The sequence below is a fragment of the Pseudonocardia abyssalis genome (assembly GCF_019263705.2).
Lineage (GTDB): Bacteria > Actinomycetota > Actinomycetes > Mycobacteriales > Pseudonocardiaceae > Pseudonocardia > Pseudonocardia abyssalis.
The window spans coordinates 2,269,048-2,325,742 of sequence record NZ_JADQDK010000001.1 but is presented as its reverse complement, the minus strand read 5'-3'; the positions used below and the strand labels follow the sequence as shown (position 1 = coordinate 2,325,742).

The window sequence follows — 56,695 nt, the reverse complement described above, 5'->3', positions numbered from 1 at the left end:
GCAGATCCGGACCATCGCCCGCGCGTAGGGGCCGTAGGAGCAGCGGCACAGCGGCACCTGGTTGCAGATCGCGGCACCGTCGACGAGCCAGCCGATGACGCCGATGTCGGCGTAGCTCAGCGTGGGGTAGTTGAAGATCGACGAGTACTTCTGCTTGCCGTCGATGAGCTTCTCGGTGAGCTCCTCGCGGTCGACGCCGAGCGTCTCGGCCGCCGCGTAGAGGTACATGCCGTGCCCGGCCTCGTCCTGCACCTTGGCCAGCAGGATCGACTTCCGCCGCAGCGACGGGGCCCGCAGGATCCAGTTGCCCTCGGGCTGCATCCCGATGATCTCGGAGTGCGCGTGCTGCGCGATCTGCCGGATCAGCGTCTTGCGGTACGCCTCGGGCATCCAGTCCCGCGGCTCGATTCGCTGGTCGGCCTCGATGGTCCGGTCGAAGCCGGCTTCGAGATCGAGCTCAGGACCGGTGCGGTCCTCGGTCACCGTCATGAGAATCCTCCGTAACCGAATGTTCGTTCGTCTGATGATGGCGCACCGGTCCGCCGTGCGCAACCAGGGCGGGTCAGGAAGGCGGGATGATGCCCTCGGAGACGATCCGGACGATCTCGTCCGGGAGGGCGTCCGCACCGGGCCGCCCCGGCCGGTACCACTCGATGATCGAGTTGACCGTCCCGGAGAGCAGCCGGGCGGCCAGCGAGGGCTCGACGCCCGCCCGCACCTCGCCGTCGGCCACCGCGTCGGCCACCAGCGAGGCGATCGAGGCGTCGAACGCGCGGCGCCGGGCCAGTGCCCAGCGCTCGGTCTCGGTGTTACCGCGCACGCGCAGCAGCAGCGTGACGTAGGGGAGCTCGGAGGTCAGCACCTCGACCTGGCGGCGGATGATGTGCCGCAGGCGCTGCAGTGCCGGGCCGTCGTGGGCCGCGGGCTCCTCGAGGATCGCGAACAGGCCGTCCAGCGCCCGTTCCAGGGCGGCCCGGAGCAGCTCCTCCTTGCCGCTGACGTGGTGGTAGAACGACGACTTCGTGATCCCCGCCGCGCGGGAGAGGTCCTCCATGCTCGTGGCGTCGTAGCCGCGGGTGTTGAACTCCGCCACGGCCACGGTGAGCAGTGACGTCGCGTCGTAGACCGGCCGGCGGGCGCCCGCCTCGCCGCGGGCCCGCCGGGTCCGGACGCCGGGTACCGGCGCCTCGGACGGTGCCGCGCTCACGCGGTCCTCCCGCGAGTCCGGTTCATGCGCCCTCGAACGTCGGACGCCGCTTGGCCAGGAACGCCTCGACGGCCTCCCGGTGGTCCTTCGTGACGCCGAGCCGGGCCTGCCCGGCCCCCTCGGCGTCGAGGACGGTGTCGAGCGGGGAGACCGCGCCGATCGCCACGGCCTTCTTGATCTCGGCGAAGGCGAGCGTGGGGCCCGCGGCGAGCCGGCGCGCCAGCTCCAGGGCCGTCTCCAGGACGTCCTCGACGGGGACCACGGCCCGGACCAGGCCGGACGCCTGCGCCTGGGCGGCGTCGAAGGACTCGCCGAGCAGCAGCAGCTCCAGGGCGCGGGCGGCGCCGAGGGAGTGCACGAGGCTCGCGGAGAGACCCGAGTCGGCGGTGAGCCCGATCGCGGAGAACGCGGTGGCGAACGTGGCCGAGTCGGCGGTGACCCGCAGGTCGCAGGCGAGTGCGAGGCCCAGCCCCGCGCCCACGGCGCCGCCGTTGATCGCGGCGACCACCGGCTTGGGCATCGTGGCCAGCGCCCGGACGATCGGGTTGTAGTGCCGGCCGACGGTGTCGAACGCCGTGGCGGGATCGGCCTCCAGGGCCTGCACGTGCTCGCCGAGGTCCTGCCCGACGCAGAACGACTTGCCCGAGCCGGTCAGCACGACGGCACGGACGCCCGCGTCGGCCGCGACGCCCTGCAGCGCGGCGAGCAGGGCCTCCTTCAGCTCGACCGTGAGCGCGTTGCGCTTCGCGGGCCGGTTCAGCGTCACGACCGCGACGGCGGGGTCCTTCTCGTCCGCCGCCACGAGCACCGCGGGGTCCGTTGCTGCACTGTTCGTCTCCACGAGGTCATGCTAGCCTGCCCAACAACCGAACGATCGTTCGCCGCGCGACAGCAGGGACGGCTCAGGATGACCGACGTGTATCTGGTGAGCGGGGCCCGCACCCCGCAGGGCAAGTACGGCGGGGCGCTGGCGGGTGTGCGCCCCGACGACCTCGCCGCCCTCGTGGTGGCCGAGGCCGTACGGAGGGCGGGCGTCCCGGGTGACGCGGTCGACGAGGTGATCCTCGGTGCCGCGAACCAGGCGGGGGAGGACAACCGGGACGTCGCGCGGATGGCCGTGCTGCTGGCCGGCCTGCCGTCGACGGTGCCGGGCTACACCGTCAACCGCCTTTGCGCGAGCGGCCTGACCGCCGTCGCGAACGCCGCGCAGTCGATCCGGGCCGGCGAGGCCGACGTCGTCGTGGCCGGTGGGGTCGAGTCGATGACCCGCGCCCCCTGGGTGATGGCCAAGCCCGGCACGCCCTGGGCCAAGCCCGGCGAGGTCGCCGACACCTCGCTCGGCTGGCGCTTCACGAACCCGCGGTTCCGCGATCTGGACCGGTCCGCGCCGGATCCGCACACCGAGACCGAGGGCCCGGTGACGCTGTCGATGGGGGAGACGGCCGAGGAGGTCGCCGCGCTGGACGGCATCACCCGCGCCGAGTGCGACGAGTTCGCGGTGCGCAGCCACGCCCGCGCCACGGCCGCCGCGAAGGACGGCCGGTTCGACGCCGAGCTCGTGCCGGTCACGATCCCGCAGCGCAAGGGCGACCCGGTCGTCGTCACCGCCGACGAGGGCCCGCGGCCCGACGCGTCGACGGAGTCGCTGGGCCGGCTGCGGCCGGTCTTCCGGGAGGGTGGTGTGGTCACCGCGGGCAACGCGTCACCGCTGTCCGACGGGGCCGCCGCGCTCGTCGTCGCGAGCGGGCGGGCCGTGCGCGAGCACGGTCTGACGCCGATCGCGCGGATCGTGGTCGGCGCCAGCGCCGGCGTCGCCCCGCACGTCATGGGCCTGGGCCCGGTGCCCGCCACGCGCAAGGTGCTCGACCGGGCCGGCTGGTCGGTGACCGACCTGGACGCCGTCGAGCTCAACGAGGCCTTCGCGGCCCAGAGCCTCGCCTGCGTCCGCAGGCTCGGCCTCGATCCCGGCATCGTCAACGCCGACGGGGGTGCCATCGCGCTCGGCCACCCGCTGGGCTGCTCCGGTGCCCGCATCACGCTCACCCTCGCCCACCGCCTGCACCGCGAGGGCGGCCGCCGTGGTCTCGCGACGCTCTGCGTCGGCGTGGGCCAGGGTGTCGCCGTGCTGATCGAACGTGTCTGACCATCCCCGACGACGAGGAGAGCCCATGAGCATCCCCACCCTGCGCAGCCACGTCAGCGGCGGCTGGTACGCCCCCGCCGACGGTCGCCCCCTGCACGACGCCGTCACCGGTGAGGAGGTCGCGCGGATCTCCTCCGACGGCGTCGACTTCGCCGGGGCCCTCTCCTACGGACGCACCGTCGGCGGCCGCGCGCTGCGCGAGCTGACCTTCCACCAGCGCGCCGCCCTGCTCAAGGCACTGGGTCAGCACCTGCGCGAGCACCGCGAGGAGCTCTACGCCGTGTCCGCGCAGACCGGTGCGACGCTCGGCGACTCCAAGTTCGACGTCGACGGCGGCATCGGCGTCCTGCTCGCGTACGCCTCGAAGGCGAAGCGCGAGCTGCCCAACGACACCGTCTACGTCGAGGGCGACATCGAGCCCCTCGGGCGCGGCGGGACCTTCCTCGGCCAGCACGTCTGCACTCCGCTGCACGGCGTCGCGGTGCAGGTCAACGCGTTCAACTTCCCGGTGTGGGGCCCCCTGGAGAAGTTCGCGCCCGCATTCCTCGCCGGCGTGCCCAGCATCGTCAAGCCCGCCAGCCCCACGGCGTTCCTCACCGCGAAGCTCACCGAGCTGATCGTCGGCTCCGGGCTGCTCCCCGACGGCACGTGGCAGTTCGTCGCGGGCTCGGTGGGTGACCTGTTCGACCACCTCACCGGCCAGGACCTCGTCTCCTTCACCGGTTCGGCGTCCACGGCGCAGACCCTGCGCGCGCACCCCGCGATCGTCCGGAACTCGGTGCGGTTCTCCGCCGAGGCCGACTCGCTCAACCTCTCCGCGCTCGGCCCGGACGCCGTCCCCGGTACCGAGGAGTTCGACCTGTTCGTCAAGGGCCTCACCACCGAGATGACGGTGAAGGCGGGCCAGAAGTGCACGGCGATCCGGCGCGCGTTCGTGCCCGCTGAGCACGTCGACGCCGTGGTCGAGGCGGCCTCGGCGCGGCTCGCGAAGGTCACCGTCGGCGACCCCGCCACGGCCCGGATGGGCGCGCTGGCCAGCCTGGAGCAGCGCGAGGAGGTGCGCCGTAGCATCAAGGCCCTCGCCGACGCCGGGCGCATCGTCTTCGGTGACCCCGACTCGGTGCAGGTCGAGAACGCCGACGCCGACCGTGGCGCCTTCGTCTCCCCGATCCTGCTGGTCGGCGACCCGGAGCGGGCCGAGCCGCACGAGGTCGAGGCGTTCGGTCCGGTCTCCACGATCCTCCCGTACACCTCCACGGAACAGCTGATCGACTACGCCGCCCGTGGCCAGGGCAGCCTGGCCGGTTCGATCGTCACCGCCGACCCCGCGTGGGCCCGCGAGGTCGTGCTCGGCGTCGCCCCGTGGCACGGGCGGCTGCTGGTGCTCAACGCCCGCGACGCGAAGGAGTCGACCGGCCACGGCTCGCCGATGCCCCAGCTCGTGCACGGCGGCCCCGGCCGGGCCGGCGGCGGCGAGGAGATGGGCGGCATCCGCGGGGTGCTGCACCACATGCAGCGCACCGCGATCCAGGGCGACCCGGACACCCTCGCCGCGGTCACCGGCCGCTGGGTGACCGGTGCGCAGCGCCGCGAGACCGACGTGCACCCGTTCCGCAAGCACCTCGAGGAGCTGCGCCCCGGCGACACGATCGTCGCCGGCCCGCGCACCGTGACCCAGGAGGACGTGGAGCACTTCGCCGAGTTCACCGGCGACACCTTCTACGCCCACATGGACGCCGAGGCCGCCGCGGCCAACCCGCTGTTCGGCGAGCGCGTCGCCCACGGCTACCTGATCGTCTCCCTGGCCGCCGGGCTGTTCGTCGACCCCGACCCGGGCCCGGTGCTCGCCAACTTCGGCGTCGACCGCCTGCGGTTCCTGACGCCGGTGAAGTTCGGCGACGCCCTGACCGTCACGCTCACCTGCAAGCAGCTCACCCCCCGCGACTCCGCCGACTACGGCGAGGTGCGCTGGGACGCCGACGTCACGCGCCAGGACGGCGAGTCCGTCGCCCGCTACGACGTGCTGACCCTCGTCGCGAAGCAGGCCTCCGCGTGAGCGGGCTCGACGGCCGCGTCGCGGTGGTCACCGGCGGGGCACGGGGGATCGGTGCCGCCACCGCCCGCCGGCTGGCCACCGAGGGCGCCGACGTCGCCATCGTCGACCTGGACGAGGCGCAGTCGGTGCAGACGGCGAAGGCGATCGAGGCGGACACCGGGCGGCGGGCGGTCGGGATCGGCGCCGACGTCACCGACGCGGACCAGGTCACCGCGGCCGTCGACCGCGTCGCGGACGAGCTGGGCCCGCCCGGCGTCCTGGTCAACAACGCCGGCGTGACCCGCGACAACCTCTTGTTCAAGATGAGCGACGACGACTGGGACACCGTGATCGGCGTCCACCTCCGCGGGTTCTTCCTCGCCACCCGGGCCGCGCAGCGCCACATGGTAGCCGCGAAGTGGGGCCGGATCATCAGCCTGTCCAGCGTGTCGGCGCTGGGCACCCGGGGCCAGCTGAACTACTCGGCCGCCAAGGCCGGGCTGCAGGGCGCCACGCGGACGCTGGCGATCGAGCTCGGCCCGTTCGGCGTCACGGCCAACGCGGTGGCGCCCGGCTTCGTGGTCACCGAGATGACGGGCCGGCTGGCCGAACGCCTCGGCACGACACTGGAGGCGTTCACCGAGGAACGGGCCGCCATCACCCCCGTCCGCCGGGCCGGGACCCCGGAGGACATCGCGGGGATCATCGCCTTCCTGGCCGGCGACGACGCCTCGTTCATCACCGGCCAGACGATCTACGCCGACGGAGGACGACGGCTGTGACCACCCCGACGACGACGTCGAAGCGCCTCGGCGACGCCCCGCAGGCCGACACGCTCGATCCCGAGGAGCGCATGGGCGTCGACGAGCTGCGCGCGCTGCAGCTCGAGCGCCTGCAGTGGACCCTGCGCCACGCCTACGCCAACGTGCCCCACTACACGCGTGCGTTCGACGCCCACGGGGTGCACCCGGACGACTGCCGCGAGCTCGCCGACATCGCGAAGTTCCCCACCACGAGCAAGGCCGACCTGCGCGACAACTACCCGTTCGGCATGTTCGCCGTGCCCCAGGCCGACGTCCGCCGGGTGCACGCGTCGTCGGGCACCACCGGCAAGCCCACGGTCGTCGGGTACACCGAGGGCGACATCGACCGGTGGGCCGGGCTGATCGCCCGGTCGCTGCGCGCCGCGGGCGCCCGGCCCGGACACAAGATCCACAATGCCTACGGCTACGGCCTGTTCACCGGTGGACTGGGCGCGCACTACGGCATCGAGAAGCTCGGGGCCACGGCCATCCCGGTCTCCGGGGGCATGACGCCGCGCCAGGTCCAGCTGATCGGTGACTTCCGGCCGGAGGTCATCCTGGTCACCCCGAGCTACATGCTCACGGTCATCGACGAGTTCGAGCGCCAGGGCGTCGACCCGGCGTCGTCCTCGCTGCAGGTCGGCGTGTTCGGCGCCGAGCCGTGGACCGAGCAGATGCGCTCCGAGATCGAGGAGCGGATGGACATGCACGCCGTCGACATCTACGGGCTCTCCGAGGTCATGGGCCCCGGTGTCTCCCAGGAGTGCGTCGAGACCAAGGACGGGCTGCACATCTGGGAGGACCACTTCCTGCCCGAGGTCGTCGACCCGCTCGACGGGGGGCGGGGCACACCACTGCCCGACGGGCAGGAGGGGGAGCTGCTGTTCACCAGCCTCACCAAGGAGGCGCTGCCGATCATCCGGTACCGCACCCGCGACCTGACCACGTTGCTGCCCGGCACCGCCCGGCCGTCGATGCGGCGGATGGCGAAGATCACCGGCCGCAGCGACGACATGATCATCCTGCGCGGGGTGAACGTGTTCCCGACCCAGATCGAGGAGATCGTGCTGCGCACGCCCGGTCTCGCCCCGCACTTCCAGCTCGAGCTCACGACCCGGGGCCGGATGGACGCGCTCGCCGTACGGGTCGAGGCGCGGGCGGACACCCCCGCCGGGCGGCGTGACTCGGCCGCGGCCGAGCTGGTCAACGCGGTCAAGGAGACGGTCGGGGTCTCGGTGAGCTGCGAGGTCGTCGACCCGGACACCCTGGAGCGCTCGGTCGGCAAGCTGCAGCGCCTCAAGGACCGCCGCACGAAGTAGCAGGCCCGGGACCAGCATTTCGACGCAGGGCACGGAGTGCCTCGACGACTGGCGCTCCGTGCTCTCGCGGACTGACCTGGCTCGCGGAGGGTGACCGCGTCGCCTATGAGGTGGACCGCGTCGCCTATGAGGAGGTCAGTGGGGACAAGGGTCCGCAGGCTCGCGGGGTGTGCCTGGTCCGGGGTGTCGAGCCCGGGGTGGCGTCGCAGCGGTCCACCACAGCGGCGCAGGGCGCCGGTCCGACAGCCGGCCGAGGCGCTCCGCGGCGCCGCTGTTCGGGAACTCGATCGACGCGGGAGGCGCGCTACTCCCCGGTTCGGAGCCACTGCCGGACGCGGGGCAGCGTGTCGGCGCCGGCCGTCCGGCCGAGGTCCGCGGCGAGGTCGGCGATGCTGACCCTCGCGAGGGCGTCGCGCCAGGCCCGGTCCGCCGTGTGCATCACGCGCGCGATGCCGCAGGGGGCCGTGCAGGTCTCCGGGGGTGCGGCCAGGGGTCCGCGCTGCCGGACCTCGGTGCAGCGGAACGCCGGTTCCGCGCCGCCGATCGCCTCGACGACGTCGAGCACGGTGATCTCGGTCGGGGGACGGGTGAGCCGGTAGCCGCCCGCCTGGCCCTGGGTGGAGTGCACGAGCCCGGCCCGGGACAGCGCCTGCAGCTGTTTGGCCAGGTAGGTGGGGGAGACGTCGTGGAACTGCGCCAGTTTCGCGGCCGGTACGGGGTCGTCGACGCCGCTGAGCACGACGCAGCAGTGCAGACCCCACTCGACTCCGCCCGCCATCTTCATCCGGCCAGTCTACTTGACTCGGACAGGCAGTATCCGAGTAGTCTTTCGGATATAAGTTGTCCGAGTTGAGGGAGTGGTCATGCGGATCGTCGTCGTGGGTGGGACCGGGCTGATCGGGTCGGCGCTGGTGCGCCTGTTGGGGGAGGCGGGGCACGAGGCCGTGCCGGCGTCGCCGTCGACCGGGGTGGACACGCTCACCGGAGCGGGCGTCGCCGACGTGTCGGCCGGGGCGGCGGTCGTGGTGGACGTGACGAACTCGCCGTCGTTCGAGGACGGGCCGGTGCTGGACTTCTTCACCCGGTCGACCCGGACGCTGCTGGCGGCGGAGCGGGAGGCGGGTGTGGGGCACCACGTCGCCCTGTCGATCGTCGGGACCGACCGGGTCCCGGCGAGCGGCTACCTGCGGGCGAAGTGCGCTCAGGAGGAGCTGATCCGGGCGGGTGGGGTGCCGTTCACGATCGTGCGGGCCACGCAGTTCTTCGAGTTCCTCCCCATGATCGGTGCCGGGGCGGTGGTGGGGGACGCCGTGGTGCTGCCGACCGCGGACCTGCAGCCGGTGGCGGCGGCCGACGTGTCGGCGGTGCTCGCCGAGGTCGCGGTGGGGGTCCCGATGAACGGGCACCTGGACCTGGCGGGGCCGGACCGCCGGCCGTTCGCCGGGTTCGTCGGGCCCGTGCTGGCCGCGCAGGGTGACGCGCGTGCGGTCACGTCGAGCGCGGACGCGACGTACTTCGGCGCGGTGCTCGAGCGGGACTCGCTGGTGCCGACCGGGCGCGCCCGCATCGCCCCGACCGGATTCGCGGAATGGGAGGCGGGGCGTCCCGCCCGAGTCTGACCCACCGGGTCGCAGGAGGCCGGGCGGCCCCCGCTGCAGCGGAACGGGTCGACGCACGAACCTCGGGTCCGGTGCAGCGGCCGAGCCGACCGGGTGCGGGGAGGTCTGCTGGGCGCCCGGACGGGCGGGACCGTCATCGTCCGGGCGGCGCGACCTCAGAGCGCCATGTCGATGACGAGCTTGCCGGGCGCGTGACCGGACTCGACGAGTGCCAGTGCCTCCCCCGCCCGAGCGAGCGGGTAGGTCGCCGTGACGGCCGGGTCGAGCCGTCCGGTGACCATCAGGTCGGCGACGCGCTCGAGGCCGCTCCGGTCGAGCCGGCGGCGGACGAACGCGCCGCCGAGCTCGGTCACCGACGGGTCCCCGACGGAGACGAGCGCGTCCGGCGTCGTCGCCAGCGGGGCGACGGTGCGCAGGGAGGTGCCCCCGACCGTGTCGACCACGGCGGCGAAACCGTCCGGAGCGTACGTCCGCAGCCGGTCCATGAGATCCGCGGCGGCATAGTCGACGAAGATCGCCCCGACGGCCGTCGCGCGGTCCCGCTTGGCGGCGCTGCCGGTGCCGACCACGACCAGGCCGCGGTCCCGCGCCATCCGGGCCACGGCCGACCCGACGCCGCCGCCGATGCCGTTCACCAGCAGCGCCGCGCCGTCGGGCGGCGCGAGCTGGTCGAGGACGTCCAGCGCGGTGGTGCCGGAGACGGGGATGGTCGCGGCCCACGTCTCCGGCAGCGCGTCGGGGATCCGGGCCGTGGACGCGGCGAGCAGCAGGGTCGTACCCGCGTAGGTGCCCGCACCGGTCAGGGCGAACCCGGTGACCCGGTCGCCGACGGCCAGGCCGGTGACCTCGTCGCCGACGGCCAGGACGGTGCCGGCCGCCTCCATCCCCAGCACCTGGGGGAAGGGCACGTGGCCGTTCAGCTCGCGGACGTGTCCGGAACGGAGCAGGTGATCGAGCGGATTGACCCCCGCGGCCGCGACGCGGACGAGGACCTCGGCGGGCCCGGGCGACGGGTCGGGCCGGTCGAAGAACTCCTGGACGTCGGCGGCACCGAAGCTCCGGTACCCCAGGACGGCGCTCATGGCGGGTTCCCTTCTCCCACTCCTCGCCCGACGCTCGGTCCGAGGACGGCGCCACGCTAATTCCTGACATCGGTGTCAGGTTCCAGTCGATGTGACGCACGGAACACCCCGGTCGGATCGGCGGCGCCGGTCCTCGCCAGCGCGGACGCCGGGTGGCGGCGAGGGAGCCCAGCAGGCGCAGGCCCGCGATGCTGTCGGTGCCCGGCTCGACGTGACCGACGGCGCCGACGTGCAGGCCTTCGTCGACGGGGCCCGGGAGCGCCACGGGCGGGTCGAGGTCCTGGTCAACAACGCGGGCGTGATGCCCCTGTCCGGGCTGGATGCCGGGCTGGTCGAGGAGTGGGAGCGGACGCTGGACGTGAACGTGCGGGGCCTGCTGTGCACGGCATCGCCGCCATGCCGCCGCCGTGCCGCCGCCGTGCCGCCGCCGTGCCGCCCGTGTTCACCCCGCCGACCCGGCCCTCGTCGGCACCGCGTCCCGGAGCGCCTGATGCGCGCCCTGCAGCCTCAGGCCCGGTGCTGCGGAGATCCCGGTCGCGTCCGCCGGTTCGTCTCGATCAGCGCGTCGAGGGACTCGCGGGTGCGCGTGAGGTCGACGATGTGGGCGTCGAGCCGGTCGCGTTCCTCGACCAGCCGCTCGTGGGCATCGTCGCTGGTGTGCTCGCTCGGCACGTCCACGCACGGCAGCACGGCGGCGATCGTCCGGCTCGACAGCCCGGCGTCGAAGAGCCGCCGGAGCAGCCGGACCCGCTCGACGTCGGCGTCCCGGTAGTGCCGCTGGGCGCCGGTGCTGCGGACGCTGGCGAGCAGCCCCTGCTCCTCGTAGTACCGCAGCGACCGGGCACTCGCCCCGGTGCGGGTGGACAACTCACCGATCCGCACGACCCGCCCCCTGACGTCGGTCACGCCTTCTGGCATCTCACAGTCTGGATCTCACAGTCTGGCATCTCACAGTGATGTGGGCTTCCACGGTAGCGCCCTGGTCCCAGGCGATCCGACACCGTGCCGACGACGAGGTGGGCGTTGCAGGACCGGCCCGGACGATGTGGACGGTCGGTCAGCCGGGCTGCCGTCGTGGCGTCGATGTCGCCATGCGGTCCCACGTCCCCGGACCGACCCCGGCCGCGCGCAGCTCCACCTTGCGGACCTTCTGCGTCGGGGTCTTGGGCAGCTCGTCGACGATCTCGACGTAGCGCGGCACCATGAACCGGGCGACCCGGTCGGACAGGAACGCCACCAGCTCCTCAGGGGTGGGGCGGGTGCCGGGGCGGGGCACGACGACGAGCTTGATCTCGTCCTCGCCGTACTCCGACGGCACGGCGACGGCGGCGCTCTCCACGACGTCGGGGTGGGCGTTGACCTCCTCCTCCAGCTCGGCGGAGGAGATGTTCTCACCGCGGCGGCGGATCGCGTCCTTGATCCGGTCGACGAAGTAGAAGTTGCCGTCGGCGTCGCGGGTGAAGCCGTCACCGGTGTGCAGCCACTGGTTGCGCCAGGCGGCGACGGTGGCCTCGGGCTTGCCCCAGTACCCGGCCATCAGGGTCCACGGTTCGTCGCCGCGCAGGACCAGCTCCCCGAGCTCGCCCGGTCCGACCTCCACGTCGTCGGCGTCGACCACGCGGGCCTGGAAGCCGGGGCGGACGCGGCCGCAGCTGGTGTCGTCCGCCAGGTCGCCGCCGTCGCTGAGGATGCAGCAGGCGGTCTCGGTCATGTTGAACGTCGTGCGGACCCGCAGCCCGAACCGCTCCCGGAACCCGTCGACGTCGCCGACGAGGGGGAGCAGCAGCGCGTCGCGCAGGGGGGTCGTGGCGTCGTCGGGGTGGGCGGGCTGCTGGTGGAGGAAGTTCGCCATCGCACCGAGCAGGATCGTCGTCGTGGCCCGGTACTCGCGGACGTCGCTCCAGAAGCGGGCGGTGTCGAACCGCGGCCGCATCACCACCCGCGCCCCGAGCAGCGCCGCGGCGTAGAGCGGGCCCTTGCCGCTCATGTGGAACATCGGGAACGGGGAGTAGAACGCGTCGGTCTCGTCGAACAGCTCGGTGGGCATGATCCCGGTCGCGGTGAGCTCGGCCTGGCGCCACGTCACCAGCACGCCCTTCGACGGGCCGGTCGTACCCGAGGTGTAGATGATCGAGGCGATGTCGCGCCCGGCCGGGGGCGCGAGGTCGGCGGGTGCGGTGGCGCCGTCGAGGAAGTCGGCCGCGGTCACCAGCTCGAACGCCGAGGACGGCAGCGGTCCCCGCGCCCCGACCACGACGATCGTCCGCAGCACGGCCGTGCCGGCCGCGGCCTCCTCCAGCGCGGCGAGGTGGTCGGCGTGGGCGACCATCACCGCGGCGCCGGAGTCCTCCACGACGTAGCGCAGGAGCCGCCCGACGTAGCCGGTGTTGATCGGCACCTCCATCGCCCGCAGCCGGGACAGCCCCAGCCAGGCCGCGACGGCCTCGGTGCACGGCGGGAGCATCACCAGCGCCGTGTCGCCCGCCGACAGCCCGGCCCTGGCGAGCGCGCCCGCCCACCGGTCGGCGTCGGCGTGGGCGTCGGCGTAGGTCCAGACGGCGCCGGTGGCGGTCTCGACGACGAACGGCGCGGTCGGGCGTTCGGCGGCCCGGCGGGCCAGCAGCACGGGCAGGGTGGGGTCAGCGGGCGGCATCGCTGCGGTCCTCTCGGTCCAGGTGTGGGTCGGTCCAGTCGACGGCGTCGGCGGGTGCCGCCGAGCGCGGTGGGGGCGCCGGCGCGGCGGGGACGCTGCGGGAGAACCGCGGTGCGGGAGCCGCCTGGACGACGCCGTCGAGGTCGAGGTGCGCCGCGCGGGCCACGAGGTGCGGGTGGCGCGTCGCCTCGGCGAAGGTCAGGACGGGGGTGACGCAGGCGTCGGTGCCGGTGAACCGGTCGACCCACGCGTCGCGCGGCCGGGTGGCGAACACCCCGCCGATGCGGGCGCGCAGCACGGGCCACGCCGCGCGGTCGTGCTGGGCGGGCAGCGCCCCGCCGTCGAGGCCGAGCCCGCGCAGCAGTGCCGCGTAGAACTGCGGCTCGATCGCCCCGACGGCGACGTACCGGCCGTCGGCGCAGGTGTAGGTGCCGTAGAACGGGGCGGCGCCGTCGAGCAGGTTGGACTCGCGGTCGTCGCTCCAGCCACCGGCCCCGCGCAGCGACCACAGGCCCTGGGCCAGCGACGTCACGCCGTCGACGATCGCGGCGTCGACGGTCTGGCCGAGCCCGCTGCGCGCGCGCTCGCACAGCGCGGCGAGGACGCCGATGACGAGGTAGGTCGAGCCGCCGCCGAAGTCGCCGACGAGGTTGAGCGGCGGGGGCGGGGGCCGGTCGGCCGGGCCGAGGGCGTGCAGGACGCCGGTGAGCGCGAGGTAGTTGATGTCGTGGCCCGCCGCGGCGGCCAGCGGGCCGTCCTGGCCCCACCCGGTCATCCGGGCGTAGACCAGCCCGGGGTTGGTGGACCGGCACTCCTGCGGCCCCAGCCCCAGCCGCTCCGCGACGCCGGGACGGAAACCCTCGACGAGCACGTCGGCCCGGTCGGCCAGCGCCCGGACCCGCGCGCGGTCGTCCGGGTCCTTGAGGTCGGCGGCGACGCTGCGCCGCCCGCGCAGGAGCTGGTCGTGGTGGCCGTCGGGGTACAGGTCGAGCCCGCCGGAGTGCCGCTCGACGCGCACGACGTCGGCGCCGAGGTCGGCCAGCAGCATCGCGGCATGCGGCCCCGGGCCGATGCCGCCCAGCTCCAGCACCCGGATCCCGTCCAGCGGCCCCGCGGTCACGCGGCACCCCCCGCCGTGAGGACGACCAGCGGTTCCCCGGCGCCCACGACCTGCCCGACCGCCACGCAGACCGCCTCGACGGTCCCGGCGACCGTCGCCCGCACGGGGTTCTCCATCTTCATCGCCTCCACGCGCACGAGCACGGCTCCGGCCTCGACCGTGTCGCCGACCGCGGCCTCGACGGCCACGACCGTGCCCTGCATCGGGCTGATGACGCGGAGGTCGGCCGCCGCCCCCCGGTCCGTCCGCCGCGTGGGCGCCGGGCGCGCGGCCCGGCGGACGGGGGATGCGGTGGCGGGTGGGGCGGGGATGCGGTTGAAGCGCCCGCCGATCCAGGCGCCGTCGGCCGGGGCGTCCGTCGGGGCCGGGGTCACGGCCAGGCTCGGCACCACGACCTGCTCGAACCACCCGGTGGGGACACCGCCCGCGGCGAAGTCGGGGTGGGCCAGCACGGCCGCGGCCGCGGGGACGGTGCTGGGCACGCCGTCGACGACGGTGCCCGCCAGCGCGGCGCGGGCCCGGTGCAGCGCCGCGTCGCGGGTGGGGCCCCAGACGACGAGCTTGGCGACGAGCCCGTCGTAGTCCGGCGGCACGGCGTCGCCGGGCTCGTAGCCGGTGTCGAGCCGCACGCCCGGCAGCCACGGCACGTGCAGCGCGCGCAGCGTGCCGGCGGCGGGCAGGAAGCCGCGGGCCGGGTCCTCGGCGTTGATCCGGCACTCCACGGCGTGGCCGCGCGGCGCCGGCCCGGAGACCGGCACCGACAGCGGCGCACCCCCGGCGACGAGCAGCTGCTCGCGGACCAGGTCGATGCCGAGCACCGCCTCGGTGACCGGGTGCTCCACCTGGATGCGGGTGTTGAACTCCAGGAAGTGGAACCGCCCGTCGTCGACGAGGAACTCCACCGTGCCCGCGCCGCGGTAGCCGACGCCGCGGGCCAGCGCCACCGCGGCCTCGCCCATGGCCGTGCGCAGCTCCGCGTCGAGCCCGGGCGCCGGGGCCTCCTCCACGAGCTTCTGGTGGCGGCGCTGCACCGAGCAGTCGCGGTCGCCGAGCCACACGACGCCGCCGTGGTGGTCGGCCAGCACCTGGACCTCGACGTGCCGCGGGCGGGTCAGGTACCGCTCGGCGTAGACGGTGCCGTCGCCGAAGGCGGCCCTTGCCTCGGACCGCGCCGCGGCGAGCGCCGCCTCCACGTCCCCCGGCCCGGCGACCACGCGCATGCCGCGCCCGCCGCCGCCGTGCGCGGCCTTCACCACGACCGGCCAGCCGTGCGCGTCGCCGAGTGCACGCACCTGCCCCGCGTCGAGGTTGCCCTCCACGCCGGGCAGCACCGGCACCCCGGCCGCCACGGCCAGCGCCCGGGCGGAGACCTTGTCGCCCATCGCGGCCACCGCGCCCGCGGGCGGCCCGACGTAGGTCAGGCCGGCGTCCTCGACGGCCGCCGCGAACCCCGCGTCCTCGGCCAGGAAGCCGTAGCCGGGGTGCACCGCGTCGGCCCCGGTCGCCCGGGCGGCCGCGAGCAGCACGTCGGCGTCCAGGTAGGTCGCGGCGGCCGTGCGACCCGGCAGCGCCACGGCCTCGTCGGCGAGCCGCGCGTGCAGGGCCCCGGCGTCGGCGTCGGAGTGCACGGCCACCGAGGCGATCCCCAGCTCCGCGCACGCGCGGACGATCCGCACCGCGATCTCCCCGCGGTTGGCGACGAGCACCTTGGTCAGCATCGCGCTCCTCAGACGGGGGAGACGCCGTGGCGCTTGGCCGGCGCCGCCGACCGGCGGCGCCGCGGCGCGCGGGACAGGGCGTCGATCAGGGCGGGGCGGGTCTCGGCCGGCTCGACCACGTCGTCGATGCCGAAGCCCTGCGCGGCCAGGAACGGGTCGACCTGGGCGCGGAAGCCCGCGATCAGCCCGGCGCGGTGGGCGGCCGGGTCCGGTGCCGCCTCGACCGCCCCGCGGTAGGCGATGTCGACCGCGCCCTCCACCGACATCGCGCAGATCTCCGCGGTGGGCCAGGCCAGCGCGAGGTCGGCGCCGAAGCTGCGCCCCCCGCACATCGCGATGTACCCCGCGCCGTAGCCCTTGCGGAGCACGACGCTGAACCGCGGCACGGTCGCCTGCCCGAGCTCGAAGAGCAGCCGCCCGCTGCGCCGGGCGAGCTGGGTGCGGCTGGACTCGCTGCCGACCAGGAACCCCGGCACGTCGATGAGGAACAGCAGCGGCACGCCGAACGCGTCGCAGACCGACACGAAGTGCGCGGACTTCTCGCACGCCGGGCTGTCGAGCGCGCCGCCGAGGTGCTGCGGCTGGTTGGCCACCACGCCCACCGGGGCGCCGCCGATCCGGACGAGCGCGGTGACGACGTTCGGGGCGTGGTCGGGCTTGACCTCGAAGACGCTGCCCGCGTCGGCGAGCCCGTCGACGACGTCGCGCACGTCGTAGGCGACGCCGGTGTCGGCGGGCACGACCCCGGCCGGGTCGCGGCCCGCGGGCTCGCGGGCCGCGTCGTGCGGCGGGACGCCGTCGGTGCTCGCGGGGAGGTAGCCGAGGAACACCCGCACGGCGTCGAGCGCCTCGTCCTCGGAGTCGACGGCCAGGTCGGCGACCCCGAGCCGGGCCTGCACGTCGGCGCCGCCCAGGTCCTCCTGCGAGATCTGCTCGCCGGTGGCGGCGCGCACGAGCGCGGGCCCGGCGATCCCCATCGTGGCCAGCCCGCGGACCATCACGACGAAGTCGGCGAGCGCGGCGAAGTTGGACGGCCCGGCGAACCCCGGCCCCAGCATCGCGGCGACGACGGGCACGTATCCCGACAGGTCCACCATCTGCTGGAACACCGTGAAGCCGTGCGCGAAGTGGTGGCTGTCGAGGCCCTCCTGGATCCGGTGCCCGCCGCCGTCGAGCAGCATCACCAGGGGCAGCCCGTCGTGCAGCGCGCGCTCGCAGCAGCGCGCCACCTTCAGCCCGCCGGTGGTGCCGTTGCTGCCGCCGAAGACCGTGAAGTCGAAGGACATGACGACGGCGGGGCGCCCGTCGATCGTGCCGATCCCGGTGACGACGCCGTCGGCCGGGGCGACGAGGTGCTCGTCGCCTGGGGTGCCGCGGGCGGCGTCGGCGAGCCCGCCGAACTCGCGGAAGCCCCCCTCGTCGACCAGTCGGGTGATCCGTTCGCGCGCCGAGAGCTTGCCCCGCCCGTGCTGGCGGGCGATCGCGTCGGGGCGCCCCGCGTCGCTCACCGACCCGCGCCGCCTGCGCAGCTCGTCGATCCGATCCTGTACCGAGCCGTCACCCGCCATGGCGTTGACAGTAGTGTCAACGACGGGTGAACTCAATGCCGACGGGGTGCAGGAGGATGGCGACATGGGACGACCGGGCCGACAGCCGTGGAGCACGCGCACGGCCCGCGACCGCACCGACAGCGCCACCCGGGCCGCGCTCCTCGACGCCGCGGAGGACCTGTTCGCCGAGCAGGGCTACAAGCAGTCGCCCATCGCCGCGATCGCCCAGCGGGCCGGCACCTCGCGCGCCACGTTCTACGTCTACTTCTCCTCCCGCGAGGAGGTCTTCCGCGCACTGGCCGAGCGGGTCCGCGACGAGATCACCGCGGTGCAGCGGGTCGCGGGCCGGGGGTCGACCGACCCGCGCGTGGTGATCGGGACGTCGATCCGGGCGGCGCTGGCGGTGTACGCGCGCAAGAACCGGTTCATCACGGTGATGCAGCACCAGGCGCTCACCGATCCGGGCGTCGCCGAGCTGTGGCGCGAGGTCCAGAACGCCCCGTCGCGGGTCAACGCGGAGTTCATCGGGTTCCTGTGCGCCGAGCACGGGGCGCGCCCCGCGGCGTCGGCGCGCACGGTGGCCGAGGTCGTCGCGGCGGCGCTGGTGCACCTCGCCGCGCAGGCGGCCGACGACCCGGCCCGCCTCGACGAGCTGGGGCGCGACCTGGTGGAGGTCTACCTGCGGCTCGTCGGGCTGCCGCCGACCGGAGCAGGGCACGAGCAGGAACGGGGAGAGGCATGAACGACGACGGGACCGCGGTGCGCGCGCTGCTGGTGGCCAACCGCGGGGAGATCGCCGTGCGGGTGCTGGCGACGGCGGCCGCGCTGGGGATCCGCACGGTCGCCGTGCACCCGGCCGACGACGCGGCCTGCGCCCACGTCGCCCGCGCCGACGAGGCGGTCCTGCTGCCCGGCGCGGGACCGGCCGCCTACCTCGACGTCGACGCCGTGGTGGACGCGGCGGTGCGCACCGGCTGCGACGCCCTGCACCCCGGCTACGGCTTCCTGTCCGAGAACCCCGCCCTGGCCCGCCGGTGCGCCGGGGCCGGCGTGCGCTTCGTCGGCCCGTCGGCGGAGGCGCTGGAGCTGTTCGGTGACAAGACGGCCGCGCGGACCCGTGCCCGCGAGCTCGGCGTGCCGGTCCTGGACGGCACCGCGGCCCCCACCGACCTCGACGCCGCCCGCGCGTTCCTCGCCTCGCTGGGCCCCGGCGGCGCCGTGATGGTCAAGGCCGTCGCCGGAGGGGGCGGCCGCGGCACCCGGCCGGTGACCCGGGCCGGGGACCTGCCCGAGGTGCTGCGCCGGTGCGCCGCGGAGGCGCAGGCGGCCTTCGGCGACGGCGCGCTCTACGTCGAGCGGCTGCTGGCGCCCGCCCGGCACGTCGAGGTGCAGGTGCTCGGCGACGGCCGCGGCGACCCCGTCGTGCTGGGCGACCGGGACTGCAGCCTGCAGCGGCGCCGGCAGAAGCTCGTGGAGATCGCCCCGGCGCCCGCGCTGGACCCGGCCCTGCGCGAGCGCCTGCACGCCGCCGCCCGCACGCTCGTCGGGTCGGTCCCCTACGCGGGGCTCGCGACCGTGGAGTTCCTGGTCGAGGCGGACGGGGCCGGCCCGGACGGGTTCGCCTTCCTCGAGGTCAACCCGCGCCTGCAGGTGGAGCACACCGTGACCGAGGAGGTCACCGGGCTCGACCTCGTGGAGCTGGCGCTGCGGGTCACCGGGGGAGCGGCCCTGCCCGACCTGGGGCTCGCGGAGCCGCCGCCGTCGCGGGGCGTCGCCGTGCAGGCCCGCGTGAACACCGAGACCCTGCTCCCGGACGGGACGGTCGAGGCGCACGGCGGCGTGCTGACCCGCTTCCAGCCGCCGTCGGGGCGCGGGGTCCGCGTCGACACCCACGGCTACCCCGGCTACACCGTCGGGCCGCGCTACGACTCGCTGCTGGCCAAGGTGGTCGTCACCGACCCCGGCGGCGACCCGGCCCGCGTCGCCGCGCGGGCGGTGCGGGCGCTGGCGGAGTTCGACGTGTCCGGGGTGCCGACCACGATCGGCCTGCTCCAGGTGCTGCTCGACGACCTCGCGAACCCCGGCGTGCTCGACACCGGCCACGTCGACGCCCACGCGGCGGAGCTGTCGGCGGCCCGCCCCCGCAGCGCGCACCCGGTCGCGGAGGCGCCCACGGCAAGGTCCGGGCCCGGGTCCGCGGCCGCCGGCTCGCCCGTGCCCGACGGGGCCACCGCACTGCGCGCCCGCCAGCAGGGGGTGGTCGTCGCCGTCGCCGCCGAGGTCGGCGCGGACCTGCCCGCCGGGGCCGAGGTGGTGGTGCTCGAGGCGATGAAGATGCAGCACGCCGTGCCCGTCGCGCGGGCGGGGCGCGTCGAGGAGATCCGGGTCGCGGTGGGCGACGCCGTCGAGGCGGGGGCCGTACTGGCCGTGCTGCGCGACTCGGGTGACGAGGACGGCGCGGCCGCCGTCACCGGTCCCGCCGCCGACCCGGCGCACGTGCGCCCCGACCTGGCCGAGGTGCACGCGCGGCACGCCGCGGTCGCCGATGCGGCCCGCCCCGCCGCCGTGGAACGCCGCCACCGCGGCGGGCGCCGGACCGTCCGGGAGAACCTGGCCGACCTCGTCGACCCGGGCAGCCTCGTCGAGTACGGCGCACTGACCATCGCCGCGCAGCGCCGCCGCCGCGACGTCGACGACCTGATCGCCCGCACCCCCGCCGACGGGTTGGTCACCGGTACCGCCACGGTGCACGGCGCCCCGGTGGCGGTCCTGGCCTACGACTACACCGTGCTCGCCGGCACCCAGGGCGTCCACAACCATCGCAAGACCGACCGGCTGCTCACCCTCGCCATCGAGCGCGGCCTGCCGCTGGTGGTCCTCGCCGAGGGCGGCGGCGGGCGGCCGGGCGACACCGACACCTCCGCCGTGGCCCAGCTCGACGTGCCGACGTTCCGGCTCGCGGCCGGGCTGGCCGGGCGGGTGCCGACGGTGGCCGTGGTGGCGGGGTACTGCTTCGCAGGCAACGCGGCGCTGGCCGCCGGCTGCGACGTCATCATCGCCACCGAGGGGAGCAGCCTCGGGATGGGCGGTCCGGCGATGATCGAGGGCGGCGGGCTCGGGGTGGTCGCGCCCGGGGACGTCGGGCCGATGGACGTGCAGGTCGCCAACGGCGTCGTCGACGTGCTCGTGCCCGACGACACCGCGGCCATGGCCGCGGCGCGCCGCTACCTGTCCTACGTGACGGGGTCGGCGACCGTCGCTCCGGAAGGGGCTGCCGACCAGCGCCTGCTGCGCCATCTCGTGCCGGAGGACCGGCTGCGCAGCTACGACGTGCGCCCGGTGCTGGAGACGCTGTTCGACACCGGCAGCGTGCTGGAGCTGCGGGCCGGTTTCGGGACCGGGGTGGTCACGGCGCTGGCCCGGCTCGACGGTCGCCCGGTCGGGGTGCTCGCCAACGACCCGCGCCACCTGGGCGGGGCCATCGACGGCGACGCCGCCGACAAGGCCACGCGGTTCCTGCAGCTGTGCCAGGACCGCGGGCTCGCCGTGGTGTCGCTGTGCGACACCCCCGGCTTCATGGTCGGCCCGGACGCCGAGCGCACCGCGATCGTGCGGCGGTTCGGCGCGATGTTCGTGGCCGGGGCCCGGCTGACCGTGCCCGTCTGCGCCGTCGTCCTGCGCAAGGCCTACGGGCTGGGGGCGATGGCGATGTGCGGCGGCAGCGTGCACGCCCCGGTCCTCACGGTGTCGTGGCCGACCGGGGAGTTCGGCGGCATGGGGCTGGAGGGTGCGGTCCGGCTGGGGTTCCGCGCGGAGCTCGACGCCATCGCCGACCCGGAGGAGCGGAAGGAGCGCTACGACGAGCTCGTCGCCGACTACTACGAGCGGGGCCGGGCTCTGAGCGTCGCCACCGTGTTCGAGCTCGACGACGTGGTCGACCCCGCCGACACGCGCGCGCTGCTCGTCGGAGCGCTGCGGGCGGCCGGGTGACCGTTCGGGCCGACTGAACACGGAACGGGCCCGTGCGGGGACGGGAGCCCCAGTGCGCGGGCCCGGTGGCGCGGCGCGGTCCCGGGCGCGACCGACACGCTCGACGCGGTGATCAGATCGTCGAGTGTTCAGCTATCGTGAACGGATGGCGCGTGGTGGTGCGGCCCGGGGAGACCGGGTCGAGGTCTCCGACCTCGGTATCGGCGGACGGATCAGGGAAGCCCGGCTGGCCCGGGGCATGTCCCTGCGCACGCTCGCCGGCGTGCTCGAGGTCAGCCCGGCCACGCTGAGCCAGGTGGAGACGGGGAAGACCGCGGTCAGCGCGCTGCGGCTGGCCCGCATCGCGGAGGTCCTCGGCGTCGCCGTGCAGGCGCTCGTGCCCGAGGCGGGGGCCCGCCGGGGCCCGGCCACCGGGCCGCCCCCCACCTCCGACGAGCCGGTCGCCCGCCACCTGCGCCAGCGCGCGGAGACGGTGCGGGCCGTGCTGGCCGGCAACGGCGACGACTGGCGGGTCTTCCCGCCGCTGGCGCTCGACGCCGTGCTGAGCTCGGCGCTCACGGCGTTCGCCGAGCGCGGCTACCACGGCTGCTCGATGCGCGACATCGCCGCGGGGGCCGACATGTCGGTGCCCGGGCTCTACCACCACTACCCCAGCAAGCAGGAGATGCTCGCGACGCTGCTCGACATCGCGGGCGTCGAGTCCTACGAGCGGGCCGTGCGCGCCCGCGACGACGGCGGGGGCGGGGTCGAGCGGTTCGCCAGGGTCGTCGAGTCGATGGCGCTGTTCAACACCCACCGCCTGGAGTTCGCGCGGATCGGGGTGGCGGAGCGGCGCAACCTCGCCCCGGAGAACCGGGAGCGGATCACCGCGCTGCGCCTGCGGATCCAGTCGCTGTTCGACACCGAGATCGCGGCGGGCGTCGCCTCGGGGGAGCTGCGCACCGCGCAGGCCGCCGACGCCGGCCGCGCCGTGATCATGCTCTGCACGGGCCTGGCCAACTGGTTCCGCCCCGACGGCCCGGTCACGGCCGAGGAGGTCGCGCGGACCTACACCGGCTTCGCCCTCGGGATCGTCGGCGCCGACGAGCGTCCGCGCTCCTGATCCGGCCGGACCACCCCCCGGTCGCCGCCCGGACCCTTGACACCTCCCGGCGGGGCGGATGTAATACCGGCGTTGGTCCGAGCGATCGCTCGGGTGACTGAGGCTAAACAGTCACCGGGCGCCGTAGGGGGCGGGCCGACCGGAGTCGCACCGGCGGATCGCGCCGGGAGGCCCGGCCGGACTCTGTTCGGCACGAGACGAGCGAGCGCTCGGCCGGTACGGGCTGCCGGTGCGAGTGGTGGGATCCCGCAGCCCCCTGAGAGTGAAGGACTTCCGATGCAGAGGTTGCACCGCATCGTCGCGGCGGTACTCGGCGTCTCGGCCATGGCACTGGCGGGCTGCGCAGGCGGCGGGGGGGCGGGCCCCGAGGAGGGATCCGTCATCCGGATCGCCGGCCTCATGCCGCTGACCGGCCCGACCGCCGACACCTACGGCGCCTCGTTCGTGGCCGGTGTGGAGGCCGCGGTCGACCGGGTCAACTCCGCGGGCGGCGTCGACATCGCCGGGGTCGCGCACCAGGTCGAGTTCACCGTCTTCGACGACCAGTGCAAGCCCGAGCCGTCGCAGGCCGCGGCCCAGAGCGCGCTCGACGAGGACTACCAGTTCTTCTTCGGCCCCATCTGCTCGGGCGCGGCGTCGGCCGTGCAGCCGACGATGGCGCGCTCCGAGGCGCTGTGGACCATCCCGGTCGCCGTCGACGGGCCCACCCAGCTCCCCAACGTCTTCCGGACCATGCCGCGGGTCGGCGCCTACAGCGACGCGACGCTGGCCTGGCTGGCCGAGCACCCCGAGTACCAGCGCATCGCCCTGATCACCGACCAGAACCACACCGGCCTGGTCGCGGCCACCGACGGGCTCGTGCAGGGCATCACCGACCTCGGCCGCGAGGTCGTCGCCACCCAGCAGTACCAGTCCGGCGACACCGACTTCCGCGCCCCCATCACCGAGGTGGTGGCCGGGGGAGCCGACCTCTACCTGCAGCGGGCCTACCCCGCGGAGGCGGCGCTGCTGCTGCAGCAGACCCGCGAGCTGGGCGGCGACATGGCCGTGATGTGGAACGCGGGACTCACCAACGCCGACGTGGCGCGCCTGGTGCCGGACCCCTCCCTGCTCACCGACGTCTACCAGGCGGCGCCGCTGTTCAGCCTCGACACGTTCCTCGCCGAGGGGAACCCGCTCGCCCAGGAGGTGGCCGCGTCCGCGGGCGACCGGGCCGGCACGTTCACCGCGCAGGCCCAGGACCTCGCGACGGTCGTGCTGACCGCGCTGGGCGAGGCCGAGGAGGCCACCCCGGAGGCGCTGCAGGCCGCGCTGACCGAGCTGCCCGCCGCCGCGCTGGAGGGCCGGACCCTCAACGACTACACCCCGTTCGACGACGGACGCGCCTTCCGCGACCGCGAGGTGGGCGTGGAGGCGCTCGTCGTGCAGTGGCAGCAGGGCACCGGCTGGGTCGTGGCCACCAGCACCTCCTGACCCACCCGAGACCGACCGACGCAGAGGAGAGGCGACGACGTGGACGTCCTGCTGCAACAGATCGCGAACGCGCTGGTGCTCGGGGGCGCCTACGTCCTCGTGGCGCTGGGGCTGTTCCTGATCTTCAGCGTGCTCGACATCCCGAACTTCGCGCACGGCGAGATGTACGCGGCGGGCGCCTACCTGCAGTACCTGTTCGCGGTGCAGCTGGGGCTGCCGTTCGTGGTGGCCCTGGCCGCGGCGATCGTGCTCACCGCCCTGCTCGGGATGGCACTGGAGCGTTCGGTGTTCCGCCGCTTCCAGGGCGTCGGGCTCTTCCCCGTGCTGATCGCCTCGCTGGCGCTGGGCATCGTGCTCCAGCAGGTGATCGCGCTGGTGTGGGGCACGAACCCGGTCACCGTGCCGGCGCCCGTGGAGGGCGTCACGGCGCTGGGGCCGGTGCTCATCTCGAACTACCGGCTCGTCGTGGTGGGGGTCGTGCTGGTGGCGGCGGCCGCGATGGCCTGGCTGGTCTACCGCTCGGCCTTCGGCAAGCAGCTCAGGGCGCTGGCCCAGAACCGCTCGCTCGCCGAGCTGGCGGGCGTGCGGGTCGGGCGCGTCGGCACGATCACGTTCGGCATCGGGTCCGGCCTGGCCGGGCTCGCGGGCGGGCTCCTGGCGGCCGCCGGCCCGATGAACCCGTACATGGGCTTCCACCCGATGCTCGTCGCGTTCGTCGTGCTCGTGGTGATGGGTGGCGGCGGGCGGCTGTCCGCCGCGGTGGCGGGCGGTCTGGCGGTGGCGGTGATCGAGACCCTCACCGCGGGCTACCTCTCCAACGCCCTGCGGCTCGCCGTCGTGTTCGTCGCGCTGGTCGTGTTCCTCGTGTGGCGACCGGAAGGGGCCGTACGGCAGGTGTCGGCAGAGAGGGCGCGACTGTGAGCACGGACAGCGGGATCACGGACAGCGGGATCACGGACAGCGGGATCACGGACAGCGGGATCACGGACAGCGGGATCAGCCGCGGCGACGCCGTGCCCGAGGCGGCGTCGCCGCCGGACCCGGCGCCGCGGCGCCCGGGCCGCGCACGGCGGGGCCTGCCGGTGTGGGCGCGCGTGCTGCTGACCTTCGCGGTGCCGGTCGCGGGCTGGTTCCTGGCCCCCGAGCTGCGCAACTCCACCGTCCACCTGGTCACCGAGATCTGCATCTGGGCGTGCGTGGCGGTGAGCCTGCACCTCGTGGTCGGCTACGCCGGGCAGCTCAGCCTGGCCAGCGGGGCGTTCCTCGCCCTCGGCGCCTACATCGGCGCCCGCGCCACCGGCTTCTGGGGCTGGCCGGGGCTGCTGACGATCGGCGTGGTCGTCACCGTCAGCGCCGTGCTCGCCACGCTCGTCGCCCTGGTGATCTTCCGGGCCAGGGGCCTGCACTTCGCCCTGCTCACGGCGGGGATCTCGCTGGTCGCCTACGGCGTGCTGATCAACTGGTCGTCGGTCACCGGCGGGGCCGGGGGCATGTCGACCGGCGGCCCACTGGCCGAGGGCGGCCTGCCCGGCCCGCTCACGCTGGGGCCGATCGAGATCGGCACGGCCGACGAGTACCTGGTCGCGATGCTCGCCTTCCTGTCGCTGCTGCTGCTCGGGGTGTCGGTGCTGATGCGCCGCCGCACCGGGGAGTCCTGGAAGGCCATCCGCGAGGACGACGTGCTCGCGGCGTCCGTCGGGGTCGACGTCGTGCGGCAGAAGCAGATCGTGTTCGTCGTCTCCAGCGTGCTCATCTCGCTGGTCGGGGTGTTCTACGCGCACTGGACCGGGTTCGTCAGCCCGGAGTCCTTCACCTTCGCGCAGGCGTCCTTCGAGCCGGTCGCGATGATCGTCATCGGCGGGCTGGGCACGGCGGCCGGCCCGGTGATCGGGGCCGTGATCGTCGTGGGGCTGCCGGAGTACCTGCGCGACGCCGAGCGCTACGCGGTCCTCATCTACGGGCTGCTGCTGCTGTTCGTCGTGATGATCGCCCCGCGCGGGGTGGTCGGGCTGCTGCGCTCCGGCGCGGCGGCGCTCACCGGGGCCCGGCGCGGGCGCGAGGAGGAGAAGTGAGCGACCTGCTGGCCGTCGACTCCGTCGAGGTCCGCTTCGGCGGACTCACCGCACTGGGCGGCGTCTCCCTCGCGGTGCGGGCGGGGGAGTCCGTCGGGCTCATCGGCCCGAACGGCGCGGGCAAGACCACGCTGATCAACGTGCTCAGCGGCATGGCCGCACCCACCTCGGGCCGCGTGCTGTGGAAGGGCGACCCGCCGCGGCGCTGGCGGCTGGGCACCGCGGCCCGCACCGGGGTGGCGCGGACCTTCCAGGCCACACGGGTGTTCGGGGAGTTCACCGTGCGGGAGAACGTGCTCGTCCCCGTCCGGCACGCGCGTCGCCCCGTCGACGTGGAGCAGATCCTCGACACCCTCGACCTGACCCACCGGGCGGACGTCCCCGCCGCGTCGCTGGCCTTCGGCGAGGCCCGCAGGCTGGGCGTCGCGCTCGCCCTCGCCACCTCGCCCGAGGTGCTGCTGCTCGACGAGCCGGGCGCCGGGCTCACCGGCCGCGACCTCGACTCCCTCGGGGCGGCGATCCGCCGGATCTGCGGTGCGGGCGTGGCGGTGGTGCTGGTCGACCACAACATGCGCTTCGTCATGGGCACGGTCGACCGGGTCGTGGTGATGGAGAGCGGCGTCGTCATCGCCGACGGCAGCCCGGCCGACGTCCAGGCCGACGAACGGGTGCGCGGGGCGTACCTGGGAAGGAGGGCCTCCGATGCCTGACGCCGGGGCGGGACTGCTGGAGGTCGACGGCCTGTGGGTCGGCTACGGCGACCGCGAGGTGCTGCGGGACCTGTCGTTCACCGTGGGCCCGGGGGAGGTGCTGGCCGTCCTCGGCACCAACGGGGCGGGCAAGAGCACCCTGCTCAACTGCCTGGCCGGCCTGCTCGCGCCGTCGGCGGGCACCGTCCGGTTCCGGGGCGAGGACATCACCCGGCGCCCGGCGTGGTCACGGCCGTCGCTGGGGATCTCGCTGGTCCCCGAGGGGCAGCAGACGTTCCCGGCCATGACGGTCGAGGAGAACCTGTGGGTCGGCGGGCAGGCGTCCGCGGGCGCCGCGGCCCGGCTCACCGACAACGTCGAGCGTGTCTACACCCTGTTCCCCCGGCTGGCCGAGCGGCGGACGCAGGCCGCGGGCACGCTGTCGGGCGGGGAGCGCCAGATGCTCGCCGTCGGCCGGGCCATGGTGTCCGAGCCCGTGCTGCTCATGCTCGACGAACCCTCGCACGGCCTCGCGCCGCTGGTGATCGAGAAGATCGCCGACATGGTCGACCTGATCGCCGAGACCACGGCGCTGCTGGTCGTCGAGCAGAACCTGCTCATCCCGACGCAGTGCGCCTCGCGCGTGCTCGTGCTCGACCACTCCCGGATCGTCCTGTCCGGCCCGGCCGACGAGGTGCTCGGCTCGGACCTCGTGGCGGCCACCTACCTCGGCGCCGACGTCGAGCCGACGGGCGGGGGAGCACGGTGACGGTCGAGGCCACCGCCGACGAGGACCTCCTCTCCGAGGGGCTCAACGCCGATCCGTACCCCTACTTCGCCCACCTGCGCCGCCACGAGCCCGTCGCCTGGAACGGGCGGCACCGGGCCTGGCTGGTGACCCGCCACGACGACGTCCGCGCGCTCCTGCGCGACCCCCGGCTGTCCTCGGACACCATGACCCCGTTCGTCCAGCGGCGGCTCACGGCCGCGCAGCGGGAGACGATGGCGGGCACGTTCGCCCTGCTCAACGCGTGGATGGTGTTCCAGGACCCGCCCGACCACACCCGGCTGCGCAAGGCCGTGCAGCGCACGTTCACCGCGCGGCGGGTCGAGATGCTGCGCGAGTACAGCACCGGGCTCGCGCGCACCCGGATCCGCGAGCTCGTCGATGCCGGCGCCCCCGTGCTCGACCTGCACAACGACTACGCCGAGCACCTGCCCGCCGTGACGATCCTGGAGATGCTGGGCATCCCGCTGTCGGACCGCGCGCACTTCGCCGCGCTCGCCGGCGAGATGGGCGCGCTGATCAACGGGGTGGTCAGCGAGCCCGACCGCGCCGAGCGCGCCGACGCCGCCGTGACCGGGATGGTCACCTACCTGGAGGACCTGATCGCCTCCGGTGCCGCACAGCGCGGGGACACGCTCCTGGCGGCCCTGCTCGACGCGGAGGGCGAGGACGGCGCGCTGAGCCGCGCCGAGGTGATCGCCACCGCCGTGCTGCTGCTCGACGCCGGGTTCAAGAACACCGTCCGGCTGATCACCAACACGCTGCTGGTGCTGCTCGGGCACCCGGCGGAGCTGGCCCGGCTCCGGGCGGGCGAGGTCTCCGCGGGCGACGTCGTCGAGGAGGCGCTGCGCTTCGAGGGCCCCGGCAAGCTGCTCGTCCGCTGGGCCCGCGAGGACCTCGCGCTGCACGGCACCGTCGTGCCCGCGGGGCAGCGGGTGTTCCTCGTGCAGGCCTCCGCCAACCGCGACGCCGACGCCTTCGCCGATCCCGACGCCTTCGTGCCCGGCCGGGCCGACGTCCGCAGGCAGGTCGCGTTCGGCCACGGGATCCACGCCTGCCTGGGCGGCCCGCTCGCCCGGCTGCAGGCCACGGTGGCGGTCGCCGAGGCGGTCGCCGTGCTGGGGCCGGACGCGCGCATCGCCGAGGCCCCGCGCTGGCAGCCCGCGCTGCTCTCCCGCAACGTCGACGCCCTGCGGGTGCACCCGTGACCGCGCCCGACCCGCGCCCGCACCTGGTGGAGTCCGGGGGCGAGTGGCGCCTCGCCGGGCACCGCTGCACGGCGTGCGGGTACCGGGTCGCGTTCGCGCGGCCGTGGTGCCCGCTCTGCCGCGCCGCCGTCGAGCCCGCCCGGTTCGGCCCGGCCGGCACGGTCTGGGCGAGCGCCGTGCAGCGCATCCCCGTGCCCGGCCTGGACCCGCCGGTCGTCTTCGCCTACCTCGACCTCGACGACGGGCCGCGCTGCCTCGTGCAGTGCGCCGTCGACGCCGAGGACCCGCCCGCCCCCGGGGCCCGCCTGCGCCTGAGTGGCGTCTCCGCCACGGGCGACCCGCTCGCCGGACCGCTGGAGGCACCGTGACCACCGGAGGGACCGTGACCGCGCACGTGTACGGCGTCGGCACCTCGGCGTTCGGCAAGCAGCCGGAGCTCTCCGCCGCCGAGCTGGGCTGGCGGGCCGTCACCGAGGCGGTCACCGACGCCGCGCTGGACCCGGGCGTCGAGCTCGACGCGGTGTACGTGGGCAGCGTCCTGGGCGCGCCCGGCGTGGCGCAGCGGACGCTGCACGGGCTCGGCATCGTCGGCGTGCCGGTCATCGCGATGGAGAACGCGTGCGCCAGCGGCACCACGGCCTACCACGAGGCCGTCGCCGCGGTGGAGCTCGGCCGCTACCGGACCGTCCTCGCGCTGGGGATCGAGCAGCTCTCCACGCTGTTCGGCGGGGCCATCCACCCGGAGGCCTCCGACCCGGAGGGCCGCGCGGGCCTGGCCCAGCCCGGGCACTACGCGCTCACCGCGCAGCGCTACCTCGCGCTGGGGCTGGTGACGCCCGAGGAGCTGGCGCACGTCGCCGTCACCAGCAGCCGGTACGCCGTGCACAACCCGCGCGCGCAGCACCGCAGGGAGATCGACGTCGACCGCGTGCTGGGCTCCCGGATGATCGCCGACCCGTTGACGCTGCTGCAGTGCTGCTCGGTCTCCGACGGTGCCGCCGCCGCGGTCGTCGGGGCACCGCGCGGGGTCGCCCGCGACGTGCCCGTGCTCAGCTCGGTGCTCAGCTCGGGCGCGCTGTGGGACTACCGCGACGCCGAGGTGCCCGCCTTCGGCTCGATCCGGGACACCGCGCAGGAGGCCTACCGCCTCGCCGGCGTGGGGATCTCCGACGTCGACGTCGTCGAGCTGCACGACGCCTTCACCATCGGCGAGATCGTCGGCATGGAGGCCCTCGGCATCGCCGGACGCGGGGAGGCGGGGGCGATGGTCGCCGCGGGTGACACCGGGCCCGGCGGCGCGCACCCGGTGAACCCGTCCGGCGGCCTGCTCGCCCGCGGGCACCCGCTCGGCGCCACCGGGCTCGCCCAGATCGCCGAGATCGTCTGGCAGCTGCGCGGCGACGCCGGCGGCCGCCAGGTCGAGGGTGCGCGGATCGGCCTCGTCGAGACGATGGGCGGCGGCGTGTCCGGCATCGACGCCAACGCCTGCCTCATCACGCTGCTGGGCGCCCGATGACGTCGACGACGCCGGGGGCGCCGACACCGGTCGACGACCACGACGCCGACCTCCGGTGCGTCGGCCGCTGGCCTGACCTGCACGCAGCCGATCCCACGAGGGGGCACCGTCCCGCAGTGATGGACGTCCGCGGTGACGTCAGCTGGGAGCAGTTGGCCCGCCGGGTGGCCCGGCTCGCCACCGGCCTCGGCCGAGCGGGTATCGGGTCCGGCGACGTCGTGGTCACCTTGCTGAGCGGCAGCAGGGAGTGCGTCGAGCTCGCCCTGGCCTGCGCACGTGTCGGTGCGGTGATCGCCCCCCTCGGTCACGGCCGGTCGGCACCGGAGCTGGGCAGGGTGATGGAGCTCGCTGGCCCTCGGTTGTTCGTCACCGATGACGAGCTGTCCGACCTGGTCGCCGAGGCCCGGGACGGTGCTGCCGTCGACTTCCCGGTGGTGCGGGTCGGGCGTCGGGGGCCGGACGGGTATGACGCACTCCTCGCAGACACGGGGGACCTCGACGGGTACCGCGCACGGATCAGGTCGACCGATCCGCTGTGGATGGTCGTCGCCGGAGGTCCGGGCCGGCGGCCGAGCGCCCGCTTCGTCTCCCACCGGGCACTGGAGCAGATCTCACCCGGGAACCCGGCCGCCGGGGCGCACCCGCTGGTGCTGGGCGCGATCGACGACGACGCGCGGGCGTTCCGGGCCATCGTGTCCCAGCTCGCCGTCGGAGGAACTGTCGTGCTGCCGCGCGCGGGATGCGCGCGTCGGACCGGGGCCGTCGTGCCCGGCGAACGGACGGAGGTCGGCTGAGATGGCCCTCGTGGTGGCAGTGGACGGGCGCGCGCCGGCGATCGACCCCGCGGCGCTGCTCGCACCGTCGGCGACGGTGGCGGGACGCGTGCAGCTCGGATCCGAGGTGAACGTGTGGTACCAGGCGGTGCTGCGCAGCGAGGAGGACGACATCATCGTCGGTGCGCGCACCAACCTGCAGGACGGAGTCGTCGTGCACACCGACGCCGGGCACCCCGTCGTCATCGCCCACGACGTCCAGGTCGGTCACGGGGCCGTGCTGCACGGCTGCACGATCGAGACCGGCGTCCTGATCGGCATGCACGCCACCGTGATCAACGGCAGCCGCGTCCGCAGCGGCTGCGTCGTCGCGGCCGGCGCGCTCGTCCTGCCGACGCTCGACGCCCCCGAGGGCTGGATGCTCGCCGGCGTGCCGGCCCGCGCCGTCCGGCCGACGACCGAGGTCGAGCGCGGCTGGCTCGCCACCGGGTGCGCGGCCTACGTCGACCGCGCCCGCCGGCACGGGTTCGGCCCGTCGTGACGCCCGACCCGTGCGGCGTCGGCGTCCGCCTGCCCACGTCCGACCCGTTCGGCGACGGCGCGCTCCCCGTCGTGGAGGCCGCGGTGCGCGCGGAGTCGGCCGGCTTCGACGCGGTGTGGGTGGGCGACCACCTCGCGTTCCACGCCCCGATCCTGGACGCGCTCGTCACGCTCGGCGCGGTGTCGGCGGTGACCCGCCGGGTCGGCGTCGGGCTGGCGGTGCTGCTGCCCGCGCTGCGGGAGCCCGTCGCGCTCGCGAAGCAGATCGCCACGCTGCAGGTGCTCTCCGGCGACCGGTTGCTGCTCGGGGTCGGGGTCGGGGGCGAGAGCCCCGCGGAGTGGGCCGCGGCCGGCGTGCCCGTCACCGGGCGCGGACGGCGCACCGACGTGTTCCTCGACGCCCTGCCCGGCCTGCTCGCCGGGCGGCCGGGCGTGCTGCCTGCACCGCACGACCGGCCGTTCCCCGCCCTGACCCCCGCAGCGCCGCTGCCCGCGCTCGTCGTGGGCGGGCGCAGCGACGCCGCGCTGCGCCGCACGGTCCGCCACGGCGCCGACTGGCTGGGCATCTGGTCGAGCCCGGAGCGCGTGCGCCGCACCCGCGACCGGCTCGACGAGCTCGCCGCGGGCGCCCGCCGCCCGCGGATCGTGCTCGACGTCTTCGTCGCGGCGGGCCCGTCCGCCGACGACCGGGCCGAGGCGCAGGCGTTCCTCGCCCGCACCTACGGGGCGGAGTCGGGCGCGGCCATGCACCGCCACCTGCTGGCCGGTGACCCCCGCCGGATCGCCGAGGACCTGGCCGCGTACCGGGCCGTGGGGGTCGACGGGTTCGTCCTCACGCCCGCGGCCCGCGACCCGCTGCGCGCCATCGAGCACCTGGCGGCGGCCACCGACGGGGTGCCCGCGTGACCCCGGTGCGGGTGGAGCGGCGCGGCCCCGTGCTGCTCATGACCCTCGACCGGCCCGAGGCCCGCAACGCCATCGACGCCACCGTCTCGGCCGCCCTCGGTGCCGCGCTGGAGCTGCTCGACGGCGACCCGGACCTGCGGGTCGGGGTGCTGACCGGTGCCGGGCCGGCCTTCTGTGCCGGGGCCGACCTCAAGGCTGTCGCCGCGGGCCGGCCGCTGAACGACCCCGACCACGAGGAGTGGGGGCTCGGGGGGTTCGTCCGGCACCCGGTGGACGCCCCGCTCATCGCGGCCGTCAACGGTGCCGCGCTGGGGGGCGGCACGGAGCTGGCCCTGGCGTGCGACCTCGTGGTGATGGCCGACGACGCGGTGCTGGGCCTGCCCGAGCCCCGTCGCGGGCTCGTCGCCGGGGCGGGTGGGTTGCTGCGGCTGGGCCGCCAGCTCCCGCCGAAGGTCGCCGCGGAGGTGGTGCTCACCGGTGCCCCGATGCCGGCGGCCGAGGCCTACCGGTTCGGCCTGGCCAACCGGGTCGTGCCGCGCGGGCAGGTGCTGGCGGTGGCGCTGGGGCTGGCGGCCGAGATCGCCGTGAACGCCCCGCTCGCGGTGACGACGAGCAAGCGCCTGCTGGGGCTCAGCATCGACGGAGATCACGACCAGGATGCCCTGTGGCGGTACAACGCCGCCGCGGTGGCCGAGATCCTGGCCAGTGCCGACGCCGCCGAGGGAACGGCGGCGTTCGCCGAGAGACGGAGTCCGCGCTGGTCCGCGGGCCCCACGACGCAGGAGGACCCGTGACCGGACTGCCCCCACTGGAACGCCGGACGCTCGGCGCCGCCTTCGACCGGGTGCTCGACGCCCGGCCGGACGAGGAGGCCCAGGCGGGGGAGGACGGCCGCTACACCTTCGCCCAGGTGCACGACCGCTCACTGCTGATCGCGGGCGGCACCGCGCGGCTCGGCGTCGGGCGCGGCGACGTGCTCGCCCTCATGCTCGACAACCACCTCGACAGCATCCACACGTGGTTCGGCCTGTCCCTGACCGGCGGCGTCGAGGTGCCGATCAACACCGCCTACAAGGGCGAGTTCCTCACCCACATCCTCAACGACTGCGGCGCCACCGTGCTGGTCTGCGAGGAGCGCTACTGCGAGCGGATCGCGATGGTGCTCGACGACCTGCGGCACCTGCAGACGGTCGTCGTGCGCGGCGGCACGGGGGAGGCGCTGGCCGGCACCCGCCTGCGCCGCCTGGAGTTCGCCGAGCTGCTCGACGGGCCGGCCGCGGCCCGCGTCGACGTGCGCCCGGACGAGCTGATGGCCTACATGTACACCTCCGGCACCACGGGCGCGTCGAAGGGCGTGGAGCTGACCCACGCGCACGGCTACACCTACAGCTCCCGCGAGGACGCCGAGCGCCCGCACCGCCGCGACCGCATCCTCGTGACGCTCCCGACGTTCCACCTGGCCGCCCAGGGGTTCGGGATCTACCAGGCCCTCGTCGCGCAGGCGTTCGCCTACCTCGCGCCGGGGTTCTCGGTGAGCGGGTTCTGGCCGCTGGTCCGCCGCGAGCGCATCACGATGACCACGATGCTGGGCGCGATCTCCGAGCTGCTGCAGCAGCAGGCGCCCGGACCCGACGACGCCGACAACCCGCTCGAGCTCGCCATCATGGCCCCCCTCGCCAGCGACATCGACGCCTTCCGCAGCCGGTTCGGCGTCGGCCTGATCCCGGTCTACGGGATGAGCGAGATCGGTTGCGTGATGACCTCGGCCCCGGAGGACACCATCCCCGGGGAGGCCGGTTCGTCCCGGGGCAACTACGACCTGCGCCTCGTCGACGAGGACGGGCGCGACGTCCCGGACGGGACGGTGGGCCAGCTCATCGTCCGGCCGCACGTGCCGCACACCGTGCTGGCGGCGTACCACAACCTCCCGGAGAAGACCGCCGACACCGTGCGGGACGGGTGGGTGCACACCGGCGACGCCTTCACCCGGGACGCCGACGGGCACTACCGCTTCGTCGACCGGATCAAGGACGCGCTGCGCCGCCGCGGAGAGAACATCTCCAGCTTCGAGCTGGAGGCGGCGATCAACCAGTTCCCGGACGTCTACGAGAGCGCGGTGGTCGGCGTCCCGTCGCCGGAGTTCAACGAGGACGAGGTGAAGGCCGTGGTCGTGGTGCGCGAGGGCGCACAGGCCGACCCGGTGGAGCTGACGCGCTTCCTCATCGACCGGGTGCCCTACTTCATGGTGCCGCGGTTCCTCGAGTTCGTGCCCGAGCTGCCCAAGACGCCGACGATGAAGGTCCGCAAGGCCGAGCTCCGCGACGAGGGCGTCCACGACCGCGTCTGGGACCGCGAGGCGGCCGGCATCACGGTCACCCGGCACTCCTGAACCCACCCGCCCCACGAAGGGACCCACCGATGACCGAGGACCGACCGCGTGTCGCGCTCGTGGACGGCTGCCGAACCCCGTTCGCCCGGGCGCGCCGAGAGCTGCGCAGCAGCAGCCCGCTCGACCTGACGCTGGGCGTCGTCAAGGCACTGGCGCGGCGGCACGACCTGAAGGGCTCCGACATCGGCACCCTCCGCGTCGGGTCGGCGCTGGCCTACCCGGAGTTCAGCTTCCTGGCCCGGGAGACCGCGATCCGCCTGGGGTGGACCACCACGGAGGCGTCCTCGGCCGAGTACGCGTGCGGCACCGGCCTGCGCACCGCCGTCGACGCGGTGCTGGAGCTGACCAGCGGCGACGCCGAGGTCGGCATCGCCGGGGGAGTGGAGTCGACCTCGCAGATGCCGCTCGCGACGAACGCCGCGGCGCGGGAGTTCGTCGTCGGGTCGATGAAGGCGGGGCCGGAGCAGCGGCGGGCGATGCTCGACGCGCTGACCGCCGCCGACGTCCTGCCGCCGCCGCCCGCCTTCACCGAGCCGTATTCGGGCGTCTCGCTCGCCGAGTACGCCGAGCGCCTCGGCGGGCAGTGGTCGGTCGGCCGCGAGGAGGCGGACGCCTTCACGCTGCAGAGCCACCGCCGGGCCGCGGCAGCGCGCGACGCGGGCCGGTTCGCCGGGTCGATCGTGCCGGTCGACGGGCCCGGCGGCACCCTCGACCACGACACCGTGCCCGACGCGGACCTCTCGGCGGAACGGCTGGCGCAGGCACGTCCGCTGTTCCCGGACCTGGGCGGGCTCGTCACCGCGCCCTCGGCGTCGGCGGTGACCGACGGCGCGGCCGCCGTGCTGGTCGCCACCGAGGAGGGCTGCCGCCGCCACGACCTGCGGCCGCTGGCGTGGATCCGGTCCTGGGCGTTCACCTCGCACGACCCGCAGGACGGCGTGCTGCTCGGCCCGGCGTTCGCGCTGCCCGTGGCGCTGTCCCGGGCGGGGGTGAACCTCGCCGACCTCGGCGTGATCGACCTGCACGAGGCCTTCGCGGCGCAGGTTCTGGCCAATCTCAGGGCGCTCGACTCCACGGACTTCGCGCGCCGGCACCTCGGGCGCGATGAGGCGGTCGGGGCGGTCGACCCGGCGGGGATCAACCTCTGGGGCGGCTCGATCGCGCTCGGGCACCCCTTCGGCGCCACCGGCGGCCGCCTGCTCACCCAGCTGGCCCACGGCATGGTCGCCGCCGACGCCGAGCTGGGCGCCACCGCCATGTGCGTCGGGGGCTCCCGCGGGGTCGCGGTGGTGCTCGAACGCGCGGACTGACCGGCGTCAGGGGCGGGCCTCCACCAGCCGCAGTGCGAAGTCGGCGTGCTCGCGCGCGACCTGCTCGGCGCCCACCGGGCCGGAGGTGCGGAACCAGGTGATCAGCGCGGTGCACAGCATCACCACGGCGCGGGCGGACTCGCGCGGGCGCGCGGTGGCGAACCGGGCCTGCCGGACCCCGCTCTCGACGACGGAGTCGAACAGGCCCTGGATCGCGCTGCGGTCGCGGGCGATCTCCCGGCGGCTGGCCGCATCGAGGTGGCGGAACTCGGTGAACGCGACCGTGGCGATGTCGTTGCGCAGGGTGTTGCACAGCGCCAGCGCCTCGGTCATGCGCGCGAGCCGGACGTCCGGCTCGTCGGACCCCGCCGCCGCGGCGCGGACGTGGCGCAGGGTCTCCCGGGCGGCGACGGCGACCACGATCGCGAGCACGTCCTGCTTGCTCGCGTAGTGGTAGTACAGCGCGGGGGTCGACACGTCGGCGCGTCCGGCGATGTCACGGATCGTGGTGCCGTGGTAGCCGGCCTCGGAGAACAGGCCCACGGCGGCGGTCAGGACGGGGTCCAGTCGCAGCGGGGGGAACTCGCGCCACTCGGCGGGGTGCGCGCCGATGAGGGCGTCGACCCGCTCGGAGCGGCCCTGCGTCCGCGAGGAGGGCACGGGGTCCGGTCCCTCCGCCCGCCCACGCGCCGGGTCGGCACCGAGCAGCTCCTGCAGCCCGACGTCGAGGGCGGCCGCGATCTCGGCCAGCCGGACGGCGCTCACCTGCGTGCGCCCGATCTCCAGCTGGCTCATCGTGGTGGGGCTGACGCCGATCCGGTCGGCCAGCGCGCGCAGCGACATCCCCGAGCGCTCGCGGACCGCGCGGACCCGGTCGCCGATGTCGCTGCCGCTGCGCGTGTCGCTGCGCGTGTCACGGCCGCCGCGCGCCGCGTGCGGGGAGAGCGACCGGTCCGGCCTGGCCATCGGCGCAGACTACCCGGGGTGCGGCCGCCGCCGGTGGGCCGTGCGGGTCACCGGGCCCCGGCGCGATCCGGCGCGGCGTCGGCGTACCAGCGCTGGTACCAGCGGCGGAACTGCACGAGCGCCTCCTCCGACGGGTGGGTCGCGAACGGCTTGGGGCGGTAGATCTTGTTCTCCCAGATCGGGATGTCGTCCTCCCAGGCGTCGAACGCGGCCCATCCCATGGTGCGCTCGATGTGCTCCTCGGGATCGCGCCCGTCCTCGAAGGCCACGCTGTGCACACCGATCAGCCGCACGACACCCTCGTCGGTGGGGGTGGCGTAGAGGCGGTTGCGCAGGATCCGCCCCTTCGCGCGGGTCTCGTTGAACGCCATGCCGGGCCCGTGCACCGCGGTCACGTTGCTGTCGGCCCGGCCGGTGATCTCGAAGGGGACCGGCTCGCCCGCCGCCCGTTCCCCGACCTCGCCGTCGCGGATGCGCAGGTCGAACCAGATGCTGTCGCCGTCCTCGCGGGCCGCGACGTCCATGACGTTGGGGAACTTGTGGATGTAGCGGAAGTGCGCGCCGTCGGCGGTGTTCTCGCAGATCTCCTGCGGGTGGCTGCGCACGGTCCACTCCCGCGAGCGGTGGGCGAACCCGGTCCATTCCAGCGCGGGCACCTCGGAGGTGGGCGGGAGGCCCTCGGGGTGGAACCAGACCAGCACCGCCTCGTCCTGCTCGCGGACGTGCCACGGCGCGACGGTCACCCGCATCGGGCGTTTCTCGTAGGGGATCCGGACGCACCGCCCGGAGCCGTCGTACTCCCAGCCGTGGAACGGGCACACGATCGACTGGCCGTTGACCCACCCGCCGACCCCCAGGTGCGCACCCAGGTGCATGCAGTAGGCGTCGTTGACGCGGACCTGCCCGCCCGCCGTGCGCCAGACGACGATGTCGTGGCCGCACAGCCGACGGGCGACGACGGCGCCCGCCGCGACCTCGTGCGCCAGTGCCACCGCGAACCAGCCGTGCGGGAAGGCGGGGAGTGCGGGGTGCGTCATGCGTCCGTCCTCGGTGTGTGCGGTCCTGCGTTCATCATCGGTTCCCGAGTGATCGCTCGGCAGAACGCTAACACCCGCACCGGTCCGAGCGCATCACCCGCTTCGGGCCGGGTCCGCCGGGGTTGACACGGACCGGCGCCGCCGTTCTACTGTGACCCGGCCGAGCGATCACTCGGCGGCGATGACTAAACGCCGTGTGGGTCCCGACCACCGCGGGAGGAACGACATGACGCCATGCAGCGGGCTCGCCGTCGCCGAGAACGGCGGCACCGACGACCTCTTCCGCGTGGGCTGGTGGGCCGACTTCCACGCGGCGAGCGCGTCGCGCGGGGACCGCCCCGCCGTGGTGGACGCGCACGGCGCGGTGTCCTGGGCCGAGCTGGCCGCCCGGGTCCACCGGGTCGCGGAGTCACTGCACCGGGCGGGACTCGGGCGCGGCGACGTCGTCGTCACCGCGATGCACAACGGCCGGGAGTGCATCGAGCTCACGCTCGCCTGCGCCCGGATCGGCGCCGTCATCGCCCCGGTGAGCTACCGGCAGGTGCCCCGCGAGCTGCGCCACGTGATCGAGCTCGCGCGGCCCCGCCTGCTCGTCGCCGACCGCGACCTCGCCGACGTGGTCGCCGAGGCGTCCGCGGGCGCGGCGCACCGGGTCGTCCTCGTCGGCGACGACGGCCCCGGCGGGTACGCGGCGCTGACGACCGGATCGGGGACCGCGCCGGCGGAGCCCGCCGGACCGCTCCCGGTGCCCGGGCCGACCGACCCGCTGTGGTTCGCGTTCACCGGCGGCACCACCGGACGCCCGAAGGCCTGCGTGGGCCGGCACCGGACGCTGCTGCTCAACTGGCTGCTGACCTCGCAGGAGTTCCCGATCACCGGCGACGACGTGCTGCTGCTCTGCGCGCCCTACTACCACTCGCAGGCGTTCATGTTCACGATGCACCACCTGATGGTCGGCGGCACCGTGGTCGTCCAGCGCGGCTTCGACCCGGCGGAGGCGCTCGCCGAGATCGCGCGCTCGCGGGTCTCGGTCCTGGTCATGGCGCCGACGCTGTACGAGATGCTGCTCGACGCCCCGGCCGCCGCCACGGCCGACCTGTCCTCCGTGCGCACCATGGTCACCGCGGGCGCGCCGCTGCGGACCTCGACGAAGGAGCGGATCCAGGCGACGTTCCCGCACGGCGGTCTGCACGAGTACTACGGCTCCACCGAGATCGGCTTCGCCACGATCCTGCCGCCGGTCGACCAGCGCCGGAAGACCCGCTGCGTCGGCCGCCCGTTCTTCGGGATGACCGTCGCCGTCGTCGACGCCGACGGTCGGGAGCTGCCCCCCGGCGAGGTCGGCGAGGTCGGCAAGCGCGGCCTGATGATCGCCCCGGAGTACCTGGGCGACCCGGAGGCCACCCGCGCGCAGTTCCGGCCCGGCGGCTGGATGACCGCGGGCGACCTCGGCTACGCCGACGAGGAGGGCTACGTCCACCTCGTCGACCGCACCAAGGACGTGATCATCAGCGGCGGGGCCAACGTGTACGCCACCGAGGTGGAGGACGTGATCGCCCTGCACCCCGACGTGCGCGAGGTCGCGGTCGTCGGCGTGCCCGACCGGAGGTGGGGCGAGCTGGTGAAGGCCGTGGTCGTCGCGCGGCCGGGCAGCGGGCTCACCGGGCCGGACGTGCAGGCCCACTGCGCCGCCCAGCTCTCGGGGGCCAAGCGTCCCCGCCTGGTCGAGCTGCGCGACGACCTGCCGAAGAACCCGGTGGGCAAGGTCGAGAAGTCGGCCCTGCGCTCGGGGCACTGGGCCGAGCACACCTGATCGCACGAGCACGCCTGATCCACGAGCACGCGGCACCCGAGGACGAACGGAGCAGGACCACCATGGACCGACGACAGGACCGCACGGCGTGAGCGACCAGGTGTGGCCGGCCCAGATCGCGGTCGAGACGATGCAGGCACACGGCGTCCGGGCGATGTTCGGGCTCACCGGCGGGCACATCCAGGCGCTGCAGGACTTCGCCTACCGGGGCGGCATCGACGTCCACCAGGTGCGCCACGAGCAGGCCGGGGCGCACGCCGCCGACGGGTTCGCCCGCACGACGCGCACCCCCGGCGTCTGCTTCGGCACCGCCGGGCCGGGCATGACGAACATGGTCACCGGCATCTACATGGCGCACCTCGCGCAGAGCCCGATGGTCTGCCTGCTCGGCGGGCACAAGCTCCGCGAGAGCGGGCGCGGGTCGCTGCAGGAGGCCGACGCGGAGAAGGTGCTCGGGTCGGTCACCAAGTGGACGGCGCGGTGCACGACGCCGGAGCAGACCGGCTTCTACCTGACCAAGGCGTTCCGCGACGCGATGACCCCGCCCTACGGCCCGGTCGCGATCGAGTTCCCGCTCGACACGTTCAACTTCGAGCCGGGCAGCCGCGCCGCCCAGGTCGGGCACTCCGCCGCCGTGGCGCCCGCGCTCGTCCGCCCGCGGGTCGCCCCGGAGTCGGCCCGGATGGACGAGATCGCCGACCTCCTCGCCGCCGCGGAGCGGCCTCTGCTGGTCGCGGGCGACAAGGTGCACTGGGACCGGTCCGGCCCGCTGCTGGCCGCGCTCGCCGAGCGCGCCGCCCTCCCGGTGAGCCTGCGCCGGATGGCCCGCGGCGCGATCGACGAGTCGCACCCGCTCGTCGTGCCCGCGGCCGTCCGCAAGCCCCTGATCCGGGACGCGGACCTGGTGATCCTGCTCGGCCTCGACGTCGGCTACTTCGAGAGCTTCGGCACCTGGCGCACCGGGGCCCGGTTCGTGCAGGTGAGCAGCGACCCGGGGGAGTTCGCGCTGCACCTGCCCACGTCGGTCGAGGTGCAGGCCGACACGACCAGCGCGCTGGAGGGCCTGCTGGAGCGGCTCGGCGACGGGCCGCCCGCCGCCCGGCCGGACTGGACGGGCCGGCTCACGGCCGCGCGCGCGGCCTGGCGGGCCGGCCTGGACGAGGAGGCCGGGCAGCGCTCGGCAGAGCGGCCGATCCACCCGCGCACGCTGGCCGGTGAGCTCTCGGGCGGCCTGCTGCGCGACGTGCCGGTCGTGCTCGACTCCTTCACCGGGTCCAGCTTCCTGAGCGAGCACCTCGCCCTGAACGCCGGTGCGCAGATGCTCGACTCCGGCTACTCCGCCGCGGTCGGGCACGGCGTCGGCATGGGCATCGGCGCGGCCGTCGGCACGGGCGGGCCGGTGTTCGTGATGATGGGCGACGGCGGCATCGGCATTGGCGGCGGCGACATCGAGACCTCCGCCCGCTACGGCCTGCCGGTCGTCTACATGGTCTACAACGACGGCGGGTTCTGCGCCGGGCTGGAGAACTACTGCTACGGCAAGGACTTCTCCCTGCTCGGGCCGAAGGCGCGCGGCGGGTTCAACTTCACCCCCGACATCCGCTACGACCGCATGTACGAGACGGTCGGCGCCCACGTCGAGCACGTGACCGAGCCCGACCAGATCCGCGGCGCGGTGGAGCGGTCCTTCGAGTCCGGGCGCACGGCCGTCATCGACGTGCAGGCCAGCCGCGACGTCGCGCACCCGCTCTACGACAGCGCGTACGCGAAGGAGATGTTCTGGCACCTTCCCCGCGAGGAGATGCAGGAGCCGGCCCGGGCGCAGCACGTCGACCACCACTACCCGAAGTTCCATTGATCGCTGGTGAGGGAGCGGCGCGCCGTCGTGGATCCTGAGCGTTCCGCGGAACGGTTCGTCGGCACTTCGGCAGGGGGGCGCCGGAGCATCCGTGCCCCCGCACTGGTCTGTGGGGAACCCGGGGTGGTCGCCCCGTCCGGTGGCTCGAAGCGCATCCGGATCGAACCGGCGCCGCGAGACTCTCGATGGTCCCACCTGGTCACGGTGGGTCCGTCCGGGTAGCTCGTGATCCACGCCCTCCTCGTCGGGGTGGCGTCGCGGTGGCGCAGCCGCGGTCGCTCGAGCCCCCCGACCGGCGGCTCGACCGGAGGATCGTGCTCTGCACCGGCTCCTGGCACGACATACCGCCGCAGCTGGGCTGCGGTTCGGGGCACACGGCCTGGCGGCGGCCTGCGGGCCCGGCAGGCCCCCGGCGTGGGGGGCCGCCTGTGCCGACTCGTGCTCGACGGACCGTCCGATGCCGCCATGTTGGACTGACGGCCCGCCTCCTGGCCCCGCACCGCCCGCCTGTCGGCCCGGCCCGACGGACCGCGAGGTCGGTCGGGGAGACTGGGGCATTGCCCGCCCTCCCGATCTGGAGCCGTCGATGCCGCAGGGAACCGTCCGTTGGTTCGACGCCGAACGGGGTTTCGGCTTCCTCGCGCCCGAGGACGGCTCGCCGGACGTGTTCGTGCACGCCTCCGAGGTCGTCGGGGACGGCGGCGCGAAGGTGCTCCGCGAGGGCCAGGGCGTCGTGTTCGAGGTGGGCGAGAACGATCGCGGGCCCCAGGCGCTGCAGGTTCGCGTCACCGCCGACGCGGCCGTCGGCAGCGCCGTGGGCCTGCTCGGCACGGTCACCTGGTACGAGCCGGGCAAGGGGTACGGCTTCGCGTCGCCGGATGGCGGCGGCGCCGACATCTTCGTGCACAGCTCCGCCATCGTGACCGGCGGCGTGGTCACCGAGGGGCAGCGGGTGGCCTTCCTGGTCGTCGAGGGCGAGCGCGGCCCGCAGGCCGGGAGCGTGATCCCGCTGGGAGCGGGGGCGGGCCTACCCGCTGCGACCGGCACCGCGGACGGTGCCGACGGCACGGTGGCCTGGTACGACGAGGGCAAGGGCTTCGGGTTCATCAGCCCCGACTCCGGGGTCGGGGACGTCTTCGTTCACGTCCGGGCTCTGGTCGAGGGGCTGACGTGGCTCGCGGAGGGTGACCGCGTCGCCTATGAGGTGGTCAGTGGGGACAAGGGTCCGCAGGCTCGCGGGGTGTACCTGGTCCGGGGTGTCGAGCCCGGGGTGGCGTCGCAGCGGTCGGCAGCTGCTGTGGCCGCAGGGCCGGTGTTGCGGGATGTGCCCGCGCGAGGTGGCGAGGGCGTCGTCGCGCGCTACGACGGCGACCGCGGTTTCGGCTTCATCACCCCGGATGCGGGCGGTGACGATCTCTTCGCCCACGTGTCGGTGATCGTGGGGTCGGGGCCGTTGGAGAAGGGTGACCGGGTCCGGTACGCGGTGCGTCAGAGCGACCGGGGCCCGCAGGCCGACCGTGTCGAGCGCCTCTGAAGAGGCGGCCCCACCGACCGCTGATCATCTCCTCCCTCGTCGTGACGGGGAGCCCGTGTCGACCCGACCTCCGCTGTTCGACCGAGAGACACGGTGAACCGTCCGGCGGATCACGTAGCGGCCCGACGGGTGTTCGCGAGGACCGGGCGGCCCCCGCCGGATCGGGCGGCGGCTGCTGGGTTCTGTCTCACGGAGCACGCCGCCCGCGGGTCGGATGGTGCGGTCACGAGGTGTCCCCGTCCGATCAGAACAGCACGCTGCGGTCGTGCGGATGGTCGAGCCGGGTGCTGCGTACGTGCTCGTCGGGTGCGGCGACGACGGTGTCGGGGTTGACGACCAGAACGGTGACCGGGCTGCGGCGCAGCACCTCGCGGCTGGTCGACCCGAACAGGTCCCGCGGGTAGGCGCCGTCGCCGTGGGTGCCCAGCACCACCAGCCGGCACCCCTCGGCCGCCCGCAGCAGCGACTCGGCCGGGTTACCGTGCACGACGCTCACCTGCACCGGGACCTCGGGGAACCGGACGGTCCACGGCCGGAGCTCGCCACGCAAACGGTCCCGCACGGCGACGTCGGCCGCCTGCTCGTCGCCCGGCGAGCGCGGCCCGGTCACGAACCGGGCGTGCAGGACGATCACCCGTCCGCCGTGCCGGCGGGCGTCGGCGAACGCGACGGAGAGCGCGGCGTCGTCCCTGTGGAGCCCGTCCTCACCGAACGTGTCGACGCCGACCAGGACGGGCCCCCTCGGCGGGACCGGGCCGCCGCGGACCACGGCGACGGGGCAGGGGGCGCGGCCGCTGACGTCGAGGGCGACCGACCCGACGAGCGGCCCGCCCGCGGAGTCACCGCCGCCCATGCCGACCACCAGCAGGGCCGCGTCGCCCGCCGCGTCGAGCAACGAGGCCGCAGGGTCCTGCAGCGACCGGGCCGTCGAGACACCGACGTCGGGGGCGGCGCGGCGGGCGACGGTGAAGGCACGGGCGAGGATCTCCGGGACCGACCGCGTCGCGCCGGGATCGGCCGGCCGCGGGGCGGCGTGCACGATACGCAGGGTCAGGCCGCGCAGCTGCGCCTCGGTCGCCGCCCAGCCGACCGCGTGCAGCGCGTGCTCGCTCCCGTCCACCCCGACCACGGCGTCGTGACGGTGTCCGTCCTCGGTACCCATGCTCGACTCCTCGTCTGTGGTGTCCCGCCAGCCTGCTCGGGGCAGCCGGCCGCGGGCAGGACCACTCGGCCCGACCTCACGGGTACTGCGACCCCTCCGCCCCGCGATCCGCCGCCCCGGCGGCCGTCTCCTCGGGGCGTGACAGGGCCCGGACGCACGGCGTGCAGGTGCCGGGCCAGCACCGTCCCGACGACGACGGCGAGGAGGGCGACGACCGGCACCCTCGTGGCACGGCGATCGCGGGCGGCTCCACGTTCATCCAGCGCAACATCGTGGCCGAGCGCATGCTCGGGCTGCCCAGAGGGTGATCGGGCCAGAGGGTGATCGGGCCGGAGGGTGATCGGGCCGGAGGGTGATCGGGCCGGAGGCGGTCAGTCCGTGTCCGGGAGGGTGATCGCGGTGCGCTCGTCGACCTCGAGGGCCGCTGCTGCGTACGCGTGGACGTGACGGCTCATGCGGCGCGCGGCCGCGTCCGGGTCCTTGTCCCTGATCGCGCGGGTCACCGACCGGTGTGCCTGGGCCGCGATGGCCCGGACCTCGCCGTTCACGAAGCCCTCGTTGTGCGTGACGGTGTAGATCGCGCGGGACAGGGCGAGCATGATCCCGGTCAGGATCTCGTTGTGGCCCGCGGCCGCCACGCCGACGTGCCAGTCGACGTTGGCCTGCAGGAACGACTCCAGGCTGCCGCCGGCGGCGATCGCCTCGTCGGCGTCCTCGAGGCGGCGCAGGTCGCCTGCGGTGCGGTTGAGCGCGGCGAGCCGGGCGCAGGAGGGTTCGATCGCCTCGCGTGTCTCGTGCACCGAGGCCGGTCGGATCTGGCGGCCGCGGATCAGCAGGTCGAGCGTGGTGGCCACCGACTCCTCGCCGGGGCGCTGCACGAACGCACCGCCGGCCCGGCCGGCCTTGATCCGCACCAGGCCCTGGACCTCCAGCACGCGCAGCGCTTCGCGCACGGTGGTGCGGCTCATCCGTGTCTGGACCGCCAGCTCGCGCTCGGGCGGCAGGGGGGTGCCCTCCGGGTACTCGCCGGACAGGATGCGTTCGCGCAGCTCGTTCGCGAGCACGTCGGAGGCCTTCGGCACCTCCATCGGCGACAGGCGGATCGTCGAGCGGTTCTCGGCGGCCATGCGACACCCCGTACTTCTGGTCCAAAGGTCTGACCCAAATTAGCATCACCGCACACGATGGGAACTCTCGGCCGAGCCGGGGTCGCCGGCACGCCGGTGGCCTCAGAGGGGCGGATGTGGCACCGGGGGATGTGGCGCTCGTGTCGGCGGACGCGCTGGGCGTCACCGAGCGGATGCTGGAGATGGCGGTCGAGTAGGCAGCGGCATCGGTTCGGCGTGCCGATCGGCTCGTTGCAGGCGGTGAGGCACGCGTCGGCGCAGATGCTGGTCACGGCGGGAGCGGCGGAGGCGGCCGACACCGCGCTCGGGCAGCGCGGGGCGATCGGCCACACCTGGGAGTGCGACCTGCAGCTCTACTGCGAGCGGGCCGAGCTCGACCGCGTCCTGTTCGGGTCACCGAGCGCGTGGAGCGAGCGGTTGGCGGCGGCGCTGGACCTCGTCCCCGCGGGTAGTTTTGGTCTGTCCTTTGTTAAGGTCGATCCGTGGACTTCGATCTCACGGACGACCAGACGACGATCCGCAAGGTCGTCGCGGAGATCGCCGGCACGTTCGACGACCACTACTGGATGGAGTGCGACCGGAAGCACGAGTTCCCCACCGCGTTCTACGACACGCTCGCCTCCGGCGGCTGGCTCGGTGTCACCACGCCCGAGGAGTACGGCGGCCACGGACTCGGGATCACCGAGGCGTCGATCATCCTCGAGGAGGTCGCGCGCTCGGGCGGGGGCATGAACGCGGCCAGCGCGATCCACCTGTCGATCTTCGGGATGCACCCGGTGATCCTGCACGGGTCCGAGGAGCTCAAGGCCCGGACGCTGCCCCGGATCGTCGACGGCAGTCTGCACGTCTGCTTCGGGGTGACCGAGCCCGGAGCGGGTCTGGACACCACGAAGATCACCACGTTCGCGAAGCGGGTCGGCGACTCCTACGTCGTGAACGGGCGGAAGGTGTGGATCTCCAAGGCGCAGGAGTCGGAGAAGGTCCTGCTCCTGACGCGCACGACGACGTTCGAGGACTGCGCGAAGAAGACCGACGGCATGACGCTGTTCCTCACCGATCTCGACCGCGCGCACGTCGACATCCGGCCGATCCGCAAGATGGGCCGCAACGCGGTGTCGTCCAACGAGCTGTTCATCGACGACCTGCGGGTGCCGGTGGAGGACCGGGTCGGCGAGGAGGGCCAGGGCTTCCGCTACATCCTCGACGGGCTCAACCCGGAGCGGATGCTCATCGCGGCGGAGGCACTCGGGATCGGGCGGGTCGCACTGGACGCCGCCGTCGAGTACGGCAACGAGCGCGAGGTGTTCGGCCGGCCGATAGGGATGAACCAGGGGCTGCAGTTCCCGCTGGCCGACTCCCTCGCCCGCCTCGACGCCGCGGAGCTGACGCTGCGCAAGGCCACCTGGCTCTACGACCGGGGCGAACCGTGCGGGCGGGAGGCGAACACCGCGAAGTACCTCTGCGCCGACGCCGGGTTCGAGGCGGCCGACCGGGCGCTGCAGACCCACGGCGGCATGGGGTACTCCGAGGAGTACCACGTGGCCCGGTACTTCAGGGAGGCCCGGCTGCTCAAGATCGCGCCGCTCTCGCAGGAGATGGTGCTCAACTACCTGGGCTCGCACGTGCTGGGTCTCCCGAGGAGCTACTAGATCTCCTTCCCGGACGTGTCCTCCCTCGCCGGGCGCACCGCGCTGGTCACCGGGGGCGGCGGGATCGGCGCCGCCAGGTCGCCGTGAACGCGGTGGCGCCGCCGGCTGCCACCTCGATGGCCGAGGGCATCCGCAGCAACGAGAAGCCCGCCGCGAAGACGCTGGAGCGGATTCCGCTGGGCCGAGCCCGCGGAGATCGCGGCGACGTTCGTGTTCCTCGCCTCCGACGCGGCGTCTCCATCTCCGGCCAGGTGCTCCCCGTCGACGGCGGTACGGTCATCCAGTGACTCCGGTGCTCGACCTGCGGCGCCACGTCGCCGCCGGGGACGGGGTCTGGTGGGGCCAGGCGGCCGCCGAGGCCGCCCCGCTCGTCGACGCGCTGTACGAGCAGGTCGGCGACATCGGTCCGGTCCGCGGGTTCTGCGGGATCGCCCCGGTCCGCCGTCCCCGCCCCGAGCACCTCACCGTCGTCTCCTACGGGGCGATGGGGGAGCTGCGACGGACCGCCGGGCTGGAGGTCGTGCCCGCGCACTACTCCCAGCTGCCGCGGCTGTTCGCGCAGCGGCTGCTGCCCGGCGACGTCGGCCTGGTGCAGGTGGCGCCGCCGGGGCCGGACGGCACGTGCTCGCTGGGGATCGGCGTCGACTACGCCGCCGACGCCGCCCGCTGGTCGCGCACCTTGATCGCGGAGATCAACCACCGGATGCCGCGCACCAGCGGCACGCCGGGCATCCCGCTCGACCGGTTCGCCGCCGTCGTGGAGACCGACCGCCCGCTGCCGGTGTTCCCGGACCGCGCCCCCGACGACGTCGACGAGGCGATCGCCGCGCACGTCGCCGGGCTGGTCGCCGACGGCGACACGATCCAGCTGGGCGTCGGGTCGCTGCCCGCCGCCGTCCTCGACGGCCTGTCCGGGCACCGTGACCTCGGCGTCCACTCCGGAATGATCACCGACGGTGTGCTGCGGCTGATCGACAGGGGCGTGGTCACGGGGCGCCACAAGGAGATCGACCCCGGAGTCGTCGTCACCGGTGCGGCGCTGGGCAGCGCCTCGCTGTACTCCCGCCTCGGCGACGTGCCGATCGAGTTCCGGCCCGCCGGCTACACGCACGGCGCCGCCGTGCTCGCCCGCCTCACCCGGCTGGTGTCGATCAACGCCGCGCTGCAGGTCGACCTCACCGGCCAGGTCAACGGCGAGTCGGTCGGAGGCCGCTACCTCGGCGGCGTCGGCGGGCAGGCCGACTTCTCCGGCGCCGCGGCCCGCACCGGTGCCCGCTCGGTGATCGCGCTGCGGTCCACCTCCGGCGGGGCCTCGACGATCGTCCCGCTGCTGGACGGCGGCACCGTCACCACCGCCCGCGCCGACGTCGACACCGTCGTCACCGAGCACGGCGTGGCCCACCTGCGGGGCTGCCCCCTCGCCGACCGCCCGGCCCGCATCGCGGCGATCGCCGCTCCCCAGCACCGCGAGACACTCCTGAAGGGATCGAGATGAGCAGAACGGCATTCGTCACCGGAGGTGCCCAGGGCATCGGCCAGGGCATCGCGACGACGTTGGGGGCCGTCGGCTTCCGCGTCGCCGTCGTCGACCTCAACCTGGAGGCCGCGCAGGCCACCGCCTCGTCGATCACGGAGGCAGGGGGCACCGCGCTGGCGGTGCGCGCCGACGTCACCGACACCGGGTCGGTGCAGGACGCCGTCAGGACGGTCACCGCCGAGCTGGGGCCGGTGGAGATCGCGGTCAACAACGCCGGCTGGGACGACTTCATGAACTTCGTCGACACCACCGAGGACTTCTGGGACCGCATCCTGGACATCAACTTCAAGGGCATGCTGCGGGTCACCCACACCGTGGTGCCCGGGATGATCGAGCGCGGCTTCGGCCGGGTCGTCAACATCGGGTCCGACGCCGGACGCGTCGGCTCGTCGCTGGAGGCCGTCTACTCCGGCGCCAAGGGCGGCACGATCGCGTTCACCAAGACCCTCGCCCGTGAGGTCGCGCGGCACGGCATCACCGCCAACACGGTCTGCCCCGGCCCGACCGACACCCCGATGCTGCAGGCGTTCGCCGCGAAGTCCGACGACGGCGCGAAGGTGCTCGACGGCATGACCCGGAGCGTCCCGATGCGCCGGCTCGCCCAGCCCGCCGACGTCGCCGCCGCCGTCGCCTTCTTCGCCTCCGACGCCACCGGCTACATCACCGGCCAGACGCTGTCCGTCAGCGGCGGCCTCACGATGGCATGAGCGCGGTCGTCACGGAGGACGCCGCAGACGGCGTCCTCGTCGCCTCGATGGACCTGCGCCCGGTCAACCCGCTGGGCCCCGAGACCATCGACGGGCTCGCCGCCGCACTCGACGAGGCCGACGCGCGCGACGCCCGCACCGTCGTCGTCGCGTCGGCGCTGCCCGGCTTCTTCGCCGCGGGCGCCGACATCGCGCACACGTCCACGATCGACGCGGCCGGGTTCGCCGCCTACGACGACCGGCTGCGCGCGGTGCTCGCCCGGCTCGCCGGATCCGGCCGGGTCACGATCGCCGCGGTCGAGGGCCGGGCGCTCGGCGGCGGGATGGAGCTCGCGATGGCGTGCGCGCTGCGCCCCGCTCCCGCCGTTTCGGTCTGACCGTTCGAACCTACGGCCGGATACCGGTGCCGGGCGATCGGCGTCCCGCGCGCGGGATCAGGCGTGCGCGGCGCCCGCGGTCCGCTTCGGGATCACGTGCATGACCGCCACGATGATGGCGCCCACGACCGCTCCGGCGATGGCCGAGAAGACGGTGTTGGTGAGCCAGCCGAGGAACCCGCCGAGCGGGCCCGTGGCGTCGTGCACGAGCACCTCGACGTGGTGCACGAACGCGTACGGCGGTGCGAATCCGAGGTCCTCGACGCCCACGAGCAGGATGTGCCCGCCGACCCAGAGCATCGCCGCGATCCCGACGGTGGACAGGACCGAGAGCACGATCGGCATCGCCCGGACCAGTCCGCGCCCGAGTGCGCTCACCGGTGCGGAGTCCCGCTTCGCCAGTGCCAGACCCGCGTCGTCCATCTTGACGATCAGCGCCACCGCGCCGTAGACGAGCGCCGTGATCGCCACCGCCACTACCAGCAGGATGGCACCACGGGCGACCAGGCCCTCGGACGCGACCTCGTTGAGCGCGATGACCATGATCTCCGCGGAGAGGATGAAGTCGGTGCGCACCGCACCCGAGACGACCTTCTTCTCGTGCCCCTCCGGGTCGGCGGCCGCCGTCTCGCGGGCCTCCTCCGGTGCGGGCTGGTGCCCGGCGATCAACTCCCAGATCTTCTCCGCGCCCTCATAGCAGAGATAGGTGCCGCCGAGCATGAGAATGGGTGTGAGGGCCCACGGCGCGAACTGGCTCAGCAGCAGCGCGGCGGGGAGGATGAACAGCAGCTTGTTGCGCAGCGACCCCCGGGCGATCCGCCCGATGATCGACAGCTCGCGTTTCGGCTCCAGCCCCTGCACGTACCGCGGGGTGACGGCCGCGTCGTCGACGACGACCCCCGCGGCCTTCACCCCCGCCCGGCCGGCCGCACCCGCGATGTCGTCGAGCGACGCCGCGGTGATCCTGACGAGGGCGGCCACGTCGTCGAGCAACGCGAAGAGGCCGCTCATCGGGTGGTCGTCGGCTGGGCCGATGCCGTGGTGCGCACGGCGGGGAGCCTACCCGGGACTCGTCCGGTTCGTCCCGTCACGGCACCTGTCCGTCGACGGGTCCGACCCCGACGGCCCGCCCGGTCGCCGGGTGGGAAGCACGCACGGACGAGCTCGAGGGCAAGGTGGTGGCGGTGACCGGCGGGATCCGGGGCATGGGGCGGGAGGTGGTGCTCGCCTTCGTCGAGCGGGGCGCGCGAGCCTGCGCGGCCCGTTCCGGCTCACCGCGGTGGTCGGGTCGCGGATGGCCCGGGGCGCGGGCGGGTCGATCGTCGACATCGGGTCGATCGAGGCGATCCGGCCGTCGACGGCGGGTGGCGCCGAGCCCCGGAATACCACGTGTCCCTCCCGGTTTTACTTGAGCGTTCACTGAACTGAAGGAGGGTCGCATGACGAGCACCCGGACCCCGCCCAGCACGCTGTTCGCCCGCGCACACGGCCTCTTCGACGTGGGTGAGTTCGCCGCTGCTGCGTCGATACTCGCGGAGCTGGCGTCGGGACTGGGCGACGAGACCAGCGCCGATGCCCTGACCGTGCGCCTGCTGCTGGCCCGCGCGTACTACCACTCCGCGCAGCTGCACCGCGCCGAGGCGCAGACGCGCGCGGTGCTCGCCGCGGACCCCGCGAACGGCTACGCCCACCTGCTGCTCGGGCGGACGCTGGAACGTCAGAGCCGGCATGCCGAGGCCGCGGGGCCGCTGCGGATCGCCGCGGCGATGGGCGCAGACCGATGAGCACGGACCGATGAGCACGGACCGATGAGCACGGACCGATGAGCACGGACGACCAGGAAGGTGCCCCGATGGAGATCGGGATCGACAACTTCGTGGCGGCCGACCCGGCCGTCGACCCGGCGCAGCAGATGCAGGACGTGCTCGCCCAGATCGCGCGGGCCGACAGCGCGGGCGTGCACACCTTCGGGATCGGCGAGCACCACCGGGAGGGCTTCCTCGACTCCGCGCCCGTCACGATCCTCGCCGCCGCGGCGGCGATCACCGAGCGGATCCGGCTGCGCAGCGCGGTCACGGTGCTCAGCGCCGACGACCCGGTGCGCGTCTTCGAGAGCTACGCGACGCTCGACCTGATCTCGCGGGGCCGGGCGGAGCTCGTGGTCGGCCGCGGCTCCTTCACCGAGGCGTTCCCGCTGTTCGGCCTCGACCTGGCGGACTACGACGACCTGTTCGAGGAGAAGCTCGACCTGCTGCTGCGGATCCGCGACGACGCGCACCCGCACTGGTCCGGCCGCCTGCGCGCCCCGCTGACCGGCCAGGGCGTGTTCCCCCGTCCGCACCAGGCGCAGCTGCCGATCTGGCTGGGCGTCGGCGGCACGCCGTCGTCGTTCGTCCGGGCCGGGGCGCTCGGGCTGCCCCTGATGGTCGCGATCATCGGCGGCGCGCCGCGTCGCTTCCGGCCCCTGATCGACCTCTACCGGGAGACCGGACGGCGGGCGGGGCACCCGGCGGAGCAGCTGAAGGTCGGGGTGCACTGCATCGGGTTCGTGGGCGACACCGACCGGCAGGCCGCGGACGACTTCTACCCCGGCCACGCCGAGATGTTCACGCGGATCGGGCGCGAACGGGGCTTCGCCCCCGTCACGCGCGCCGGGTACGAGGCGCAGCGCGGACCGGACGGACCGTTCCTGGTCGGCGACGCCGAGACGGTGGCGAACCGGGCCCGGGGCATCTCCGACGAGCTCGGCGGCATCTCGCGCCTCACCGTCCAGATGACGAACGGGCGGATGCCGCACGAGACGATGCTGCGCAGCATCGAGCTGCTGGGGTCGAAGGTCGTCCCGCTGGTCGACGGCACCGCGGGCCGGGCGTCCGGGGCGAGGACCTCGGGCTAACCGGGCGGCGGGGTCCGGGTCGCCGCGGCGAGCAGCGCGAACCCCTCGTCGAGGCTCACCCGCGGCGCCCAGCCCAGAGCGTCGCGGGGGCGGGTACGCGGTCGGGGTGGTGCCGATCCGCACCGCGGTCCCCGACCGGGGGCCGCACCTCCGCACCCACCGCCGGTCCGCCGGCGGCAGGGAGGGCGCCATGACCATCCCCGTGATCGACGACCCCAACCCCGGCGAACGGCGTCACCGACGGGGCGCGATGAGCCTGTGGAGCAGGCCCACCGGTTCCGGGTGGACCGATCCCGACGGCCGGGTGTCCGGCGAGGACGTGGCCGGGGACGCGGCACTGGCGTCGAACCGCGACACCGGTGACGAGCACACCGACCTGACCGGCGACCCGGGGTCGGTCACCGGGACGGGTCGCACCGGCGAGTTCGTGGGGCGGACCGCGGGCGACGACCTCGGCCACGCCGGCGAGACGGGGGCCGAGCGCCGGGCGGAGGCCGAGCGTGGGGCGGAGGCCGGCGACGGGGCGCACCCGTGACGGTTCGGCGGAACGCGGCCGCCTGCGGGAGCGGCCGGGCGTGACGGACGGGGGCACGCTCGCCGGGGCGATCGCGGAGGCACTGCGCCGGGAGCTGTCGGCCCTGCCCCCGTCGCCGGCGGACGGGTCGCGCGGGTCGCCGCGCGGGTCTCGGTGCAGAACCCGCCGCTCGTCCCGGGGGGCATGCCGGAGGACCTGATGCCGCAGACCCGGCCCGGTCTCTGGCTGGTGCGGGAGACCGGGCCGGGCCGAGGCCACGGCGCCGGCCCCGCCGGTGTCCGTCCGGGTAGCTCTCCGGGGCGCTTCGGGAGCGCGTTCTGCTGCTGGTGCGAGGCGCCGCCGGGGCCGATCTCGTCGATCATGTGCTGGGCGTGCACTCACGTCCGGTCCTGGGCACGACCGAACCCGGGCCGTGGGGTTTCCGGCCCCGCACCGTCCCGGCGGCGGTGCCCAGCCCTGCCCTGTCTCGTCCGGACAACGGGATCGCGTTCTTCTATCTGCGCGACCCATCGGCTGCCGAGGGTGACGCAGGGCACTGTGACGGCGGTAACGGAACGGTCGGATCCGTGGTCGGGTCGACCGGAACGACGACAGCGCACCATCACGTTCAAGGAGGAACCGGTATGGCCGACGTTCTGGCCGAGGGCTACAACGTCTTCGACACGTCCAAGTCCCCCAGCGGGACGGTGAAGTACCTGTCCTCGCCCGCCGACGTCATCAGCCTCATCCAGTCCGGCAAGCTCCAGGAGCACATCCTCCTGGTCCGCGGCGGGACCACCACCTTCCTGGCGCCGGCGCTGAGCATGGGCGCGATCGGCGTGATCACGATGTCGGGTGCGCCCGAGTCGCACTTGGGGATCCTCTCGCGCGAGTTCCAGACGCCGTGCGTGATGACGGCCCACCTGACCGGTAGCGACTCCCGTTACGTCGTGGGCGCCACCAGCGACGAGCACTTCGCGGAGATCGCGCGGGAGCTCGACGGCAAGAAGGTCCGGCTCGACTGCACCGACGACGAGGTCGGCCGCATCGTGGCCGACGACTGAGCCCCGACCACCGACCTCCCCGCCGACCGGACAGGAGCACACAGCAGTGACGACGACCGAGGGCAAGCGCGCCACCTACAAGCAGCGGTACGAGGCCGGCGACGACGGCCTCCGCTTCCAGGACCTCACCTACACCGGCAACTTCGTCGGCATGGAACCCGTCACCGACGGGATCAAGGGCGACAAGATGATGAAGGCCCGCGCGAAGAGCGGGGTGCTGGAGAAGGTCTCCAAGGACGACGTCCTCAAGGACCAGTTCTCGATCGACGAGCTGAACGACCTCAACAACTACCTCGCCTGGAACATCTGGGACGTGCTCGTCATGCGGGCCACCGAGGGCGAGTCGGGCATGATCCCGCGCCAGGAGTACGAGATCCTGGCCTTCATGCACGAGTTCTACCGGTGGCCGGAGATCCTGCGCATGACCACCGCGGAGGTCGGCGGGGCCCAGGGCGTCATGGACATCGGGGCCAGCGCCCGCCGGGAGATCGGCACCAAGGTCAACTCCGTGCACGACTGGGCCATCGGCGCGGTCGGGTTCGGCATGGGGCGCTGCGGCCTGCTCGCGCTGGAGACGATCGGCGCCGACGACTACATCCCCGAGTCCAACGAGATCCTCAAGTTCATGCAGCGCGTGCTGTGGGGCAAGCGCCAGGACGGCTACCTGCTCAACTCGCAGGACCGCTACCGCTGCCAGATCCACGAGCAGGACTTCCTCGACCAGCTGGTGGCCCAGGTCGAGCCGATCGAGCACGGCAGCCCGAAGCACAGCGCGTTCACGCAGTTCAACGCGGCCGCGGAGCTGCTGTCGTTCCTCGACCACTACGACTGCCGGCTGGGCCTGGGCGACACCGGGCCCTACGAGCTGCCGGACGGGAACATCCTCATCCTGCGCGACCTGTTCGTGAACGAGGAGGTCTTCCACTGGAGCGACGTCTGCGAGGACGCGAAGCTCCCGCACTGCTACACGCTCGCGCTGGTGATCGACCCGAACCGGATGGGCCTCAACGAGATCCGGGTCAACGACATCTCGACCACGTTCACGCGGCCGAAGAACTACATCGAGGCCATCGTGGGCGGGGCGGTGTTCGCCCGCGAGAAGTGGAACACCCCGATGGGCGAGGTCTACCCGATCAAGATCGACGACCTCGGTGAGCACCTGGAACGCGTCCGGACCGCGACGCTGAAGCTCTACACGAAGACGTCGAAGATGTGCCGCCGCGACCTGATCTGGAACGGGCAGTACGTCTACTACATCGACATGATCCTCCCGCACCTGCGCAAGGCCGGCACGTACGAGAAGGCCTGCCGCGACTACGACCTGTGGGAGATCGACCAGCGCGTCTCCAACTACTACTACGACATCACCAAGCGCGGCTTCGCGCAGGAGACGGTGCCCAGCAAGATCTTCTCCGGAGCGGGCTACCTGCCCTTCTCCGACAACGCCGACCTGCGCAACTCGAAGGGCCGCTGGCTGTAGCGGAGTAGGTCCCACCTCCCACCCCAGCCGATCATCCGGGCGGCGCGGCCACCCCGCCGCGCCGCCCGGTCCCGTGGAGGGATACCCATGTCCGATCTGGACAAGGTCGACTACGACGTGCTGAACGTCGTGGCGCTCAAGAAGATGGCGTCCGCACCGACGATCGCCATCGACACCGGCGTCGACGCCGCCGACGTGACTGCCGCACTGGCCCGGCTGTCCGCGCAGGGACTCGTCGTCGTCGTCGGTGACGCCGCCTTGCCGACCGACGAGGCGGAGCCCGCGCTCGCCGCAGCCGCCTCGGAGTACTACGCCGACCTGCGCGGCGATCCCGAGGTCGGGGAGCTGGTGGAGAAGTTCGAGACGGTGAACTCCCAGTTCCTGACCACGATGTCGTCCTGGCAGCAGATCGACGTCGGGGGCCGCAAGGTCGCCAACGACCACACCGACTCCGAGTACGACGACAAGGTGATCTCCCGCATCGAGAAGCTCGTCGCGCGGCTCGGGCCGCTGCTCGCCGGGCTCGCCGGGCACGACGGCCGGTTCGCCGCGTACCCGCGCCGGTTCGCCGCGACGATCGAGACGATCGACGCCGGGCAGCACGACTTCGTGTCGTCCCCGACGAAGGACTCGGTGCACAACATCTGGTTCGAGCTCCACGAGGATCTGCTGCGCACCCTCGGCCGGGAACGCACGGAATGACCGGTCTGACGCTGACCTTCACCGAGGCCGATCCCGCCGACGTCGACCGGCTCGGCGGCAAGGGCGCCGGGCTGGCGCGGATGACGCAGCAGGGCCTGCGGGTGCCGCCCGGGTACGTGATCGGCACCGACGCCTGCCGCAGCTACCTGGCGGAGAAGGCGGTGCCGGGCGGGCTGGTCGACGAGGTCTTCGCCCGGCTCACCGAGCTCGAGGCGGCCACGGGCAAGGCGTTCGGGGGCGGGCCGGTCCCGCTGCTGCTCTCCGTGCG

52 protein-coding genes and 2 pseudogenes (2 of these 54 running past the window's edge) are annotated in these 56,695 nt (G+C 74.2%); 39 read left to right on the top strand and 15 right to left on the bottom strand.

The genetic code is table 11. The features are described 5' to 3' along the window. From paaA to I4I81_RS11115, 3 genes are all read right to left on the bottom strand, one after another. Window positions 1-489: the 5' portion of a 1,2-phenylacetyl-CoA epoxidase subunit PaaA gene (paaA, locus tag I4I81_RS11125; protein ID WP_218616023.1), read on the bottom strand. The gene continues 471 nt to the left of window position 1, outside the view; only the first 489 of its 960 coding nucleotides appear in the window; the start codon lies at window positions 487-489; its stop codon lies beyond the left edge, outside the window. Between the two features lie 73 nt (window positions 490-562). Further along, window positions 563-1,207, bottom strand: a complete 645-nt coding sequence (locus tag I4I81_RS11120) for a TetR/AcrR family transcriptional regulator (protein WP_372453644.1) — start codon at window positions 1,205-1,207, stop codon at window positions 563-565. Between the two features lie 22 nt (window positions 1,208-1,229). Then, the gene (locus I4I81_RS11115; RefSeq protein WP_372453642.1) at window positions 1,230-2,048 is read right to left on the bottom strand and encodes an enoyl-CoA hydratase/isomerase family protein; all 819 of its coding nucleotides are present in this window, start codon (window positions 2,046-2,048) and stop codon (window positions 1,230-1,232) included. Window positions 2,049-2,114: 66 nt separating this feature from the next. Here I4I81_RS11115 and I4I81_RS11110 point away from each other — a divergent pair, with 66 nt between their 5' ends. From I4I81_RS11110 to paaK, 4 genes are all read left to right on the top strand, one after another. Then, on the top strand, window positions 2,115-3,350 hold the full coding sequence (locus I4I81_RS11110) for a thiolase family protein (protein ID WP_218604605.1): 1,236 nt from the start codon (window positions 2,115-2,117) through the stop codon (window positions 3,348-3,350). Window positions 3,351-3,381: 31 nt separating this feature from the next. Further along, window positions 3,382-5,406, top strand: a complete 2,025-nt coding sequence (gene paaZ / locus I4I81_RS11105; RefSeq protein WP_218604609.1) for a phenylacetic acid degradation bifunctional protein PaaZ — start codon at window positions 3,382-3,384, stop codon at window positions 5,404-5,406. Continuing rightward, on the top strand, window positions 5,403-6,167 hold the full coding sequence (fabG, locus tag I4I81_RS11100; protein WP_218604604.1) for a 3-oxoacyl-ACP reductase FabG: 765 nt from the start codon (window positions 5,403-5,405) through the stop codon (window positions 6,165-6,167). The genes paaZ and fabG overlap by 4 nt, the downstream gene beginning before the upstream one ends. 71 nt (window positions 6,168-6,238) lie before the next feature. Further along, window positions 6,239-7,507: a phenylacetate--CoA ligase PaaK gene (gene paaK, locus I4I81_RS11095; RefSeq protein ID WP_218604608.1), complete on the top strand. Its 1,269-nt coding sequence runs from the start codon at window positions 6,239-6,241 to the stop codon at window positions 7,505-7,507. A gap of 304 nt (window positions 7,508-7,811) precedes the next feature. On the opposite strand, the gene I4I81_RS11090 is transcribed toward paaK, so the two are convergent. Beyond that, complete coding sequence (locus I4I81_RS11090; RefSeq protein WP_218604603.1) at window positions 7,812-8,291, bottom strand: RrF2 family transcriptional regulator; 480 nt, start codon at window positions 8,289-8,291, stop codon at window positions 7,812-7,814. A gap of 79 nt (window positions 8,292-8,370) precedes the next feature. Here I4I81_RS11090 and I4I81_RS11085 point away from each other — a divergent pair, with 79 nt between their 5' ends. Continuing rightward, the gene (locus I4I81_RS11085) at window positions 8,371-9,126 is read left to right on the top strand and encodes an SDR family oxidoreductase (RefSeq protein ID WP_218616022.1); all 756 of its coding nucleotides are present in this window, start codon (window positions 8,371-8,373) and stop codon (window positions 9,124-9,126) included. A 155-nt stretch (window positions 9,127-9,281) separates the two neighbouring features. Here the strand turns inward: I4I81_RS11085 and I4I81_RS11080 are convergent, their stop codons facing one another. Further along, window positions 9,282-10,208 (bottom strand): NADP-dependent oxidoreductase, encoded by a 927-nt coding sequence (locus I4I81_RS11080; protein ID WP_218606227.1) that lies wholly within the window; start codon window positions 10,206-10,208, stop codon window positions 9,282-9,284. A 91-nt stretch (window positions 10,209-10,299) separates the two neighbouring features. Between I4I81_RS11080 and I4I81_RS31555 the strand changes: the two are divergent. Continuing rightward, a pseudogene (locus I4I81_RS31555) lies at window positions 10,300-10,533 on the top strand (SDR family NAD(P)-dependent oxidoreductase); the annotation flags it as partial. Between the two features lie 182 nt (window positions 10,534-10,715). Here the strand turns inward: I4I81_RS31555 and I4I81_RS11070 are convergent. From I4I81_RS11070 to I4I81_RS11050, 5 genes are all read right to left on the bottom strand, one after another. Continuing rightward, window positions 10,716-11,090, bottom strand: a complete 375-nt coding sequence (locus tag I4I81_RS11070) for a MerR family transcriptional regulator (protein WP_218606228.1) — start codon at window positions 11,088-11,090, stop codon at window positions 10,716-10,718. Window positions 11,091-11,265: 175 nt separating this feature from the next. Then, window positions 11,266-12,861 (bottom strand): AMP-binding protein, encoded by a 1,596-nt coding sequence (locus tag I4I81_RS11065; protein ID WP_218616021.1) that lies wholly within the window; start codon window positions 12,859-12,861, stop codon window positions 11,266-11,268. Further along, on the bottom strand, window positions 12,848-13,981 hold the full coding sequence (locus I4I81_RS11060) for a CaiB/BaiF CoA transferase family protein (RefSeq protein ID WP_218616020.1): 1,134 nt from the start codon (window positions 13,979-13,981) through the stop codon (window positions 12,848-12,850). The genes I4I81_RS11065 and I4I81_RS11060 overlap by 14 nt, the downstream gene beginning before the upstream one ends. After that, the gene (locus tag I4I81_RS11055) at window positions 13,978-15,699 is read right to left on the bottom strand and encodes an acetyl/propionyl/methylcrotonyl-CoA carboxylase subunit alpha (RefSeq protein ID WP_218616019.1); all 1,722 of its coding nucleotides are present in this window, start codon (window positions 15,697-15,699) and stop codon (window positions 13,978-13,980) included. The genes I4I81_RS11060 and I4I81_RS11055 overlap by 4 nt, the downstream gene beginning before the upstream one ends. Before the next feature lie 8 nt (window positions 15,700-15,707). Beyond that, window positions 15,708-17,267 (bottom strand): acyl-CoA carboxylase subunit beta, encoded by a 1,560-nt coding sequence (locus I4I81_RS11050; RefSeq protein WP_218605411.1) that lies wholly within the window; start codon window positions 17,265-17,267, stop codon window positions 15,708-15,710. A gap of 64 nt (window positions 17,268-17,331) precedes the next feature. On the opposite strand from I4I81_RS11050, the gene I4I81_RS11045 reads away from it, so the two are divergent. From I4I81_RS11045 to I4I81_RS10965, 17 genes and pseudogenes are all read left to right on the top strand, one after another. Next, entirely contained in the window at window positions 17,332-17,991 is a 660-nt protein-coding gene (locus I4I81_RS11045) for a TetR/AcrR family transcriptional regulator (RefSeq protein ID WP_218605412.1), read from the top strand. After that, window positions 17,988-21,239: an acetyl-CoA carboxylase family protein gene (locus tag I4I81_RS11040; RefSeq protein ID WP_225924539.1), complete on the top strand. Its 3,252-nt coding sequence runs from the start codon at window positions 17,988-17,990 to the stop codon at window positions 21,237-21,239. Before I4I81_RS11045 ends, I4I81_RS11040 begins: the two co-directional genes overlap by 4 nt. Before the next feature lie 145 nt (window positions 21,240-21,384). After that, window positions 21,385-22,341: a TetR-type transcription factor C-terminal domain-containing protein gene (locus I4I81_RS11035; RefSeq protein WP_218606305.1), complete on the top strand. Its 957-nt coding sequence runs from the start codon at window positions 21,385-21,387 to the stop codon at window positions 22,339-22,341. A gap of 276 nt (window positions 22,342-22,617) precedes the next feature. Then, window positions 22,618-23,814: an ABC transporter substrate-binding protein gene (locus I4I81_RS11030; protein WP_218616018.1), complete on the top strand. Its 1,197-nt coding sequence runs from the start codon at window positions 22,618-22,620 to the stop codon at window positions 23,812-23,814. A 39-nt stretch (window positions 23,815-23,853) separates the two neighbouring features. After that, window positions 23,854-24,735 carry a branched-chain amino acid ABC transporter permease gene (locus I4I81_RS11025; RefSeq protein WP_218605394.1) on the top strand — a complete coding sequence of 294 codons (882 nt, stop codon included), beginning with the start codon at window positions 23,854-23,856 and terminating at the stop codon, window positions 24,733-24,735. Next, window positions 24,732-25,886, top strand: coding sequence for a branched-chain amino acid ABC transporter permease (locus I4I81_RS11020; protein ID WP_218605395.1), 1,155 nt, complete (start codon window positions 24,732-24,734; stop codon window positions 25,884-25,886). Before I4I81_RS11025 ends, I4I81_RS11020 begins: the two co-directional genes overlap by 4 nt. Continuing rightward, window positions 25,883-26,596 (top strand): ABC transporter ATP-binding protein, encoded by a 714-nt coding sequence (locus I4I81_RS11015; RefSeq protein WP_218605396.1) that lies wholly within the window; start codon window positions 25,883-25,885, stop codon window positions 26,594-26,596. Before I4I81_RS11020 ends, I4I81_RS11015 begins: the two co-directional genes overlap by 4 nt. Window positions 26,597-26,669: 73 nt before the next feature. Continuing rightward, a pseudogene (locus I4I81_RS11010) lies at window positions 26,670-27,344 on the top strand (ABC transporter ATP-binding protein); the annotation flags it as partial. Further along, window positions 27,341-28,570: a cytochrome P450 gene (locus tag I4I81_RS11005; protein ID WP_218605398.1), complete on the top strand. Its 1,230-nt coding sequence runs from the start codon at window positions 27,341-27,343 to the stop codon at window positions 28,568-28,570. The pseudogene I4I81_RS11010 and the gene I4I81_RS11005, both read left to right, overlap by 4 nt. Next, window positions 28,567-28,938: a Zn-ribbon domain-containing OB-fold protein gene (locus I4I81_RS11000; RefSeq protein ID WP_218616017.1), complete on the top strand. Its 372-nt coding sequence runs from the start codon at window positions 28,567-28,569 to the stop codon at window positions 28,936-28,938. Before I4I81_RS11005 ends, I4I81_RS11000 begins: the two co-directional genes overlap by 4 nt. A 14-nt stretch (window positions 28,939-28,952) precedes the next feature. Then, the gene (locus tag I4I81_RS10995; RefSeq protein WP_218605952.1) at window positions 28,953-30,086 is read left to right on the top strand and encodes a thiolase family protein; all 1,134 of its coding nucleotides are present in this window, start codon (window positions 28,953-28,955) and stop codon (window positions 30,084-30,086) included. Continuing rightward, entirely contained in the window at window positions 30,083-30,880 is a 798-nt protein-coding gene (locus I4I81_RS10990; RefSeq protein WP_225924538.1) for a class I adenylate-forming enzyme family protein, read from the top strand. The genes I4I81_RS10995 and I4I81_RS10990 overlap by 4 nt, the downstream gene beginning before the upstream one ends. Window position 30,881: 1 nt before the next feature. Next, complete coding sequence (locus tag I4I81_RS10985) at window positions 30,882-31,400, top strand: gamma carbonic anhydrase family protein (RefSeq protein WP_218605950.1); 519 nt, start codon at window positions 30,882-30,884, stop codon at window positions 31,398-31,400. Then, window positions 31,397-32,305 (top strand): LLM class flavin-dependent oxidoreductase, encoded by a 909-nt coding sequence (locus I4I81_RS10980; RefSeq protein WP_218605951.1) that lies wholly within the window; start codon window positions 31,397-31,399, stop codon window positions 32,303-32,305. The genes I4I81_RS10985 and I4I81_RS10980 overlap by 4 nt, the downstream gene beginning before the upstream one ends. Then, entirely contained in the window at window positions 32,302-33,099 is a 798-nt protein-coding gene (locus tag I4I81_RS10975; RefSeq protein ID WP_226363881.1) for a crotonase/enoyl-CoA hydratase family protein, read from the top strand. The genes I4I81_RS10980 and I4I81_RS10975 overlap by 4 nt, the downstream gene beginning before the upstream one ends. Beyond that, on the top strand, window positions 33,096-34,694 hold the full coding sequence (locus I4I81_RS10970) for an AMP-binding protein (RefSeq protein ID WP_218616016.1): 1,599 nt from the start codon (window positions 33,096-33,098) through the stop codon (window positions 34,692-34,694). Before I4I81_RS10975 ends, I4I81_RS10970 begins: the two co-directional genes overlap by 4 nt. Window positions 34,695-34,723: 29 nt before the next feature. Continuing rightward, window positions 34,724-36,004: a thiolase family protein gene (locus tag I4I81_RS10965; RefSeq protein WP_218605615.1), complete on the top strand. Its 1,281-nt coding sequence runs from the start codon at window positions 34,724-34,726 to the stop codon at window positions 36,002-36,004. 6 nt (window positions 36,005-36,010) lie between these two features. On the opposite strand, the gene I4I81_RS10960 is transcribed toward I4I81_RS10965, so the two are convergent. Beyond that, complete coding sequence (locus I4I81_RS10960) at window positions 36,011-36,970, bottom strand: TetR-type transcription factor C-terminal domain-containing protein (RefSeq protein WP_218605614.1); 960 nt, start codon at window positions 36,968-36,970, stop codon at window positions 36,011-36,013. Between the two features lie 47 nt (window positions 36,971-37,017). Continuing rightward, window positions 37,018-38,007, bottom strand: a complete 990-nt coding sequence (locus I4I81_RS10955) for a Rieske 2Fe-2S domain-containing protein (protein ID WP_218616015.1) — start codon at window positions 38,005-38,007, stop codon at window positions 37,018-37,020. Between the two features lie 226 nt (window positions 38,008-38,233). Here I4I81_RS10955 and I4I81_RS10950 point away from each other — a divergent pair, with 226 nt between their 5' ends. The 3 genes from I4I81_RS10950 (at window position 38,234) to I4I81_RS31400 (ending at window position 43,212) form a co-directional block, all read left to right on the top strand. Continuing rightward, window positions 38,234-39,820 carry a class I adenylate-forming enzyme family protein gene (locus I4I81_RS10950; RefSeq protein ID WP_218603490.1) on the top strand — a complete coding sequence of 529 codons (1,587 nt, stop codon included), beginning with the start codon at window positions 38,234-38,236 and terminating at the stop codon, window positions 39,818-39,820. Window positions 39,821-39,908: 88 nt separating this feature from the next. Beyond that, complete coding sequence (locus I4I81_RS10945) at window positions 39,909-41,678, top strand: thiamine pyrophosphate-binding protein (protein ID WP_218603491.1); 1,770 nt, start codon at window positions 39,909-39,911, stop codon at window positions 41,676-41,678. 586 nt (window positions 41,679-42,264) lie between these two features. Continuing rightward, a complete protein-coding gene (locus tag I4I81_RS31400; RefSeq protein ID WP_218603492.1) occupies window positions 42,265-43,212 on the top strand; it encodes a cold-shock protein in 948 nt (315 codons plus the stop codon). Window positions 43,213-43,456: 244 nt separating this feature from the next. On the opposite strand, the gene I4I81_RS10920 is transcribed toward I4I81_RS31400, so the two are convergent. Beyond that, window positions 43,457-44,374 carry a universal stress protein gene (locus I4I81_RS10920; RefSeq protein ID WP_218603493.1) on the bottom strand — a complete coding sequence of 306 codons (918 nt, stop codon included), beginning with the start codon at window positions 44,372-44,374 and terminating at the stop codon, window positions 43,457-43,459. 161 nt (window positions 44,375-44,535) lie between these two features. Here I4I81_RS10920 and I4I81_RS10915 point away from each other — a divergent pair, with 161 nt between their 5' ends. Beyond that, complete coding sequence (locus tag I4I81_RS10915; RefSeq protein WP_218603501.1) at window positions 44,536-44,682, top strand: hypothetical protein; 147 nt, start codon at window positions 44,536-44,538, stop codon at window positions 44,680-44,682. A 63-nt stretch (window positions 44,683-44,745) separates the two neighbouring features. Here the strand turns inward: I4I81_RS10915 and I4I81_RS10910 are convergent, their stop codons facing one another. Then, window positions 44,746-45,501, bottom strand: a complete 756-nt coding sequence (locus I4I81_RS10910) for a FadR/GntR family transcriptional regulator (protein WP_218603494.1) — start codon at window positions 45,499-45,501, stop codon at window positions 44,746-44,748. 482 nt (window positions 45,502-45,983) lie between these two features. Here I4I81_RS10910 and I4I81_RS10905 point away from each other — a divergent pair, with 482 nt between their 5' ends. The 5 genes from I4I81_RS10905 to I4I81_RS10885 all read left to right on the top strand — a co-directional run bounded on the left by I4I81_RS10905 (window position 45,984) and on the right by I4I81_RS10885 (window position 49,771). Further along, window positions 45,984-47,150, top strand: coding sequence for an acyl-CoA dehydrogenase family protein (locus I4I81_RS10905; RefSeq protein ID WP_218603495.1), 1,167 nt, complete (start codon window positions 45,984-45,986; stop codon window positions 47,148-47,150). An 83-nt stretch (window positions 47,151-47,233) separates the two neighbouring features. Continuing rightward, the gene (locus I4I81_RS10900; protein WP_218603496.1) at window positions 47,234-47,437 is read left to right on the top strand and encodes a Rossmann-fold NAD(P)-binding domain-containing protein; all 204 of its coding nucleotides are present in this window, start codon (window positions 47,234-47,236) and stop codon (window positions 47,435-47,437) included. Then, a complete protein-coding gene (locus tag I4I81_RS10895) occupies window positions 47,434-48,645 on the top strand; it encodes an acetyl-CoA hydrolase/transferase family protein (protein ID WP_226363880.1) in 1,212 nt (403 codons plus the stop codon). Before I4I81_RS10900 ends, I4I81_RS10895 begins: the two co-directional genes overlap by 4 nt. Further along, window positions 48,642-49,394 (top strand): SDR family NAD(P)-dependent oxidoreductase, encoded by a 753-nt coding sequence (locus I4I81_RS10890; RefSeq protein ID WP_218603497.1) that lies wholly within the window; start codon window positions 48,642-48,644, stop codon window positions 49,392-49,394. Before I4I81_RS10895 ends, I4I81_RS10890 begins: the two co-directional genes overlap by 4 nt. Continuing rightward, window positions 49,391-49,771 (top strand): enoyl-CoA hydratase-related protein, encoded by a 381-nt coding sequence (locus I4I81_RS10885; protein ID WP_218603498.1) that lies wholly within the window; start codon window positions 49,391-49,393, stop codon window positions 49,769-49,771. Before I4I81_RS10890 ends, I4I81_RS10885 begins: the two co-directional genes overlap by 4 nt. Before the next feature lie 57 nt (window positions 49,772-49,828). Here the strand turns inward: I4I81_RS10885 and I4I81_RS10880 are convergent, their stop codons facing one another. Continuing rightward, entirely contained in the window at window positions 49,829-50,782 is a 954-nt protein-coding gene (locus I4I81_RS10880) for a DUF808 domain-containing protein (RefSeq protein ID WP_218603499.1), read from the bottom strand. A 428-nt stretch (window positions 50,783-51,210) separates the two neighbouring features. On the opposite strand from I4I81_RS10880, the gene I4I81_RS10875 reads away from it, so the two are divergent. From I4I81_RS10875 to I4I81_RS10845, 7 genes are all read left to right on the top strand, one after another. Continuing rightward, entirely contained in the window at window positions 51,211-51,555 is a 345-nt protein-coding gene (locus I4I81_RS10875; RefSeq protein WP_218603376.1) for a hypothetical protein, read from the top strand. 38 nt (window positions 51,556-51,593) lie between these two features. Continuing rightward, the gene (locus I4I81_RS10870; protein ID WP_225924537.1) at window positions 51,594-52,667 is read left to right on the top strand and encodes an LLM class flavin-dependent oxidoreductase; all 1,074 of its coding nucleotides are present in this window, start codon (window positions 51,594-51,596) and stop codon (window positions 52,665-52,667) included. A 190-nt stretch (window positions 52,668-52,857) separates the two neighbouring features. Next, on the top strand, window positions 52,858-53,202 hold the full coding sequence (locus I4I81_RS10865; RefSeq protein WP_225924536.1) for a hypothetical protein: 345 nt from the start codon (window positions 52,858-52,860) through the stop codon (window positions 53,200-53,202). 623 nt (window positions 53,203-53,825) lie between these two features. Further along, window positions 53,826-54,245: a PEP-utilizing enzyme gene (locus I4I81_RS10860; protein ID WP_218603375.1), complete on the top strand. Its 420-nt coding sequence runs from the start codon at window positions 53,826-53,828 to the stop codon at window positions 54,243-54,245. Between the two features lie 46 nt (window positions 54,246-54,291). After that, window positions 54,292-55,725 (top strand): hypothetical protein, encoded by a 1,434-nt coding sequence (locus I4I81_RS10855; protein WP_218603374.1) that lies wholly within the window; start codon window positions 54,292-54,294, stop codon window positions 55,723-55,725. An 87-nt stretch (window positions 55,726-55,812) separates the two neighbouring features. Further along, a complete protein-coding gene (locus I4I81_RS10850) occupies window positions 55,813-56,427 on the top strand; it encodes a hypothetical protein (protein WP_218603373.1) in 615 nt (204 codons plus the stop codon). Next, on the top strand, window positions 56,424-56,695 hold the 5' portion of the coding sequence (locus I4I81_RS10845) for a pyruvate, phosphate dikinase (protein ID WP_218603372.1). Its footprint extends 2,194 nt past the window's final position; 272 of the gene's 2,466 nt are visible here — the first part of the coding sequence; the start codon lies at window positions 56,424-56,426; the stop codon falls past the right edge of the window. The genes I4I81_RS10850 and I4I81_RS10845 overlap by 4 nt, the downstream gene beginning before the upstream one ends.

Coding starts and splice junctions, on each gene's coding strand:
- I4I81_RS11040 (WP_225924539.1), top strand. CDS start 17,988: ATGAACGACGACGGGACCGCGGTGCGCGCGCTGCTGGTGGCCAACCGC.
- I4I81_RS10990 (WP_225924538.1), top strand. CDS start 30,083: ATGACGTCGACGACGCCGGGGGCGCCGACACCGGTCGACGACCACGAC.
- I4I81_RS11050 (WP_218605411.1), bottom strand. CDS start 17,267: ATGGCGGGTGACGGCTCGGTACAGGATCGGATCGACGAGCTGCGCAGG.
- I4I81_RS10910 (WP_218603494.1), bottom strand. CDS start 45,501: ATGGCCGCCGAGAACCGCTCGACGATCCGCCTGTCGCCGATGGAGGTG.
- I4I81_RS11035 (WP_218606305.1), top strand. CDS start 21,385: ATGGCGCGTGGTGGTGCGGCCCGGGGAGACCGGGTCGAGGTCTCCGAC.
- I4I81_RS10875 (WP_218603376.1), top strand. CDS start 51,211: ATGACGAGCACCCGGACCCCGCCCAGCACGCTGTTCGCCCGCGCACAC.
- I4I81_RS10965 (WP_218605615.1), top strand. CDS start 34,724: ATGACCGAGGACCGACCGCGTGTCGCGCTCGTGGACGGCTGCCGAACC.
- I4I81_RS10880 (WP_218603499.1), bottom strand. CDS start 50,782: ATGAGCGGCCTCTTCGCGTTGCTCGACGACGTGGCCGCCCTCGTCAGG.
- I4I81_RS11110 (WP_218604605.1), top strand. CDS start 2,115: ATGACCGACGTGTATCTGGTGAGCGGGGCCCGCACCCCGCAGGGCAAG.
- I4I81_RS10950 (WP_218603490.1), top strand. CDS start 38,234: ATGACGCCATGCAGCGGGCTCGCCGTCGCCGAGAACGGCGGCACCGAC.
- I4I81_RS11065 (WP_218616021.1), bottom strand. CDS start 12,861: ATGCCGCCCGCTGACCCCACCCTGCCCGTGCTGCTGGCCCGCCGGGCC.
- I4I81_RS10870 (WP_225924537.1), top strand. CDS start 51,594: ATGAGCACGGACGACCAGGAAGGTGCCCCGATGGAGATCGGGATCGAC.
- I4I81_RS10890 (WP_218603497.1), top strand. CDS start 48,642: ATGAGCAGAACGGCATTCGTCACCGGAGGTGCCCAGGGCATCGGCCAG.
- I4I81_RS11045 (WP_218605412.1), top strand. CDS start 17,332: ATGGGACGACCGGGCCGACAGCCGTGGAGCACGCGCACGGCCCGCGAC.
- I4I81_RS11090 (WP_218604603.1), bottom strand. CDS start 8,291: ATGAAGATGGCGGGCGGAGTCGAGTGGGGTCTGCACTGCTGCGTCGTG.
- I4I81_RS31400 (WP_218603492.1), top strand. CDS start 42,265: ATGCCGCAGGGAACCGTCCGTTGGTTCGACGCCGAACGGGGTTTCGGC.
- I4I81_RS11080 (WP_218606227.1), bottom strand. CDS start 10,208: ATGAGCGCCGTCCTGGGGTACCGGAGCTTCGGTGCCGCCGACGTCCAG.
- I4I81_RS10865 (WP_225924536.1), top strand. CDS start 52,858: ATGACCATCCCCGTGATCGACGACCCCAACCCCGGCGAACGGCGTCAC.
- I4I81_RS10860 (WP_218603375.1), top strand. CDS start 53,826: ATGGCCGACGTTCTGGCCGAGGGCTACAACGTCTTCGACACGTCCAAG.
- I4I81_RS11055 (WP_218616019.1), bottom strand. CDS start 15,699: ATGCTGACCAAGGTGCTCGTCGCCAACCGCGGGGAGATCGCGGTGCGG.
- I4I81_RS11030 (WP_218616018.1), top strand. CDS start 22,618: ATGCAGAGGTTGCACCGCATCGTCGCGGCGGTACTCGGCGTCTCGGCC.
- I4I81_RS10885 (WP_218603498.1), top strand. CDS start 49,391: ATGAGCGCGGTCGTCACGGAGGACGCCGCAGACGGCGTCCTCGTCGCC.
- I4I81_RS11085 (WP_218616022.1), top strand. CDS start 8,371: ATGCGGATCGTCGTCGTGGGTGGGACCGGGCTGATCGGGTCGGCGCTG.
- I4I81_RS10920 (WP_218603493.1), bottom strand. CDS start 44,374: ATGGGTACCGAGGACGGACACCGTCACGACGCCGTGGTCGGGGTGGAC.
- I4I81_RS10955 (WP_218616015.1), bottom strand. CDS start 38,007: ATGACGCACCCCGCACTCCCCGCCTTCCCGCACGGCTGGTTCGCGGTG.
- I4I81_RS10985 (WP_218605950.1), top strand. CDS start 30,882: ATGGCCCTCGTGGTGGCAGTGGACGGGCGCGCGCCGGCGATCGACCCC.
- I4I81_RS10850 (WP_218603373.1), top strand. CDS start 55,813: ATGTCCGATCTGGACAAGGTCGACTACGACGTGCTGAACGTCGTGGCG.
- paaK (WP_218604608.1), top strand. CDS start 6,239: ATGGGCGTCGACGAGCTGCGCGCGCTGCAGCTCGAGCGCCTGCAGTGG.
- I4I81_RS10960 (WP_218605614.1), bottom strand. CDS start 36,970: ATGGCCAGGCCGGACCGGTCGCTCTCCCCGCACGCGGCGCGCGGCGGC.